Origin of the sequence: Martinezella miluonensis, assembly GCF_900094545.1 — a bacterium.
Classification (GTDB): domain Bacteria; phylum Pseudomonadota; class Alphaproteobacteria; order Rhizobiales; family Rhizobiaceae; genus Rhizobium; species Rhizobium miluonense.
Map to the genome: position 1 here is coordinate 1 of NZ_FMAH01000040.1, position 55181 is coordinate 55181.

General features: G+C 59.8%; 54 protein-coding genes, 1 tRNA gene and 3 pseudogenes (1 of these 58 running past the window's edge). 27 read left to right on the forward strand and 31 right to left on the reverse strand.

Translation table 11 applies throughout. The annotated features are described in order from the left end of the window. Positions 1-392 (forward strand): annotated as a pseudogene (locus tag GA0061102_RS25290) (DDE-type integrase/transposase/recombinase); the annotation flags it as partial. Positions 393-437: 45 nt separating this feature from the next. On the opposite strand, the pseudogene GA0061102_RS25295 reads toward GA0061102_RS25290, so the two are convergent. After that, a pseudogene (locus tag GA0061102_RS25295) lies at positions 438-713 on the reverse strand (transposase); the annotation flags it as partial. A 159-nt stretch (positions 714-872) separates the two neighbouring features. Continuing rightward, a complete protein-coding gene (locus GA0061102_RS25300) occupies positions 873-1208 on the reverse strand; it encodes a hypothetical protein (protein WP_092854316.1) in 336 nt (111 codons plus the stop codon). A gap of 358 nt (positions 1209-1566) precedes the next feature. On the opposite strand from GA0061102_RS25300, the gene GA0061102_RS25305 reads away from it, so the two are divergent. Next, positions 1567-2184: a glycosyltransferase family 29 protein gene (locus GA0061102_RS25305; RefSeq protein WP_245298136.1), complete on the forward strand. Its 618-nt coding sequence runs from the start codon at positions 1567-1569 to the stop codon at positions 2182-2184. Between the two features lie 27 nt (positions 2185-2211). On the opposite strand, the gene GA0061102_RS25310 is transcribed toward GA0061102_RS25305, so the two are convergent. The 5 genes from GA0061102_RS25310 to GA0061102_RS25325 form a co-directional block, all read right to left on the reverse strand. Continuing rightward, positions 2212-2829, reverse strand: a complete 618-nt coding sequence (locus tag GA0061102_RS25310; protein WP_092854320.1) for a hypothetical protein — start codon at positions 2827-2829, stop codon at positions 2212-2214. A 90-nt stretch (positions 2830-2919) separates the two neighbouring features. After that, on the reverse strand, positions 2920-3114 hold the full coding sequence (locus GA0061102_RS33670) for a hypothetical protein (RefSeq protein ID WP_092854322.1): 195 nt from the start codon (positions 3112-3114) through the stop codon (positions 2920-2922). A gap of 180 nt (positions 3115-3294) precedes the next feature. After that, positions 3295-3468 carry a hypothetical protein gene (locus GA0061102_RS33015; RefSeq protein ID WP_159432207.1) on the reverse strand — a complete coding sequence of 58 codons (174 nt, stop codon included), beginning with the start codon at positions 3466-3468 and terminating at the stop codon, positions 3295-3297. After that, positions 3465-3833, reverse strand: coding sequence for a hypothetical protein (locus GA0061102_RS25320; RefSeq protein WP_245298137.1), 369 nt, complete (start codon positions 3831-3833; stop codon positions 3465-3467). The genes GA0061102_RS33015 and GA0061102_RS25320 overlap by 4 nt, the downstream gene beginning before the upstream one ends. A gap of 77 nt (positions 3834-3910) precedes the next feature. Beyond that, positions 3911-4171 carry a helix-turn-helix domain-containing protein gene (locus GA0061102_RS25325; RefSeq protein WP_342588044.1) on the reverse strand — a complete coding sequence of 87 codons (261 nt, stop codon included), beginning with the start codon at positions 4169-4171 and terminating at the stop codon, positions 3911-3913. A gap of 94 nt (positions 4172-4265) precedes the next feature. Here GA0061102_RS25325 and GA0061102_RS25330 point away from each other — a divergent pair, with 94 nt between their 5' ends. Next, positions 4266-5453, forward strand: coding sequence for a hypothetical protein (locus GA0061102_RS25330; protein WP_092854326.1), 1188 nt, complete (start codon positions 4266-4268; stop codon positions 5451-5453). A 101-nt stretch (positions 5454-5554) separates the two neighbouring features. Here GA0061102_RS25330 and GA0061102_RS25335 read toward each other — a convergent pair. The 4 genes from GA0061102_RS25335 to xylF all read right to left on the reverse strand — a co-directional run bounded on the left by GA0061102_RS25335 (position 5555) and on the right by xylF (position 9254). After that, positions 5555-5631 (reverse strand) — tRNA-Arg (locus GA0061102_RS25335). Positions 5632-5794: 163 nt separating this feature from the next. Next, a complete protein-coding gene (locus tag GA0061102_RS25340; RefSeq protein ID WP_092854328.1) occupies positions 5795-6577 on the reverse strand; it encodes an ATP-binding cassette domain-containing protein in 783 nt (260 codons plus the stop codon). A 15-nt stretch (positions 6578-6592) separates the two neighbouring features. Further along, complete coding sequence (locus GA0061102_RS25345; RefSeq protein WP_092854422.1) at positions 6593-7921, reverse strand: sugar ABC transporter permease; 1329 nt, start codon at positions 7919-7921, stop codon at positions 6593-6595. A 292-nt stretch (positions 7922-8213) separates the two neighbouring features. Continuing rightward, positions 8214-9254, reverse strand: coding sequence for a D-xylose ABC transporter substrate-binding protein (gene xylF / locus GA0061102_RS25350; protein ID WP_092854329.1), 1041 nt, complete (start codon positions 9252-9254; stop codon positions 8214-8216). A 208-nt stretch (positions 9255-9462) separates the two neighbouring features. On the opposite strand from xylF, the gene GA0061102_RS25355 reads away from it, so the two are divergent. Continuing rightward, positions 9463-10704, forward strand: coding sequence for an ROK family transcriptional regulator (locus tag GA0061102_RS25355; RefSeq protein ID WP_092854331.1), 1242 nt, complete (start codon positions 9463-9465; stop codon positions 10702-10704). 57 nt (positions 10705-10761) lie between these two features. On the opposite strand, the gene GA0061102_RS25360 is transcribed toward GA0061102_RS25355, so the two are convergent. The 4 genes from GA0061102_RS25360 to iolG all read right to left on the reverse strand — a co-directional run bounded on the left by GA0061102_RS25360 (position 10762) and on the right by iolG (position 13231). Continuing rightward, positions 10762-11385, reverse strand: a complete 624-nt coding sequence (locus GA0061102_RS25360; RefSeq protein ID WP_092854333.1) for an ATP-dependent Clp protease proteolytic subunit — start codon at positions 11383-11385, stop codon at positions 10762-10764. Between the two features lie 44 nt (positions 11386-11429). Beyond that, positions 11430-11789, reverse strand: a complete 360-nt coding sequence (locus tag GA0061102_RS25365) for an SRPBCC family protein (protein ID WP_092854335.1) — start codon at positions 11787-11789, stop codon at positions 11430-11432. After that, complete coding sequence (locus tag GA0061102_RS25370; protein ID WP_092854337.1) at positions 11786-12100, reverse strand: ArsR/SmtB family transcription factor; 315 nt, start codon at positions 12098-12100, stop codon at positions 11786-11788. Before GA0061102_RS25370 ends, GA0061102_RS25365 begins: the two co-directional genes overlap by 4 nt. A gap of 138 nt (positions 12101-12238) precedes the next feature. Further along, positions 12239-13231 (reverse strand): inositol 2-dehydrogenase, encoded by a 993-nt coding sequence (gene iolG / locus GA0061102_RS25375; protein WP_092854339.1) that lies wholly within the window; start codon positions 13229-13231, stop codon positions 12239-12241. Between the two features lie 231 nt (positions 13232-13462). On the opposite strand from iolG, the gene GA0061102_RS25380 reads away from it, so the two are divergent. Next, complete coding sequence (locus GA0061102_RS25380; protein WP_092854341.1) at positions 13463-13723, forward strand: hypothetical protein; 261 nt, start codon at positions 13463-13465, stop codon at positions 13721-13723. Here GA0061102_RS25380 and GA0061102_RS25385 read toward each other — a convergent pair whose 3' ends face one another. After that, positions 13724-14191 carry a hypothetical protein gene (locus GA0061102_RS25385; protein ID WP_092854424.1) on the reverse strand — a complete coding sequence of 156 codons (468 nt, stop codon included), beginning with the start codon at positions 14189-14191 and terminating at the stop codon, positions 13724-13726. Between the two features lie 76 nt (positions 14192-14267). Next, positions 14268-15275: a LysR family transcriptional regulator gene (locus GA0061102_RS25390; protein WP_092854343.1), complete on the reverse strand. Its 1008-nt coding sequence runs from the start codon at positions 15273-15275 to the stop codon at positions 14268-14270. Positions 15276-15549: 274 nt separating this feature from the next. On the opposite strand from GA0061102_RS25390, the gene chvE reads away from it, so the two are divergent. From chvE to araD, 6 genes are all read left to right on the forward strand, one after another. After that, positions 15550-16614, forward strand: coding sequence for a multiple monosaccharide ABC transporter substrate-binding protein (chvE, locus tag GA0061102_RS25395; RefSeq protein ID WP_092854345.1), 1065 nt, complete (start codon positions 15550-15552; stop codon positions 16612-16614). Between the two features lie 105 nt (positions 16615-16719). Then, on the forward strand, positions 16720-18258 hold the full coding sequence (mmsA, locus tag GA0061102_RS25400) for a multiple monosaccharide ABC transporter ATP-binding protein (protein ID WP_092854347.1): 1539 nt from the start codon (positions 16720-16722) through the stop codon (positions 18256-18258). Next, the gene (gene mmsB / locus GA0061102_RS25405) at positions 18255-19463 is read left to right on the forward strand and encodes a multiple monosaccharide ABC transporter permease (protein WP_092854349.1); all 1209 of its coding nucleotides are present in this window, start codon (positions 18255-18257) and stop codon (positions 19461-19463) included. The genes mmsA and mmsB overlap by 4 nt, the downstream gene beginning before the upstream one ends. 118 nt (positions 19464-19581) lie before the next feature. After that, entirely contained in the window at positions 19582-20580 is a 999-nt protein-coding gene (gene araD1 / locus GA0061102_RS25410; protein WP_092854426.1) for an AraD1 family protein, read from the forward strand. 64 nt (positions 20581-20644) lie between these two features. After that, the gene (locus GA0061102_RS25415) at positions 20645-22078 is read left to right on the forward strand and encodes an aldehyde dehydrogenase family protein (protein ID WP_092854351.1); all 1434 of its coding nucleotides are present in this window, start codon (positions 20645-20647) and stop codon (positions 22076-22078) included. A 63-nt stretch (positions 22079-22141) separates the two neighbouring features. Further along, entirely contained in the window at positions 22142-23887 is a 1746-nt protein-coding gene (gene araD, locus GA0061102_RS25420; RefSeq protein ID WP_092854353.1) for an L-arabinonate dehydratase, read from the forward strand. Positions 23888-23946: 59 nt separating this feature from the next. Here the strand turns inward: araD and GA0061102_RS25425 are convergent, their stop codons facing one another. The 3 genes from GA0061102_RS25425 to GA0061102_RS25435 are packed head-to-tail and all read right to left on the reverse strand — an operon-like array spanning position 23947 to position 27147. Next, positions 23947-24777 (reverse strand): transglutaminase family protein, encoded by an 831-nt coding sequence (locus tag GA0061102_RS25425; protein WP_092854355.1) that lies wholly within the window; start codon positions 24775-24777, stop codon positions 23947-23949. Positions 24778-24789: 12 nt separating this feature from the next. Beyond that, the gene (locus tag GA0061102_RS25430; RefSeq protein WP_092854357.1) at positions 24790-25731 is read right to left on the reverse strand and encodes an alpha-E domain-containing protein; all 942 of its coding nucleotides are present in this window, start codon (positions 25729-25731) and stop codon (positions 24790-24792) included. A gap of 6 nt (positions 25732-25737) precedes the next feature. Further along, positions 25738-27147 carry a circularly permuted type 2 ATP-grasp protein gene (locus tag GA0061102_RS25435; protein WP_092854359.1) on the reverse strand — a complete coding sequence of 470 codons (1410 nt, stop codon included), beginning with the start codon at positions 27145-27147 and terminating at the stop codon, positions 25738-25740. A 377-nt stretch (positions 27148-27524) separates the two neighbouring features. On the opposite strand from GA0061102_RS25435, the gene GA0061102_RS25440 reads away from it, so the two are divergent. Then, positions 27525-28418: a DMT family transporter gene (locus tag GA0061102_RS25440; RefSeq protein ID WP_092854361.1), complete on the forward strand. Its 894-nt coding sequence runs from the start codon at positions 27525-27527 to the stop codon at positions 28416-28418. 55 nt (positions 28419-28473) lie between these two features. On the opposite strand, the gene GA0061102_RS25445 is transcribed toward GA0061102_RS25440, so the two are convergent. After that, a complete protein-coding gene (locus tag GA0061102_RS25445) occupies positions 28474-30183 on the reverse strand; it encodes a DEAD/DEAH box helicase (RefSeq protein ID WP_092854363.1) in 1710 nt (569 codons plus the stop codon). A 319-nt stretch (positions 30184-30502) separates the two neighbouring features. Further along, entirely contained in the window at positions 30503-30835 is a 333-nt protein-coding gene (locus GA0061102_RS25450) for a hypothetical protein (protein ID WP_092854365.1), read from the reverse strand. A 335-nt stretch (positions 30836-31170) separates the two neighbouring features. On the opposite strand from GA0061102_RS25450, the gene GA0061102_RS25455 reads away from it, so the two are divergent. After that, a complete protein-coding gene (locus tag GA0061102_RS25455; RefSeq protein WP_092854367.1) occupies positions 31171-34398 on the forward strand; it encodes a response regulator in 3228 nt (1075 codons plus the stop codon). On the opposite strand, the gene mnmC2 is transcribed toward GA0061102_RS25455, so the two are convergent. Continuing rightward, positions 34395-35129: a tRNA (5-methylaminomethyl-2-thiouridine)(34)-methyltransferase MnmC2 gene (gene mnmC2, locus GA0061102_RS25460; RefSeq protein ID WP_092854370.1), complete on the reverse strand. Its 735-nt coding sequence runs from the start codon at positions 35127-35129 to the stop codon at positions 34395-34397. The two genes, GA0061102_RS25455 and mnmC2, sit on opposite strands and share 4 nt — an antisense overlap. Between mnmC2 and GA0061102_RS25465 the strand changes: the two genes are divergently transcribed. The 8 genes from GA0061102_RS25465 (at position 35128) to GA0061102_RS25500 (ending at position 40749) form a co-directional block, all read left to right on the forward strand. Further along, positions 35128-36312 carry an NAD(P)/FAD-dependent oxidoreductase gene (locus tag GA0061102_RS25465; RefSeq protein WP_092854372.1) on the forward strand — a complete coding sequence of 395 codons (1185 nt, stop codon included), beginning with the start codon at positions 35128-35130 and terminating at the stop codon, positions 36310-36312. The two genes, mnmC2 and GA0061102_RS25465, sit on opposite strands and share 2 nt — an antisense overlap. A gap of 106 nt (positions 36313-36418) precedes the next feature. Next, entirely contained in the window at positions 36419-37126 is a 708-nt protein-coding gene (locus tag GA0061102_RS25470) for a DUF1045 domain-containing protein (protein ID WP_092854374.1), read from the forward strand. A gap of 119 nt (positions 37127-37245) precedes the next feature. Further along, positions 37246-38169, forward strand: coding sequence for an allantoinase PuuE (gene puuE / locus GA0061102_RS25475; protein ID WP_092854376.1), 924 nt, complete (start codon positions 37246-37248; stop codon positions 38167-38169). A 1-nt stretch (position 38170) separates the two neighbouring features. Then, positions 38171-38668 carry a 2-oxo-4-hydroxy-4-carboxy-5-ureidoimidazoline decarboxylase gene (uraD, locus tag GA0061102_RS25480; protein ID WP_092854378.1) on the forward strand — a complete coding sequence of 166 codons (498 nt, stop codon included), beginning with the start codon at positions 38171-38173 and terminating at the stop codon, positions 38666-38668. A 113-nt stretch (positions 38669-38781) separates the two neighbouring features. Next, on the forward strand, positions 38782-39144 hold the full coding sequence (locus tag GA0061102_RS25485; protein ID WP_092854380.1) for a HepT-like ribonuclease domain-containing protein: 363 nt from the start codon (positions 38782-38784) through the stop codon (positions 39142-39144). A gap of 7 nt (positions 39145-39151) precedes the next feature. After that, positions 39152-39652 (forward strand): ureidoglycolate lyase, encoded by a 501-nt coding sequence (locus tag GA0061102_RS25490; protein WP_092854382.1) that lies wholly within the window; start codon positions 39152-39154, stop codon positions 39650-39652. Continuing rightward, on the forward strand, positions 39649-40005 hold the full coding sequence (gene uraH / locus GA0061102_RS25495) for a hydroxyisourate hydrolase (protein ID WP_092854384.1): 357 nt from the start codon (positions 39649-39651) through the stop codon (positions 40003-40005). Before GA0061102_RS25490 ends, uraH begins: the two co-directional genes overlap by 4 nt. Before the next feature lie 3 nt (positions 40006-40008). Beyond that, a complete protein-coding gene (locus tag GA0061102_RS25500) occupies positions 40009-40749 on the forward strand; it encodes a metallophosphoesterase family protein (protein WP_092854386.1) in 741 nt (246 codons plus the stop codon). On the opposite strand, the gene GA0061102_RS25505 is transcribed toward GA0061102_RS25500, so the two are convergent. Genes GA0061102_RS25505 through GA0061102_RS25515 form a run of 3 tightly spaced genes read right to left on the reverse strand, consistent with a single transcriptional unit; the run spans position 40746 to position 44475 of the window. Next, a complete protein-coding gene (locus GA0061102_RS25505; protein WP_092854388.1) occupies positions 40746-41885 on the reverse strand; it encodes an alpha-hydroxy acid oxidase in 1140 nt (379 codons plus the stop codon). The two genes, GA0061102_RS25500 and GA0061102_RS25505, sit on opposite strands and share 4 nt — an antisense overlap. A 47-nt stretch (positions 41886-41932) precedes the next feature. Next, on the reverse strand, positions 41933-43240 hold the full coding sequence (gene guaD, locus GA0061102_RS25510; RefSeq protein WP_092854390.1) for a guanine deaminase: 1308 nt from the start codon (positions 43238-43240) through the stop codon (positions 41933-41935). Beyond that, on the reverse strand, positions 43237-44475 hold the full coding sequence (locus tag GA0061102_RS25515) for a urate hydroxylase PuuD (protein ID WP_092854392.1): 1239 nt from the start codon (positions 44473-44475) through the stop codon (positions 43237-43239). The genes guaD and GA0061102_RS25515 overlap by 4 nt, the downstream gene beginning before the upstream one ends. Positions 44476-44689: 214 nt before the next feature. On the opposite strand from GA0061102_RS25515, the gene GA0061102_RS25520 reads away from it, so the two are divergent. Beyond that, positions 44690-45022 (forward strand): hypothetical protein, encoded by a 333-nt coding sequence (locus GA0061102_RS25520; RefSeq protein ID WP_092854394.1) that lies wholly within the window; start codon positions 44690-44692, stop codon positions 45020-45022. A gap of 103 nt (positions 45023-45125) precedes the next feature. Here the strand turns inward: GA0061102_RS25520 and GA0061102_RS25525 are convergent, their stop codons facing one another. After that, complete coding sequence (locus GA0061102_RS25525; protein ID WP_092854396.1) at positions 45126-46022, reverse strand: LysR substrate-binding domain-containing protein; 897 nt, start codon at positions 46020-46022, stop codon at positions 45126-45128. Between the two features lie 102 nt (positions 46023-46124). On the opposite strand from GA0061102_RS25525, the gene GA0061102_RS25530 reads away from it, so the two are divergent. Further along, complete coding sequence (locus GA0061102_RS25530; RefSeq protein ID WP_092854398.1) at positions 46125-46328, forward strand: hypothetical protein; 204 nt, start codon at positions 46125-46127, stop codon at positions 46326-46328. Here the strand turns inward: GA0061102_RS25530 and GA0061102_RS32715 are convergent. The 4 genes and pseudogenes from GA0061102_RS32715 to GA0061102_RS25545 all read right to left on the reverse strand — a co-directional run. Continuing rightward, positions 46307-46449 (reverse strand): annotated as a pseudogene (locus GA0061102_RS32715) (xanthine dehydrogenase accessory protein XdhC); the annotation flags it as partial. The gene GA0061102_RS25530 and the pseudogene GA0061102_RS32715 overlap by 22 nt on opposite strands. 177 nt (positions 46450-46626) lie before the next feature. Further along, positions 46627-48966 (reverse strand): xanthine dehydrogenase molybdopterin binding subunit, encoded by a 2340-nt coding sequence (gene xdhB, locus GA0061102_RS25535; protein ID WP_092854400.1) that lies wholly within the window; start codon positions 48964-48966, stop codon positions 46627-46629. A gap of 3 nt (positions 48967-48969) precedes the next feature. Continuing rightward, positions 48970-50439 carry a xanthine dehydrogenase small subunit gene (gene xdhA / locus GA0061102_RS25540; protein WP_092854402.1) on the reverse strand — a complete coding sequence of 490 codons (1470 nt, stop codon included), beginning with the start codon at positions 50437-50439 and terminating at the stop codon, positions 48970-48972. A gap of 71 nt (positions 50440-50510) precedes the next feature. Next, positions 50511-51287 (reverse strand): 3-hydroxybutyrate dehydrogenase, encoded by a 777-nt coding sequence (locus GA0061102_RS25545; protein WP_092854428.1) that lies wholly within the window; start codon positions 51285-51287, stop codon positions 50511-50513. 228 nt (positions 51288-51515) lie between these two features. Here GA0061102_RS25545 and glpK point away from each other — a divergent pair, with 228 nt between their 5' ends. The 4 genes from glpK to GA0061102_RS25565 form a co-directional block, all read left to right on the forward strand. Further along, entirely contained in the window at positions 51516-53012 is a 1497-nt protein-coding gene (gene glpK, locus GA0061102_RS25550; RefSeq protein WP_092854404.1) for a glycerol kinase GlpK, read from the forward strand. A gap of 120 nt (positions 53013-53132) precedes the next feature. Further along, positions 53133-53507, forward strand: coding sequence for a YciI family protein (locus GA0061102_RS25555; protein WP_092854406.1), 375 nt, complete (start codon positions 53133-53135; stop codon positions 53505-53507). After that, positions 53504-54760: an RNA polymerase sigma factor gene (locus GA0061102_RS25560; protein WP_092854408.1), complete on the forward strand. Its 1257-nt coding sequence runs from the start codon at positions 53504-53506 to the stop codon at positions 54758-54760. The genes GA0061102_RS25555 and GA0061102_RS25560 overlap by 4 nt, the downstream gene beginning before the upstream one ends. Before the next feature lie 100 nt (positions 54761-54860). Further along, positions 54861-55181: the 5' portion of an SRPBCC family protein gene (locus GA0061102_RS25565; protein WP_092854410.1), read on the forward strand. It continues 150 nt past the right edge of the window; 321 of the gene's 471 nt are visible here — the first part of the coding sequence; the start codon lies at positions 54861-54863; the stop codon falls past the right edge of the window.

The window sequence follows — 55181 nt, forward strand, 5'->3', positions numbered from 1 at the left end:
CGTGCGGTCGGCACGCGTGCGCCGATCCTGGTTGAAGCGAAGGCCAATGCCCGCTCCCTCTCGGCGTTGTAAGCAACGCCTGCCGGGCAAGGGGATCGCTGGATTTCGTCCATGATCAGTTTGCCTGCGGCAGACGCTTCCGCGTTCTCAACATTGTCGATGATGTGACGCGCGAATGCCCGGCGGCAATCCCGGACACATCTATCTCCGGTCGACGTGTTGCTCGAGAACTGACGACGCTGATTGAACGACGCGGTAAGCCAAAAATGATTGTCTCCGACAACGGCACCGAACTCACGTCGAATGCCATCCTCGCCTGGTCGAAAGATCACAAGGTCGAATGGCACTACATCGCGCCAGGAAAGCCGATGCAGAATGGCTATGTCAAAACCACCGAGGCTCTAATCGCCGCCGGATGAAAGTTCAGTGGCAGGTCACTGCCAATCATCTGTAAGGCCGAGCTCCACAAGCGTTTCCAAGAGCGCATCCCACACCCCTTGCTCAGCCCAGCGGCGGAACCGGACATAGACGGAATTCCACTTTCCGTATCGCTCATGCATATCCCGCCACGGGCAACCCACCCGAAGGACGTGCAACATACCATTCATGAACTGGCGGTTATCATGCGAGGGACGGGATTTGCGCCCACGCTCTGCCGGAAGAAGCGGCTCCACAATCCGCCATTCCGCGTCGGTTAGGTCTCCACGTGCCATCGCTGCCTCCTAAAAAGCAGTCTTGAATCAGACCTCAACTGATTTGAGAAGACACTTTGTCAACATGACCTAGTCGTTGTCCGTAGCTTCCCTACCTCAAGTGCTCCTCGATCAGCTCCCGAGGCGCGGCGCTAGCGCATAGGATGGCGAGGTCGTCGCTCATTTGCAGGTCATCTTCCCTTCCATGCAGGCATTCCCGACGGCTATTGCTGCGCATCCAAAATAGGATTGATTGCCCGTGATCATCGTCGAGGACATCAGCGTTACACAAGATGCCTGTGCGTCTTCCGGGACAATCGCCCACTTAGCTTTCAGCTTTTCTCCATAGGATTTTTCGGCTTGCATGCAGGAGTCGTAAATTGTCTTTTTCGTGCTGTCCGAAAACATCGCAGTAGTCGATTGGTAGTATCTGTCGCTGTCTATCATCGGCAGTTCTGCGCAAAAAGCGTTTGATGAGAGGAAGGCGACAAAGATCAATGGTATTTTGCAGCGCATGACAGAGGCCTCACATCCTCGTAAACCTGCCTACGACGCGGCCGACGATCACATGCTCGCTTCGCTCTATGCGAGTAAGATTGCTGCGGCGACAGTGAGAGTCAAGCTGCCGCCTAATATCGTTCGGCGTTGCAGAGCAGCTACAGCTTCACGTTTTCCATTCGTCAGACCTTAAGGTCGCCCAATCGTTACTTGGGCGAGCTATACCGCATCACAGTGGCCCCGGCACTTGCTGAAACTCCGATCTTTATTCTAAAGGACGAGTCGAGGCCGGCTATCCATTCCGCTGCATCACAGATTCAACGGATTGTCAGAAGGCGTTGATAAATTACCGTCGGAATTTGCTGGACGACCGAAATTGGCGCGTAAGACTGCTATTATCATCGGCAATGGAAGGCTGGAGCGTGATCTTTCCAAGATCATTGACGCCGCCGAATTTGTCATGCGCTTTAACGAGCCGAACCTCTCGGACGACAGGAGCGGCTCGCGCACGGATGTGCTCATGCTGGCCGCCTCGAGCAAAGCTCTGCATCGGCGGATGATCGAGCCGGCCTTTTTGGAAAATGCGGCGCTCAAGTCCGCAAAGATACTGATGCTTGCCTACCATCCCGAGATCATCCGCAAATATCACCCTCGGCCCAACATCTTCCAGCGCCTGCAGGGGCGGAGGGCCGATTGGACATTGCAGGCAATTGAGCTTATGGGGCATGCCGGCAAGGAGATCCGCATCATGCCGCCGCAATTCTATGCGAAGGGCTGCGCGGAACTCGGCATTGCGCCGAACCAGATGCGCACCGTCTTTCCAAGCACTGGCTTCCTCGGCATTTGTTATGCCCTGGCCAATTTCTCCGCCTCCGACTGGGATATCCGCCTATGCGGCTTCGGTTGGAAGGGGTGGAGGCGGCACAACTGGCAGGGTGAGCGTGCCTGGGTCGAGGACAAGTTAGCCAGCGGCCGCATTGGGGTGCTTGCATAAGCCAAGCGACATCATTCCCCTATGGATTCAATGGTCCCAACTAAACTCGGATAGACCTTTATCGGTATCGACAGTGACGGAAAGCGGGTTGCATTCGAAAGAGCCGACAGCGAACCTTTCTCCATAGGTTAAAGTTGATTCGTTGTTGGGTAGCTCTGGCATGGTAAGCCTTGCGGTGTACCTGCAGTTGCCGCGATTGACGGTCACGGATTTGATCGTCACGCTGTCGTTCAACGATGTTATGACCACAGACCAGTTATCGTCTGCAACTCCATTGGCAAGCATCAGCGCAGATGGGAGATTATATTTTTGCGCTATGAGGCCGCTGCTTCCAGAGGGCTCGAACTCCGCAGTTTGCGCTCCTGCCGGGGTATCAAGAACCACCTCGATAGGATCGCAGTAATATGTGCCGGCAAAAATGCTCTCACCGAATTTCAGCGAGACTGGCAACGGGACGCCGCCGCCATGCTGACACCCGCGATTTACATCAACGTGGTCGATTCTTAGGTTATCGATCTTTGAGACAATTCGTACATCCCAAAATCGAATATCGCCCCCTTGCGGCTGCTTATCCACGATGAACGTGTCATCGGCGAGAGCCGGGAAAGCCAATACAGAAAAGGCAATGCAAGTCGCCACGCGCATGGACGTTCTCCGAATGAGATCATCATGGCAGCGCACGCGCGAATGTCGATGGAAGTAATTCGCGTTATGGCTGCAGTCGAACGGATTTTCTCAATCCTCAGCCTTGAATGGCTCTCGTCCGAGGACCTTTGCGATTTTCCGCCAATCATAGCTGCCCATACCGGGGATACGCAAAACGTCGGCGGTGCTCAGATGCCCAAGGTCTTCAACTGTCTCATAGCCAAGCCCAGTCAGCTCCCGGAGAAGCCAGGGCTTGAGTTTCAGGTCGGCGAGTTTTGTCTTCATGCGCTAAAAGAAACAGATCGATGCGACATAATCAAGATAATGCTTATGCAAATTAGAGTTGCTATCAATGTCCGCAGGTCGATCTGCGCTAGGACGCTGGTAGTCTTCGCGGCCCGGATGATGCGCTCGATATCGGCTTGGCGGAAGGCGGCTCTAGTCATGGTCTCGGAGTGACATCCATTAGAGACAGATGTCCTCGTCTTCTTCCATATCCTCCCTATGATCGGCGGGGACATATGGCGAAACCCCAACCTTCTTCCCGTCGATCTCCACCCATACCGTCACGCCCTCAAGTTTCGCGACTTTGGCCATTCGCTGCAGGTCGGCTTGGCTGATGAATGCTCGTTTGGTCATTTCTCTTTGAGCCTTAACTTTGCACGCTGTGCAGCCTTCGCGGCGCGTTTGCTCGCCGCCTCCGCATCGCATTTTTCACGCAGCAGTCTCAGTTTGAGCTTTACAGCCTCTTGGGCGGTCATCTGAGGTGCGGGCGGCGTAGTCTTGCGCATTTCCCGCGGCTCAGGGCCTTTGTCGGTGCATTTCTCAATCATGCGCTTTATGCCGTTGCGCGTGACGAAATCCTTATTCGCAATCCGGATAATCTCAAGATTGCCTTTTCGATGCTCTGTCCGCAAACTCGATTTCGTCAAATGGCCACCAAGAAAAACTCGGCATGCCTTTGATAGTGGAATTGGATCATCATCGCCAATTTCCTCGGACATTCAGAATACCTCCCGTTTTTTCCCTCCGGCGGCAAATCCTCGAATGACATTTCGAATTGCCCTCCTTTGCACATTCGCTATTTCGCAAGCCGCACGCCTGGGCCGCCATTTAAGGTCTCACCGTCGCCGAGAAAAGTTACACCTGCACCCTCTAGCGCCCGGCGAATGGCGGCTAGATTGTTCACAGAGGGCAGGCGGCGCCCCTTCTCGAAGTCCCGGACGGTGCTCTCACTGAGGTTTGATTCTTTGGCGAGGTAGGTTTGCGACCAATTGAGAAGGCCCCGTGCTGCGCGAGATTGTTCGGATGTGATTGTCATAAAAAGGCATCCTTTCACCATTTTCGTTTAACACAAACGAAAATCGTTGACATGCGGTAAAATTCGCGCTTTCTATCAGAAATAAACGAAAACCGTTAAAACTGTGGAGAAGATCATGCGGAACCATGCTGTTGCGGCCGCCGGCGGAGCTGTGCCTGTGGGAAACATACTGGCGAGTTTGCGGGATATGCTGAAGTCAGGGGATGTGGGGGGTGCCTTATCGCTTTTGGACACGGAGCCAGAATCCCATCAAGCCGAAAGCCCTCTTTCTAAACTCTATGCTGCCTGGCAAAGTGCCTTTAACAACTGGGTAAACAGCGTTTCTCGTGACGAGGATCTGCCCGAAGGCCCTCTCCATGATGCATGTGAGGAAGCATTTGCGGCTCTACTATCCTGTCAGTGCCACTCGGCAGAAGAAGTTCAGCTTAAACTCGCATACTTTAGCCTGGATCGCGATTTGAGAGATTGGGACGTCTATTATTCTGCCGCGTTAATCAACACACTACGGATAGATGCCGCGAAGATCAAACACCCTGAACGTAGGGTCTCACCTTCTGGAAATATTCCAATCCTCTACGATGAATGGTTGGCCGTTCGGAACCGAGACATTGCGCCTCAGACGGAGGAGGAGGCCGAAGCCGGATATGAGAAATATGCGGACCTACAGTCGCGGATTATCGCTGCTGAGCCGCAGACGCCTAGCGACGTCGCCATTCAATTCCTCGTCGATACCGACGACGCCGATAGCAGTTATTCCAAAATTTTTTTGGAGCGTATTCGCCAGATCAGCCAGTCTGCGACCCCACTTGCGAATCGGAATCTGATGAGCACCCAGCACCTCAACCTCACAGAAGCAATGGGTCGTCTCGGCGACCTCCTCAACGAGGCAGCAGCAATCGTTCGCGACAACCCCGAGCTTAAGATCGATCGCATCGCGGTCAATGAGCATGGTGTCCACACGTTCATCAAAAACGCCGCCCTCGCACCACAAAGCTATCTTACCGAAGCTATAGCCAGCTACAAAAAAGCCCAGCGAGCTTGGTGGACACTGTGCAGAGTTAGCGATGATACCGACGACAGTCGCGAATGGCATGCGTACGAGGCAGCGGCAGACGACGTCCTTTATCATCCTTGCCGAAATCTTGATGAGGTGCGGGAGAAGGCGCGCTTTATTACCTCGAACGACAACGCTTTCGATAGCCTTCGGAACTGCTATCTACCGGATGGAACGGCGGTCCTTGTGCAATTCCTTCGCTCACTCTTGGGCAATCCTGTCGACAATGGGCCGATAACGTCCAGCTAGTTCCCGTACATTACTTCCCGCATTGGGGGAACAGAAGGGGGATGTCGACTTTACGACCATCTCACTTGTGAAGCAAAAACAAATGGTTAGGTGAAAAAGATTGGCGCACCCGACAGGATTCGAACCTGTGACCTTTGGAATCGGAATCCAACACTCTATCCAGCTGAGCTACGGGTGCACGCCTTAGGCGGGTTGAATCGCCTGTCCGATGGCTGGTTCTTAGCCTAGGAAGCGCTTGGCATCAATGCGGAAAATTCAGGAAAGCGCATATCGGAGGTTATGAATGAAAAAGGCCGCGGGCTTTTGGGCCGCGGCCTTGTTTCATGTGCGGTCGTTTCGGCTTATTCCCTCATCGCGCCAGGGCCGGGAATAGCCTTTGGCGGGACCTTGCCGAGGATGATCATGCCGAGGACTTCGTCCTTGGTGACGTCTTCGGTGCGGGCGTGGCCGACGACCTGGCCGTTTTTCATGACGGACACGCGGTCGGCGAGGTCGAAGACGTCATGGATATCATGGCTGATGAGGAAGATGCCGATGCCTTCCTTCTTCAGCTGCTTGATCAGCTCGCCGACCTGGGCCGTTTCCTGCGGACCGAGGGCAGCCGTCGGCTCGTCCATGATCAGGATGCGAGCATCGAAGAGGATGGCGCGGGCGATCGCCACCGACTGGCGCTGGCCGCCGGAAAGCGCTTTCACCGGCTCCTTGAAGCGCTTGAAGTTGGGGTTCAGGCGGCCCATGACCTCTCGCGCCTTGGCTTCCATGGCGACATCGTCGAGCGTGCCCCAGCGGGTCTGCAGCTCGCGGCCGAGATAGAGGTTGGCGGCGGCGTCGACGTTATCGGCGACGGCGAGCGTCTGGTAGATCGTCTCGATGCCGTATTTCTTGGCGTCGCGCGGGCTGCGTATATCGACGGTTTCGCCGTTGATCAGGATATCGCCGCTATCGCGCTTATAGGCGCCGGAGAGGATCTTGATCAGGGTCGATTTGCCGGCGCCGTTATGACCGAGAAGGGCGACGACTTCGCCGGGGTAGAGGTCCACCGAGGCGTTGTCGACCGCGTGGATGCCGCCGAAGGCGATGGAAATGTTCTTCATTTCCACAAGCGGAGTGGTTTTATCCGTCATGGTTCAGAATTCCTTTTACTTGGCGCGCGAGCGGTAGACGATGTCGAGCCAGACGGCGACCACGAGAACGATGCCGACGACGACGTTCTGGATCGGTGTATCGACGTTGGCGAGGCCCATGCCCGATTGCAGCGATTGCATGACCAAGGCGCCGAGCATGGCGCCGGCGACCGTGCCGCTGCCGCCGGCAAGCGACGTGCCACCAATGACCGCCGCAGCGATGGTGAAGAGTTCGTAGGTGGTGCCCTGCGAGTTGACTGCCGAATTCAGGCGGGCCGTCGAGATTGCCGCGGCGACCGCAGCTAGAAGGCCCATCAGCGCGAAGATCCTCACGATGACCCATCGGGTCTTGATGCCTGCGAGCTCGGCGGCTTCGGGATTGCCACCGATCGCGAAAACATAGCGGCCGAAACGCAGACGCGTGGCGATGAAGGTCATCACGATGCCGATGAGGACGGCAATGAGAACCGGAACGGCAATGCCGTATGGAATATCCAGCCCTGCTTCCGGCCAGGCAATATTATGTTCGGTAGCGTAGCGCTTCGCGATGCCGACCGGCCAGTTATAGCTGTTGAAAAGATAGATGGTACCGAGCACCACGACGGAGCCGAGGCAGCCGAGAAAATATTCTGCCCAGAGCGGACGGCGCGGAAAGCCGAAGCGCTTTCTCTGGCGGCGCGAGCCGACGATGCCGGTAATGATCATCAGACAAGCAAGCACGCCGACGACCCAGCTCCAGTTCGCCCCGATCGAACCGGTGGCGCCGCTGCCGCCCATGATGATGAAGGTGGAGTCCATGGGCGCAACGGTCTGGCCGCTGGTGACATACCAGGCAAGGCCGCGCCAGACGAGAAGGCCGCCGAGCGTGACGATGAAGGAGGGGACATTCATGAAGGCGATGATCCCGCCCTGGAAGGCGCCGATGGCCGTACCGATCACAAGACCGCAGATGAGCGTGATGATCCAGGTCCATGAACTGTCGAAGCCGAGATATTGCGGCAGCCATTTGGCCTGCATGACGCCCATGATCATGGCGACGAAGCCAAGCACTGAGCCAACCGACAGGTCGATGTTGCGCGTGACGATGACCAGCACCATGCCGGTGGCGAGAACGGCGATCTCGCAGGTCTGCACCGAGAGATTCCAAAGGTTTCTGGCTGTCAGGAACTCGCGGCCGTCGAATATCCGCAAATAAAGGTCGAAGCCGATCCAGATGATCAGCAGCGCCGCTATCATGCCAAGCAGGCGGGTATCGATTTCGGTGGCGCGCAGGAAGCGCGTGATGACGCCTTCCTCTGCGTTGCGCGGACCGCTCGATGTTGTGGAATGTGTCATGTCGGCCATCGCTTTGCCGTTCTCCCACTGTTGGGCGCAGGCCCGCGATTGCACTTTGTTGATCGCTGGGCAGTATCCGCGCTGGTCACAATAGACGTCATCGCTTGCCCATCCGGTTTCTTCCGGTTCCACGACCGCCATCCGGCAAGCCGATCGGATATGCGATGACGCAACACGTGCGGGAAACCCTTCTCTCCATTCTGGGTGGAGTTGTCTGCTTCTTATCCGCATTCGACGCCGCAACGGGAAGCCCCCTTGCGGCGTCGGCATTATATTCGGGTCAGCCCGTCAAGTCTGGTGTTTACTTGCAGGCCGCAACGCTGCCGGCCTTCACGCCCTGGCAAGCTTCAGCCTTGGAAATCCAGCCGGCGTCGATGACGACGTTCAGATTGTCCTTGGTGACCGGGATCGGGGTGAGGAAGACCGACTTCATCGGAACGTGCTTCGGACCGCCGTTGAAGGTCTGGACGCCGGAGATGTCGTCCAGCTTCTTGCCCTTGGCGAGGTCGATGGCAATTTCAGCAGCGCGCTTGCCGAGTTCACGCGAGTCCTTCCAAATGGAAACGGTCTGCGTGCCGAGTGCGATGCGGTTCAGAGCGGCCTTGTCTGCGTCCTGGCCGGAAACCGGAACGGAGCCTGCGAGACCCTGGGCGTCGAGGGCTGCGACTGCGCCGCCGGCGGTGCCGTCGTTGGAGGCGACGACCGCGTCAACCTTGTTGTTGTTGGCGGTCAGGAACTGCTCCATGTTGCGCTGCGCGTTCTGCGGCAGCCAGCCGTCCGTGTAGGCTTCGCCGACATTCTTGATCTTGCCGGCGTCGATCGCGGACTTCAATACTTCGATCTGACCGGAGAAGAGGAAGTCTGCATTCGGGTCGGAAGACGAGCCCTTGATGAAGACGTAGTTGCCTGCCGGCTTTGCCTTCAGCACTTCGCGAGCCTGCATGCGGCCCACTTCCTTGTTGTCGAAGGTGATGTAGAAGGCGGCAGGGTTTTCGATCAGGCGGTCGTAACCGACAACCGGAATGCCTTCGTCGGCAGCCTTTTCAACGGCCGGGCCGATGGCGTCGGAGTCCTGAGCGAGAATGATGAGGGCGTTGGCACCCTGCGAAATCAGCGATTCAACGTCGGTCAGCTGCTTGGAAGCGGATGACTGCGCGTCAGCGGAAATATACTTGGCACCTACGGCTGCGAGTGCCTTCTTGATGGCGGCTTCGTCGGTCTTCCAACGCTCTTCCTGGAAGTTGGACCAGGAAACGCCGACGACGAGATCCTTGGCGAAGGCTGCCGTCTGCATGGTCAAAACGATGGCCGCGCCTGCAGCCAGCTTGATGAAAGCTTTCATATGATCCTCCCGAGTGAATGCGACCGCACGTATCCTGAACTCCCGTCGGTCGCCGCGATAATGCTGACGAGAAAAGGTTTTGTTTTTTCTCGACAGTCGAGAAATTTACTGTCAGAGATTTTTTCAACTGTCAACACCCGCATCGTCAGGCTAGATAAGAGTCGTCCGGAGATGCGGAGGGGAGGGTTAATGAGCGGGAGGCTTACCGATGCTGGCCAAATCGAGCACCGAATTGGTCCGTCAGAAAAACAGCGCCTTGGTTCTGTCGGCATTGCGCCGGCACGGCCCGCTCGCTCATACCGAACTTTCTGATTTTACGAAGCTTTCATCTGCGACCGTATCGGTGATCACCGCCGATCTGGAGCGGGCGCAGATCATCGAAAAGGCGGAACAGCAGGCAGCCAGTGGCCGCGGCCGGCCACGAGTTTTGTTCTCGCAGCGGCGTGATTGCGGCTATCTCATCGTCGTCGTCATCTCCTCCGATGCCGTGCAATATTCGCTGGTGGATTATGCCGGGCGGCTAATCGACCGGTTCAGCGAGGAACGGTCGCAAGAGGCATCCGGCGTCGGCTCGTTCGTGGCCGCTCTGCGCGACGCCTTGCACCGGATTGCTGCCCGCTCGCAGCTCGCCCGCGACAAGGTGCTGATGATCTCGATCAGCAGCAAGGGGCTGGTCGACCCCTCCGAGCCGGTGCTGCGCTGGTCGCCGATCTTCGGGCGTGACGAAATCGATTTTGCCGCGGTGCTTCGCGATGAATGGTCGGCCAGGATCATACTCGGCAACGAGACCTCGCTTGTCGCCTCCGCTCTCGGTCGGCAGGAGGAAAATGGGAAAGGTTCCGACTTCCGGGCGCTGGCGGCGCTATCGCTGGGGCACAGCATCGGCCTCGGCATCGTGCGTCGTGAAGAAGAGGGGCGACACCAGGTCTCTGCGCCCAATTTCGGGCACATGATGCATGTGCCGGGCGGCGGTCTTTGCCGCTGCGGCGCGCGCGGGTGCATCGAGGCTTACGCCGGTTTCTACGCCATGCTGCGCACGGCTTTCGACGTGCCGCTGGATACGATCCCGGCAAAGTTCGTTCCGATTGCCGAGCTCGACAAGATTGCCGCGAGTGCGCGGCAGGGCGGGCGCCGCAATGTGCTTGCCTTTCGCCAGGCCGGCCTGGCGCTCGGAAATGGCCTGTCGCGTGTCTTGAGCCTGCACGAGCGGATGCCGATCGTCATCACCGGCCCGGGCGTGCGCTACTACGATCTGCTGATCGAGGGCATAGAGGAGGGGCTGGCCGAATCGCATGTCGTGCGCATGGAGGGCATGCCGGAGCTGCGCGTCGTCGTCGACGAGCAGACGCTCGTCTTCGAGGGGCATTTGAACCGCGCGTTTTCGATCATCGATAGCGACATCGTGAGGAGAGGGGCCTCCGTCGTGGAATTGCGCGACCAGGCCGGTTGAGACGCGACGATCGCGCAAGGCGCGGCCAGGCAACTGGCAGTAGCGCCGCCAATGAAATCAATCCGCTAAGCCCGTGGTTTGATCGTCCTCGCGAACATGCAGGATACGGTCGATCAATCCCCATTCCAAAGCCTCCTCCGCCGTCATGAAGTGGTCGCGATCCATGGCGCGCTCGAATTCCTCATAGGAACGGCCGCAATGCTCGGCGTAGAGCCGCGTCATCCGGTGCTTCGTGCGCTTGATTTCCTCGGCGTGGATGAGCATGTCGGAAGCCTGGCCCTGGAAGCCACCCAAGGGCTGGTGAATATGGATGCTGGCGTTGGGCAGCGCGGTGCGCTGGCCTGGTTCGCCGGCCATCAGCAGGAACGACCCGATCGAGCGGGCCGTCCCCATGCAAAGGGTATGTACCGGGGCGCGGATATAACGCATGGTGTCGTACATGGCGAGGCCGCTGGTCACGACGCCGCCCGGCGAATTAATGTAGAGGCTGATCGGCTTCTTCGGGCTTTCCGCCTCAAGAAACAGCAATTGTGCGCAGACCAATGCCGAAACGACATCGTTCACTTCACCGTTCAGAAAGATGATTCTCTCGCGCAGCAGTCGGGAATAGATGTCGAAAGACCGCTCTCCTCTACTGGATTGTTCCACGACCATAGGGACGAGCTGCATCGCTTCGCGCATCGGCGAACTCCAATCGTTTTGAAATTATTGACAGCTTCAGAGCTTCAGGCGGCGCACATGACGCAGAAGCCATTATTGTTCGCTGCAGCCTTTTCAGCCCTGCGAAGCCGCGCATCATCAAGTTCGTGGATGATCCGCAGGCTTGTACCGCCGTTTGCGTTGGGAGCTATCCTGAAGGTCACGGTGCTTTCGAGAAAGGGCGGTGCGTCGTCCCGCAGCCTGTAGCAGATCTCTTCGCCCGGCGTGATCGATATCGCTTCGGGATCGGCCAAGGCTTCCTTCGGCAGCCAGTTTTCCCGAAGTTCAGGGGTGCTGACCGCGCGCCAGACCTTTTGCGGCGGCTCCTCGAGGTCGTATTCGAGTTCGATACCGTTTTTCCGTGCGGGGATATTGAGATCGTTCATTGGTCCATATCCTTCAGCAAGATCTTGAGAGCTTCGATGCGGGCAGGCCAGTAGGCGCGGTATTTCGCCAGCCACTGGGCGATGAGGGTAAGTCCCTCCGGATCGACTTCGTAATTCACGAAACGCCCCTGTCGTTCTTCCCTGACTAGCCCGGCGCTCCGCAAGATGGCGAGATGCTGCGACATCGCCGGCTGGCTGATTTCTATGCCTTCGCGCAGGGCGCTGGCGTTCATCCTGCCTGCGGCCAGCTTTTCAAAGATGGCGCGGCGGGTCGGATCGGCCAAGGCCCGGAATATTTCGTTCTCTATCATAGCAATAGATAAGCAGATACTTATGTGATTCGCAAGAGATTTCCGTTGCGAAGGGGAACCAAAGAAAAAAGTCCGCCGCGAAGCGATTCGCGGCGGACTTTCGGGGAGGACCATATTCCCTGAGGGAATCTGCGTTGATTAGTCGACCTTTACCAGGCGGCCTTCCTTGACCGACTGCAGCGCGGCATCCGCCAGCTTCAGTGCGGCGAGGCCATCCTTGCCCGACGGCGTGATAGCGGCGCCCTTTTCGATCGCGGCGATGAAGCTGGCGATCTCGTTGGCATAGGCTTCCGTGTAGCGGGTCATGAAGAAATCATGCAGCGGCGGGCGGGTGTAGCCATCGCCATTGGCGACCTCGATGGAGAAGGGGCGCTGGTTTTCGGCTGATACCATTCCCTTCGAGCCGTGGATTTCGATGCGCTGATCATAGCCGTAGGTGGCTCGGCGCGAGTTGGAGATGATCGCCTGCTTGCCTGATGCCGTCTGGAGAATGACGGAAACGCTGTCGTAGTCACCGGCTTCGCCGATCGCCTTGTCGACGAGCACAGCGGCAGTTGCAGTGACGGCCACCGGCTCTTCGCCGAGCAGGAAACGGGCCATGTCGAAGTCATGGATGGTCATGTCGCGGAAAATGCCGCCGGAGCGCTTGATGTAATCGACCGGCGGGGCGCCAGGATCGCGCGAGGTGATCGTCACCATCTCGACGGTGCCGATGCGGCCTTCGTCGATGGCCTTCTTGACGGCCATGAAATGTGGGTCGAAGCGGCGGTTGAAGCCAACCATAAGCTTGCCCTTGGTTTCATCGACGACCTTGATGCAGGCCTTGACGCGGGCGAGGTCGAGATCGACAGGCTTTTCGCAGAAGACGGCCTTGCCGGCGCGGGAAAAGCGCTCGATGAGATCGGCATGGGTATCGGTCGGCGTGCAGATGACGACGGCATCGATATCCTTGGCGGCTTCGATTGCTTCGATGGTGCGGACTTCGCAGCCATAGGCGGCGGAGATCGCTTCCGCAGCCGCAGGAAACGCATCCGCAACGGCCACGAGCTTGGCGTTGGCATCGCCGCTGACAGCCTTCGCATGCACCTTACCAATGCGACCAGCGCCGAGCAGGCCAAATCTGACAGTCATTCTTACCTCCCTGGATTCGGAATAAATGGACCGAATAATAATCTACATGGAATTTTCATTCCATTTTCCGAAGGCGGCGTCAAGCCGCCCGTTCTTCACAATTGCGAAAAGGATATTACCATACCGCCTTATCCGGAATTTGCCCGTGCGACCTTATTTCGTTCAAAGTGCTTCACAGTTTTCCCAACGATGCGCTAAAGACAAATCTCCTTGAACAGGCCAGCGAGACCCATGCAACTGATCGATCCCAGCCATCCCATCTACAAGCCGCTTTGGGTGCGGATCCTGATCGTTGCGGTCTGCTTCGGATGGGCTGCCGTCGAGACCCTTGGCTCACAGCCCTTCTGGGCCATGCTTTCGGGCGCGCTTGGCGCTTATTCGGCCTGGATGCTCCTATTGAATTTCAAGCCGCAGCCGCCCGCTGCGAATGTCGAAGCGGTGCCGCAGGATGATGCCGGCGAAGACGACGCGCCGAAAGGCGACGGGAAATAGTTATCGCGAGAGGCGCCGTATGGCCTCGTCGATCAGCTGATTGGCGAGGGTCATGCGGGTTGTTGCCTGCTCTCGGAAGGGGGCGGCGACGCTATCGGGGTGATTGGCCTTGGCGAAGCTGCGGCGTTTTTCGTGTAGCGAATGGAGCGTGGTGTCTGACGCGATCGCCAGTTCGGCGGCGACTTCTTCTCGCGAGATCCGTGCCAGATGCTCCGGCATGACCGGCGGCTCCGGCTCTTTGGGGGCGGGTTCCGGTTCCGGCTCGAGCTGGATGATCGGATCGCCGAGATTGTCGAGATAGGCGTCGCCGGCTCGATGTGCTTCCGGTGTTTCGCCGCCAAGCACCGTTGCGGCAAAGCTGACGTTCAGGCCGTGGATGCGATGCGCACTCTCTTCCTTCTCGGGAACATCCTCTTCGGAATCGAGACGATCGAGTACGGATTGAAACAATGATTGCCTGAGCAGCATGCCAGCCTCCATGTGATTTCCATAGGAACGGAAGTTGGTGTGGAGCTTATGGCGCGCAGCCTTGCGGCCAATGCGTTCAAAGCGGCGAGAGGTTCTTGCTCTCCTCGAGGATCATGTCGTGCAGCAGTCTGGCGCTCGGCGGCATGGCTCGTTCGCGCGCGGTGATGAGGCTATAGGGCCTGACGTCGATATCGAAATCGATCGGCAGGATGCTGGATTCGCCGGCATGTGACGACTGTCCGCAGATGAATTGCGCCATGTCGAGCGCTATCGGCGCGATCGCGTCCGTCTTGCAAACCACGGCGAGCGTCAGCAGCAGGGACGAGGTATTGACGACATTCTCCGGCAGAGACACGCCGGCTGCGAGGAATATGTCCTCCACCTTTCGTCTCAGCAACGTTCCGGGCGGCTGGAAGACCCAGTCATAGCCGGCCAGATCCAAGAGGCTGGCCACGCCTTTTTCGAGCAGCGGATGCCCGTTGCGGACAACGAGACAGGCCTTTTCCACACCGATCTCGTGGGCGAGGAACAGACGCGGATCGAGGTCGTCGGGAATGCGGCTGATGATGAAATCGTGGCGGGCGGCCAGAAGCTCGCGTGCCAGGACGTTGCTGTTCTCTACCTCGATATTGATCTCGATGCCGGGATAGCTGCGCGTGACCCGCTGGATGGCCGGCACCACAAGGCTGATTGCCGGGGCAGTTACGGCCCCTAGGAAGACCGAGCCGCCCCTGCCGGTCCGCAAGGCGCCGAGTTCCCGACCTGCCTCCCGCAGCTCAAGCAGGATCTTACGCGCTCGCTTGGCCAAAGCGAGGCCGAAAGGGGTTAGCACCACGCCGCGGGCGACACGCTCGTAAAGTGGGCTTTTGACGATGGACTCCATTTCGGAAAGCATGCGTGAAGCCGCAGGTTGTGACATGTTCATGGACTCAGCGGCCGCCGAGATTTGGCCGTGATCCTCGATCGTGACGATCATGCGCAAGTGATTGAGTTTCAAACCGGCTTTTAGCAGCGTGTCGTCGCGAAAATTGTCGGAATGAATCTCGATGCCTTCGCTAAAATAATCGTTATATATTTTCTCCATGACGGCCAAATTTCCCATTCGTCGGCAAAAAAGTACTATTTTTTCGCATTATATCAAAGATGGTATGTGTTTTGCCAGTTATTCTATTTGACAGTTATACGAAATCGTACGAGTTTGCCGGTCGTGCGCTGGGTGCAGCTCATAAACCGTGAGAGCGTGGAGGAGACCTACTTCGTTTCTCACAATTTGAAGTAAACCATTCCTTCTACGGAACCTGCCGCAGTTTCGGGCGGGCGTTTTTTCGTCCGCCATATTATCAACAAGGGAGAGAGTAATGAAATCCATTATCTCATTGATGGCCGGCGCTGCGTTCGGCGTCGCTACGCTGGTGGTACCTGCCTTCGCGGCGGATAAGGGCACGGTAGGCATCGCAATGCCGACCAAGGCTTCGGCTCGCTGGATCGACGACGGTAACAACATCGTGAAGCAGCTCCAGGCTGCCGGTTACGGCACCGACCTGCAATATGGCGACGACGACATTCCGAACCAGCTCTCGCAGATCGAAAACATGGTCACGAAGGGCGACAAGGTTCTCGTCGTCGCGTCGATCGACGGCACCACGCTGTCCGACGTTCTGCAGAAGGCTCACGATGCCGGCATCAAGGTCATCGCTTACGACCGTCTGATCCGCAACAGCGGCAACGTCGACTACTATGCAACGTTCGACAACTTCAAGGTCGGCGTCCTGCAGGCTGGTTCGATCGTCGACTCGCTCGGCCTCAAGGACGGCAAGGGCCCGTTCAACATCGAGCTGTTCGGCGGCTCTCCGGACGACAACAACGCCTTCTTCTTCTATGACGGCGCAATGTCGGTCCTGAAGCCCTACATCGACAGCGGCAAGCTGGTCGTAAAGTCCGGTCAGATGGGCATGGACAAGGTTGGCACGCTGCGTTGGGATCCGGCAACGGCCCAGGCTCGTATGGACAACCTGTTGTCGGCTTACTACACCGACAGCCACGTCGATGCCGTTCTGTCTCCGTATGACGGTCTGTCGATCGGTATCCTTTCCTCGCTCAAGGGCGTCGGCTACGGCACCGGCGGCGTGAAGCTGCCAGTTGTTACCGGTCAGGACTCCGAAATCCCGTCAGTCAAGTCGATCATTGCTGGCGAACAGCACTCCACGATCTTCAAGGACACCCGTGACCTCGCCAAGGTCACCGTCGGCATGGTCAACGCTCTGATGGAAGGCAAGACGCCTGAAGTCAACGACACGAAGACCTACGACAACGGCGTCAAGGTTGTTCCGTCCTACCTGCTGACCCCGGTCGCAGTTGACAAGACCAACTACGAGAAGATCCTCGTCGAGGGCGGTTACTACAAGGCTGACCAGCTGAAGTAATCTTCCAACATAGTGGTCGGGGCTCGCTTCGATGCGAGCCCTGGCTTTGATATTTAAGACGATCGCGCGGTCTGCTATGTTCGGTCGCGGCGTTGGATTTGGACTATGGACGATACCATTCTCGAAATGCAGAACATCACTAAGTCGTTCCCCGGTGTGAACGCCTTGGAAAATGTCAATCTGAAGGTTCGTCAGGGCGAGATACATGCCTTGGTCGGCGAAAACGGGGCCGGCAAATCGACCCTGATGAAAGTGCTCTCAGGCGTCTATCCCGCCGGCACCTATGAAGGTGACATCCACTACGATGGCGCGGTCCGCCAGTTCAAGACGATCAGGGACTCCGAAGATATCGGCATCATCATCATCCACCAGGAGCTGGCACTCGTTCCGCTCCTGTCGATCGCCGAGAATATTTTCCTGGGTAATGAGGTCGTTGCCAATGGCATGATCAACTGGCAGGAAACCTTCACCCGCACCAAGCAGCTTCTTTCCAAGGTGGGTCTCAAGGAATCACCGAATACGCTGGTGACCGACATCGGCGTCGGCAAGCAGCAGCTCGTCGAGATTGCCAAGGCCCTGTCGAAGAGCGTCAAGCTGCTCATTCTCGACGAGCCGACGGCATCGCTCAACGAAAGCGATTCCGATGCGCTTCTCAACCTCCTCATGGAATTCCGCAACCAGGGCATCACGTCGATCATCATCACGCACAAGCTCAACGAAGTGCGCAAGGTGGCCGACCAGATCACCGTGCTGCGCGACGGCATGACCGTGAAGACGCTGAACTGTCATCAGGAAGAGATCAGCGAAGATATCATCATTCGCAACATGGTCGGCCGCGAACTCGCCGACCGCTATCCGCCGCGCTCGGTTCCGATCGGCGAGACGATCTTCGAAGTGAAGAAGTGGAACGCCTTCCACCAGCAGCATCGCGATCGCCAGGTTCTGCACGATATCAACGTCAATGTCCGCAAGGGCGAAGTCGTCGGCATCGCGGGCCTGATGGGCGCGGGCCGCACCGAATTCGCCATGAGCGTCTTTGGCAAGTCCTACGGCCACAAGGTCAGCGGCGAAGTCTTCGTCGATGGCAAGCTGGTCGATACCAGCACGGTGCGCAGGGCGATCGATGCCGGTCTTGCCTATGTGACGGAGGACCGCAAGCAGCTTGGTCTCGTGCTGTCGAATAGCATCCTGCACAATACAACGCTCGCCAACCTGATGGGCGTTTCCAAGGCGACTGTTATCGACGACGTGCGGGAGCTGCAGGTGGCGACGAACTATCGCGCCAAGCTGCGCATCCGTTCGGCCGGCGTCTTCCAGGAGGCGGGCAACCTGTCCGGCGGCAACCAGCAGAAGGTGGTGCTGTCGAAGTGGCTGTTCTCCGATCCCGACGTTCTGATCCTCGATGAACCAACCCGAGGCATCGACGTCGGCGCCAAATACGAAATCTATTCCATCATCAACCAGCTTGCCGCCGACGGAAAGGGCGTTCTGATGATTTCATCGGAAATGCCCGAGCTTCTCGGCACTTGCGACCGCATCTACGTCATGAACGAAGGTCGCATCGTCGCCGAACTGCCAAAGGCAGAGGCGAGCCAGGAGAGCATCATGCGCGCTATTATGCGCTCAGGGGAGAAGCAACAATGAGTTCGGCCAACCCAGCCACGGAAAGCAGCCACGTCGTTTCGATCGGCGATCATATCCGCAACAATATTCGTGAATACGGCATGTTGATCGCGCTCGTCGTCATCATGCTTCTGTTCCAGTATCTTACGAACGGCGTTCTGTTCAGGCCGCAGAACCTGACCAACATCGTGTTGCAGAATTCGTTCATCGTCATCATGGCGCTTGGCATGCTGCTTGTCATTGTTGCCGGCCATATCGACCTGTCGGTCGGCTCCGTCGTCGGTTTCGTCGGTGCGGTTGCGGGCGTGCTGGTCGTGCAGATGCATATGAATCTCGCTGCCGCGACGGTCATTTGTCTTCTGATGGGAGCCGCGGTCGGCGCCTGGCATGGATATTTCATCGCATATCACCGCATCCCCTCGTTCATCGTGACGCTGTCGGGCATGCTGGTTTTCCGCGGCTTGACCTATACGATCATCAACACGACCGGCAACGGCAGCAGCATCGGTCCGTTCCCGCCCGCGTTCCAGATCGTAGCGACCGGCTTTATTCCTGATTTCGTCGACATGGGCGGCATTCGCTCGACGTCGATCTTTCTGACCATCGTCATTCCGATCGTCATGTTCTTGCTTTCCTGGCGCCGCCGCAGCGTCAACGAGAAGCATGGCATCGATGTCGAGCCGTTCAGCTTTTTCCTCGGCCAGAATCTCGTAGTTGCCGCTGCAACGATCTTCATCGGTTATCAGATTTCCTCCTACAGAGGCCTGCCGAACGTTCTGATCCTCATGCTGCTGCTGATCGCGCTCTATAGCTTCGCCACGCAGCGCACCACGATCGGCCGCCGCATCTACGCAATGGGTGGTAACGAAAAGGCGACGAAGCTCTCGGGCATCGATACCCGCCGCCTGACGTTCTACACCTTCATCAACATGGGCATCCTTGCCAGCATCGCCGGCATCATCATCGCCACGCGCCTGAACTCGGCAACCGCCAAGGGCGGTGACGGTCTCGAGCTCGACGTCATCGCGGCCTGCTTCATCGGCGGTGCGTCTGCTTCCGGCGGCGTCGGCAAGGTGACGGGGGCTGTTATCGGCGCCCTGATCATGGGCGTGCTGAACCAGGGCATGTCGATCCTCGGATACCAGACCGACTCCCAGAAGATGATCAAGGGTGCGGTCCTGCTCGCCGCCGTATTCATCGACGTCTACAACAAGAACAAGGGTTGATCGCTTAGCGATCAACCGAGGCTTTTAAAACCAAATCCATGACAGAGTCCGGCTCTCGCTGAGAACCGGAAACGGTAAACTGCATCCGATCTCTGTCTATTCGGAAAGGATGAAAGACATGCTCATCTCGCAGATCAAAGGTTCGAACGGCGAGATCGTCGTTGCGGTGCGCAACGGGCCAGGCGAAACCGCCAGGGCCGTCGTCAATGGCGGCAGCGTCTACAAGCTTGCGATGGAGGCTACCGACAGCTGCAAGTCGCTTGCATCGGTCATCGAGGCGCACGGCCTCGGCGAGGCGATCGATCTTGAAAAGGTCTATGCCGAAGGCCGCTTCCTGCCGCCGATCACGCATCCGGACGCTGCCCACCTGCATCTGACGGGCACCGGCCTCACGCATCTCGGCTCGGCTGCCACGCGTGATTCCATGCACAAGAAGACGACGGAAGCGGCCGAAGAAACGCTGACCGACTCCATGAAGATGTTCAAAATGGGCATCGAGGGTGGCAAGCCGAAGGCGGGCGAGAAGGGTGTTCAGCCCGAATGGTTCTACAAGGGCAACGGCTATGGCGCAGCGGCCCCGGGCGCAGCGCTCGTGTCTCCGTCCTTCGCGCTCGACGGCGGCGAAGAGCCTGAAATGGCCGGCATCTATGTCATCGCCAAGGACGGCTCGCCGTTCCGCATCGGCTTTGCGCTGTCGAACGAATTTTCCGATCACGTCACCGAACGGATCAACTATCTCTACCTCGCCCATTCCAAGCTGCGCCCTGCAAGCTTCGGTCCGGAAATCCGCATCGGCGCAGCGCCTGAGGATATCCGCGGCTCGTCCCGCATCAAGCGCGGCGACAAGGTGATCTTCGAAAAGCCGTTCCTGTCGGGAGAGGCGAACATGTCGCATACCTTCGCCAATCTCGAATATCACCACTTCAAGTACGGCCTGTTCCGCACCCCCGGCGATGTGCATGTGCACATGTTCGGTACGGCGACGCTCTCCTTCGCCGAGGGCATCAAGCCGGAAGCGGGCGATGTCTTTGAAATCGAAGTTGCCGAATTCGGCCTGCCGCTGCGCAATCCGCTGGCAGTTGCCGCCGAAGAGAATGTGGCTGTTCGCCAGCTGTAATTCGTCGAGCCCGGCTGTAGGCTCGGCCGGGCATCTTCAATACGAACCAGGAAGGCATGACGCCATGACCATTCATCAGAATTTGATCGCCGGCGAGTGGACCGGGACGACCGGCGCCGAAAACATCAATCCATCGGATACGAACGAAGTTGTCGGCCTTTATGCCAGCGCCAGCGTGCAGGATGTCACTGACGCGATCGCGGCCGCGAAGGCCGCCTTTCCAGCCTGGTCGCGTTCCGGCATTCTGGAGCGTCACACAATCCTGAAGAAGGCCGGCGAGGAGATCCTGGCACGCAAGGAGGAGCTCGGTGCGCTGTTGGCCCGTGAAGAGGGCAAGACGCTTCCTGAAGCGATCGGCGAGACGATCCGTGCCGCGCAGATCTTCGAATTTTTCGCCGGCGAGGCGCTGCGCCTTTCAGGCGAGGTATTACCCTCCGTGCGCCCGAACATCGGTGTCGAGATCACCCGCGAGCCGCTCGGTGTCATCGGCATCATCACGCCATGGAACTTCCCGATCGCCATTCCGGCCTGGAAGATCGCGCCGGCGCTTTGCTACGGCAACACCATCGTCTTCAAGCCGGCCGATCTCGTGCCCGGCTGCTCGTGGGCGATCGTCGATATCCTGCACCGCGCCGGCCTGCCGAAGGGGGTCATGAACCTCGTCATGGGCAAGGGCTCGGTCGTTGGCCAGGCGATGCTCGACAGCCCGGTTCTTTCGGGCATCACCTTCACCGGCTCGGTCGGCACCGGCAAGCGCGTGGCGCTGTCCTCCGTCGAGCATGGCCGCAAGTATCAGCTCGAAATGGGCGGCAAGAATCCGATGGTCGTGCTTGACGATGCTGACCTGACGGTTGCCGTCGAGGCGGCTGCCAATTCCGCCTTCTTCTCGACCGGTCAGCGCTGCACGGCCTCGTCGCGGCTCATCGTCACCGAGGGCATTCACGACAAGTTTGTGGCGGCGCTGACGGAGAAGCTGAAGACGTTGAACGTCGACAACGCCTTGAAGTCCGGCACCCATATCGGCCCGGTCGTCGACGCCAAGCAGCTGAAGACGGACACCGACTACATCGAGATCGGCCGGCAGGAAGGCGCAAAGCTTGCCTTTGGCGGTGAGCTCGTCAGCCGCGACACGCCCGGCTTCTATCTGCAGCCGACGCTGTTCACAGAGGCGACCAACCAGATGCGCATCAGCCGCGAAGAGATCTTCGGGCCGGTTGCTTCGGTCATTCGCGTTAGGGATTACGACGAGGCGCTGGCTGTCGCCAACGATACGCCGTTCGGCCTGTCCTCCGGCATTGCCACGACCAGTTTGAAGCATGCGACCCATTTCAAGCGCAATGCGGAAGCGGGCATGGTGATGGTCAACCTGCCGACGGCCGGTGTCGACTTCCACGTGCCGTTCGGCGGCCGCAAGGGCTCGTCCTTCGGTCCGCGCGAGCAGGGCAAATATGCCGCCGAGTTCTTCACCACCGTCAAGACCGCCTACACGCTGGCCTAACCATCGAATTCAAAGCCCGGGCGCGAACGAGGCGGCCCGGGTGACACAAAAGGTACCGAGACTATGAAAAAGAAAGCTGAATGGCCGCGCAAGCTGCGCTCCTACGACTGGTTCGGCGGCACCGGCAAGAACGCGATCATGCATCGCTCCTGGATGAAGAACCAGGGCCTGCCGGCCGATACGTTCGATGGCCGTCCGATCATCGGCATCTGTAATACCTGGTCGGAGCTGACGCCCTGCAACGCGCATCTGCGCGATCTTGCAGAGCGTGTGAAGCGCGGGGTTTATGAGGCGGGCGGTTTCCCTGTGGAGTTCCCGGTTTTCTCGGTCGGCGAAAGCACGCTGCGCCCGACAGCGATGATGTTCCGCAACCTGGCGGCCATGGACGTCGAAGAGGCAATCCGCGGCAACCCAGTGGATGGCGTCGTGCTGCTCGGTGGCTGCGACAAGACCACGCCGAGCCTGCTGATGGGCGCTGCCTCGGTCGATATCCCCGTCATCCTCGTTTCCGGTGGCCCGATGCTGAACGGCAAGTGGCGCGGCAAGGATGTCGGTTCCGGCACGGCGATCTGGCAGTTCTCGGAAATGGTGAAGTCCGGCGAGATGTCGCTGGATGAATTCATGGATGCGGAGCAGGGCATGGCCCGTTCGGCCGGCAGCTGCATGACCATGGGCACGGCCTCGACCATGGCGTCGATGGCAGAAGCACTTGGCATGACCTTGCCCGGCAATGCCGCCATCCCGGCTGTCGACGCGCGCCGCCGCGTCATCTCGCAGCTTTCCGGCCGCCGCATCGTCGACATGGTCAAGGAAGACCTGAAGCCTTCCGACATCCTGACCAAGGAAGCCTTCGAGAATGCCATCCGCGTCAACGGCGCCGTCGGCGGTTCGACCAATGCGGTGTTGCATCTGCTGGCGCTTGCCGGCCGCATCGGCGTCGACCTGTCGCTGGATGACTGGGATCGCCTGGGCCGCGAAGTGCCGACAATCGTCAATCTGCAGCCTTCGGGCAAGCACCTGATGGAAGAATTCTACTATGCCGGCGGCCTGCCCGTCGTCATCAAGGCAGTCGGCGAGATGGGGCTGCTGCACAAGGATGCGATCACCGTCACCGGCGACACGATCTGGGCCGGCGTCAAGGATGTCGTCAACTACAATGACGACGTTATCGTCCCGCGTGAGAAGGCACTGACGCAGTCGGGCGGCATCGCGGTTCTGCGCGGCAACCTCGCCCCGAAGGGGGCCGTCCTGAAGCCGTCTGCCGCTTCGCCGCACCTGATGCAGCACAAGGGCCGCGCCGTGGTCTTCGAAAGCATCGAGGATTACCACGCTCGTATCAACCGCGAAGATCTCGACATCGACGAGAACTGCATCATGGTTCTCAAGTATTGCGGCCCGAAGGGTTATCCAGGCATGGCCGAAGTCGGCAACATGGGCCTGCCGCCGAAGGTACTGAAGAAGGGCATCACCGACATGATCCGCATTTCCGATGCGCGCATGTCCGGCACGGCCTACGGCACCGTCATCCTGCATACGGCTCCGGAAGCCGCCGACGGCGGACCGCTGGCGCTCGTTCAGAACGGCGACATCATCGCCGTCGACGTTCCCGCCCGCACGATCCAGCTCGAGATCTCCGACGAGGAACTGGCCAAGCGCCGCGCCGCCTGGGTTTCCCCGGTCAAGCCGCTCAACGGCGGCTACGGCGGTCTCTATGTGAACACCGTCATGCAGGCCGATACCGGCGCCGACCTCGACTTCCTCGTCGGCCCGCGCGGCTCGGAAATCCCGAACAATCGCGACAGCCACTAAGATTGGTGTTTTGAATTGAAAAGGGCGGGGCGAAAGCTCCGCCCTTTTCATATGAGCTGTTAGCTCTGACTTTGACTTTGACTCTGCCCCTGTCCCTGGCTTGCCACCGACACCTTCACGGTAAGGGTTTCACCAGGTGTGCCGACCCGCATGCCGGAAACGGGGCAGGCGTCGCGATAGCACAGGCCTGTCGCGATACGGACATAGCGGGCATCGGGACAGACATCGTTGGCAGGATCGAAGCCGACCCATCCGAGGCCGGGAATATGCGCTTCCGCCCAGGCGTGGGTGGCTGCCTGCTCATTCTTGCCTTCCATCATCAGATAGCCGGAGATGTAGCGCGCCGGGATCTGGAGTGCGCGGGCACCGGCGATGAAGATATGGGCGTGGTCCTGACAGACGCCGCTTTTTGCCTCCAGAGCCTGTTCGGCGGTCGTTTCCGTGTCGCTGGTGCCGGGCTTGTATTCCACAGACTTATGGATTGCGGTCATCAGCGCGTGCATTCTGGCAAGGTCGCTGTCGCCCGAAAGCCCGCGCGTCAACTCCTTCGTCAGCTTTCCAGCCTTGGTGCGCGGCGATTCCCTGAGGAAGAGCCAGAGCGGGGTGAAGCCGACATGCTGCCCTACGACACCATTAAGATCCTGCGTTTCGACTTCGCCTGTCGCGACGATCCTGGTCGCTTCCTGCTGCCCGTCGAGCGAGACGAGGGTAACGCGATTGCCGAACTGATCGTCATACTCCACTTCTGGACTGGCGCCCTCAACGGATAGTTTCCAGTTCGAGACCGTTTGCCCGATGCCCGTCAGCGGCGTCAAACGCAAGCGCTGCAAGGAAAATTGCGTCGGTTCGTGGTAGCGATATTCCGTAATATGGCTGATCGTCAGTTTCATAATGTCGCCCGCCTATTCATAGAACCGATAGCCATCAGAAATCTCCGCACCAAGCTTGTTGTTGCGAGCGACGAAATCCTCCAGGAACTCATGCAGGCCCTGATCCATGATGCGCTTGATCGTCAGCTTTTGCAGCGATTGGCGAATGGCTTCGGACGTGTCGTGCGCCGGCAGCCGCTTTTCGTATTCTGCGCCGAGGTAGCCCATGTTGCTGACGATCTTGTCATAGCAATAGGCAAGCGAGCGCGGCATCTGCCCGTTCAGGATCAGGAAGTCGGCAATGTTCGCCGGCTTGTATTCGGGGTCGTAAGCCCATTTGTAGGCCCGGTGTGCCGACACCGATCGCAGGATCGACTCCCATTGCGCGTTGTCGAGCGAGGAGCCGACATGCGAGACAGAGGGCAGAAGCACGTAGTACTTCACGTCGAGGATGCGGGCCGTATTGTCGGCGCGCTCGATGAAGGTGCCGATGCGAGCGAAATTATAGAGCTCATTGCGGAGCATCGAGCCGTGAAAGGCGCCGCGGATCAACCCCGCACGTTGTTTGATGACATCGATCATCTCGGGCAATTCGGCCGTTTTCAGCTTCTTGCCGAGGAGGGTCTTCAGTTCGATCCAACATTCGTTGGTCGCTTCCCAGGTGTCGCGGGTCAGCGCCGTGCGCACCATGCGGGCATTGTTGCGTCCGTATTCGATGCAGGACATCACGCTCGATGGATTGGACCGATCGCGCATCAGATAGTCGATGGCGTCAGCGCCCGTCATCTTGTCGTGCACTTCGCCATAGGCTTCGCGCACACCGGCGCTTTGCAAAACGCCGTCCCAGTCGTCATCGGCGGCGTCGCTGCGGGTCAATGACATGCGTTGCCCGGCATCGACTAGTCGGGCAATGTTTTCGGCGCGCTCGATGTAACGGAACATCCAGTAGAGGCCATTCGCGGTTCTTCCCAGCATGTCCGATCAGTCCTCCAGAACCCAGGTGTCTTTGGTGCCGCCGCCCTGGCTGGAGTTGACCACCAGCGAGCCTTCCTTCAGCGCCACGCGGGTCAGCCCGCCGGGAATGATCCGTACCTTGTCGGAGACGAGGACATAGGGCCGCAGATCGACATGTCGCGGCGCAATGCCCTTGTTGACTAGGATCGGCACGGTCGACAGCGAAAGGGTTGGCTGCGCGATGTAGTTGTTCGGCTTGCTCTTCAGCTTTTCGGCAAAGGCCGCCCGCTCCTTCTTCGAGGCCGTCGGTCCGACGAGCATGCCGTAGCCGCCGGAGCCATGGACTTCCTTGACGACGAGATCGGCAAGGTTGTCGAGCACATATTGCAGGCTATCGGGCTCCGAACAGCGCCATGTCGGCACATTTTCGAGGATTGGCTTGCGGCCGGTGTAGAATTCGACGATCTCCGGCATGTAGGAATAGATCGCCTTGTCGTCCGAGATGCCGGTGCCGGGAGCATTGGCGATGGTGATATGGCCGGCGCGGTAGACATCCATGATGCCGGGGATGCCGAGCGCGGAATCCGAACGGAAGGTGAGGGGATCGAGGAAATCGTCGTCGACGCGGCGATAGAGCACGTCGATGGCCTCGTAGCCCCGCGTCGTACGCATCTTCACCTTGCCGTCGATGATGCGCAGATCCGAGCCTTCGACCAGTTCCACGCCCATCATGTCGGCGAGGAAAGAATGCTCGTAATAGGCGGAATTATAGATGCCCGGCGTCAGCACGGCGACGCGCGGCTTGCCCTTGCAGCCGGGAGGTGCGAGCGATGCTAAGCTCTGGCGCAGCAAGAGCGGATAGTCCTCAACGCGCTGCACCTTGTTCTGGTGGAACAGCTCGGGGAACATCTGCATCATCGTTTCGCGGTTTTCCAGCATGTAGCTGACACCGGAAGGCGTGCGGGCATTATCCTCGAGCACATAGAACTGGTCTTCGCCGGTGCGCACGATATCGGTGCCGACAATGTGGGTGTAGACACCGCCCGGCGGGCGGAAGCCGATCATCTCCGGGAGGAAAGCATCGTTCTTCTCGATCAGCTCGCGCGGGATGCGGCCGGCGCGGATGATTTCCTGCTTGTGGTAGATGTCGTGGAGGAAAGCGTTGAGCGCGATGACCCGCTGTTCGATGCCCTGGGCGAGCTTGCGCCATTCGCGGCCGGAAATGATGCGGGGAATGATGTCGAAGGGAATGAGCTTTTCGGAGGAGTCTGCGTGTCCGTAGACCGCGAAGGTAATTCCCGTTTTTCGGAAGATGGTTTCCGCATCTCGGGACTTGGAAATCAGGTGGCCTCTATCCTGACCGGAGTACCATTCGAAGTATTTCTGGTAAGGTGCGCGCGGACTTTCATCCGCAGTAATCATTTCATCAAATGCCAAAGGCGCGGTCCCCGTGTTTTTACCCATTTGAATACAATGGTTTTTACAATGCAAGAAGTATGCGCAGTTGCCGGTACGAATTTTACCGCGTCGAAAAATGCTGGATTTGCAGGCATTTAAGAGAAAATCGGCTACTGCCTGCCCGGTCTTGCTGCATTACTTGGATCAAAATTTGAGCATCTGCTTGTTTTGCGGAATGCGCGTCTCGGTGCTCTGCGATGCCTCGGGCCGTGAAGAAAAATTGATCGATGCTGTCAGCAGATGGATTTTGACGGTTCCGCTGGTATCGGCTATCAGCCGTCAACCCCTCCGCGCGGTACCCGGAACTCGATCTCTATTCGGTTCCTACGCGCCAAACACATATCGGTTCGATTTTCATGTCCCTCGATAGACTTGCACCAGCGATCTTCGTGCTTCTCTGGTCCACAGGGTGGATCGTCGCCAAGTATGCCTCGCTGCATTCGGGTCCGTTCACCTTCCTGATGATCCGCTACAGCCTGTCAGCGCTGGCTTTCGTGCTGGTCTGTTCTGTAACCGGCGCCCGGTGGCCGCGCGATTGGTCGAGCGTGTTTCGAGCTGTTTATTCCGGCGTCTTCCTGCATGGCATTTATCTGGCCGGTCTCTGGTGGGCGATCGCCGAGGGTGTTCCGGCCGGCATTTCTGGTATCATCGCCGCTTTGCAGCCGCTGATGACAGCCATGGCGGCGCCATTCCTCGTCGGTGAACGCGTGCAGCCGATCCAGCGCCTCGGCCTGCTGCTCGGTTTTCTCGGCATCGCGATTGCGATATCACCAAAGCTGCTTGCGTCGGGGACGGCCGATCTCTGGCAATCTGCGGTCCCGCTCGTCGTCAATCTGCTGGCGATGGTGTCGGTGACCTACGGAACGCTCTACCAGAAGCGCCATTTGCAGACCGGCGATCTGCGCACAATCGCAACCTTGCAATATGTCGGCGCATTGATCGTAACCGTGCCGCTGGCCTTCATATTCGAAGGGTTGCGCTTCGACGGCACGCAGACGGCGATCCTGTCCCTTCTCTGGTCGGTCTTCGGCCTGTCGATGGGGGCTGTCGGCCTGCTGCTCTATCTCATCCGCCGGGGGCAGGTCTCGCGCGCGGCATCGCTGATCTATCTGATGCCGCCGGCCGTCGCCATCGAAGCGGCGATCGCCTTTGGCGAACCGTTGACGCTGCCGATCATCGTCGGCACGGTCATCGTGGTGCTGGGCGTTTATCTCACCAACCGGCGCACGGCGGATGTGGTGCCGGAATAAAATGGAATGACAGAATAAGGAAAGGGGGCCAGTCGCCCCCTTTTTTGATCGTGTATCAGGCGCGTTCGCGGCGCTGGCCGCCATTGCCCGGGCCGCGGCGCTTCACGCGGCCGTTTCCGCCGTTGCGCTGTTCGCCCTGGCCGCTCTGGTTGCGGTCTTCACTGTGACGACCCGCCGGGCGGCCATGGGAGTGGCGCTGCCCGCGATGGGCGCCGCCTTCATGCCCTGCGCCGTTGCCGTTCGCTGAGTTGCCGTGATGCGGCTTGCGTGCCGGACGGAAATCGGACGTCGATACGAGATCGTTGTCCACCTCCGGGCGCGGCGTCTGCTCGTTGCGGCGCTGGCCGCGGAAATCGGCATTGCGGTTGTTTTCGCGCTGCGGACGATCCTCGCGCGGACGGCGCTCCTGACGCTCGCCGGTCTGGCCGCGGGCCTCGCCGTTTTCCTTGTCGAAGAAAGGGCGACGAGCCGGGCGAGCCGGACGACCTTCAGGGCGACCCTGACCGGTGCCACGACCCTGGCCCTGGCCTTGGCCACCACGGGCGCCGCCGCGATTGTTGCCGCGAGCCGGACGGCCACGGTCGGCCGGAGCCTCGCCGCTGGCAACGGCGATCTCGATGCCCATCAGGCGCTCGATGTCGCGCAGCAGGCGGATTTCGTCCGGAGCGCAGAAGGCGATGGCGATGCCGTCACGGCCGGCGCGCGCGGTGCGGCCGATGCGGTGGACATAGGCGTCGGGCACTTCCGGCAGGTCATAGTTGTAGACATGCGAAACGCCGGGGATGTCGATGCCGCGGGCGGCGACATCGGTGGCGACGAGAACGCGGATTTCGCCGTCACGGAAGGCCTTGAGGGCGCGTTCGCGCTGACCCTGGCTCTTGTTGCCATGGATGGAGGCAGCGGCAAAGCCGACATGGTCGAGATGCTTCATCAGCTTCTCAGCGCCGTGCTTGGTGCGCAGGAAGACCATGGCGCGGCCATCCGGATTGGCGGAGATCGTTTCCTTGAGGATCTCGGTCTTATGGTTCTGGCCGGCGACGAAGTGGACATACTGCTCCACCTTGTCGGCCGCCTTGCCCGGAGGCGATACTTCGACCTTGACCGGATCGGTCAGGTAGTCGGAAGCGAGATCGGCGATCGCCTTCGGCATGGTGGCTGAGAACAGCATGGTCTGGCGCTTGGCCGGGACCATTTTCGAGATCTTTCGCAGATCGTGGATGAAACCGAGATCGAGCATCTGGTCGGCCTCGTCGAGGACGAGATGGGTGACATGGCCGAGCGACAAAGCGCGGCGGCTGATGAGATCGAGCAGGCGGCCCGGGGTGGCGACGAGAATATCGGTGCCGCGCTCAAGCTGAAGCTGCTGCTTGTTGATCGAAGCGCCTCCGACCACGAGGTTGATCCGCAAGTGCGTCTTGCGCACGAAGAGCTTGAGGTTGTCGGCGATCTGGTTCACCAGCTCGCGGGTCGGAGCGAGGATCAGCGTGCGGACGGTGCGGTTGTCCGGGCGCTTGGGGTCCTTCAACAGCATTTCGATGATCGGCAGGCCGAAGGCGGCCGTCTTGCCGGTGCCGGTCTGGGCGAGGCCAACGAGATCGCGGCCCTGGAGAACGAGCGGGATCGCCTGTGCCTGGATCGGCGTCGGTGTGGCGAAGTTGTTCTGCGACAGCGTATCGACGATCTGCTTGGAGAGACCAAGCGAGTGAAAATCGGTCAATTCAATACCTTTCGGGGGCGCCAAAGCAAAAAGGCCGGGTCGCACCATGCGGTCCGGTCTGTCTCTGGCGTCAAGAACCCCGCGTGAAGTGGGAACTTGTAAGTTGGAAAAAGCTTTCCAGCGCATCTGACCGCCTTGGGTGCGGTCTCATTATCTAAAGCGCTTTTGTCCTTCTCTTGCGTACGTCTAGTCCCGCAGGGCACGCTCACGCGGCGGCCGGAAGGTGAAAGCTGAGGCGCATTTGGTCTTTTTTGCAGCTAAAGTCAAGAGGGCGGGCAAAAGCTCTTCAACAGGCCAACGAAAATGCCGCCGAATCAGGCGGCATCGTTGATAGTGGAGGGGTAGCGGACCCTGCGGCGTTCAAGCCTCAGCGGCAGACCTCGACCCGATACGGGCGGCCCCAGCCATCGTGGCGCCAGGCCCAATAGCAGCTGGGATAGGGGCGCACATAGACGCGTTCATAGGCCGGTCCTTCGTAGTAAGCGGGATAGGCCCGGTAGGCCGGATAATAAGCAGGATAGGCCGGGTATGCCGGCCGTACCGCTTCGGCGGCCAGAGCGCCGCCGACAACGCCGGCAGCCAGGCCGCCGAAGAAGGCGCCGCGCTCGGAGGCGCCGGCATTGGTGGTGGTTACGGCGGCGGCGCTGCCGAGCGTCAGCGCGATTAAGCCGGCGGTTGTTAAAGTGCGAAGCACAGACATCGAAATCCCTTTCCGAAACAAAGGCCTCCCAGCCGAAGCCGAGCTTGACGGTGCGAGGAGAACGGGGCGAAGTCGCGGCTAAAAAATGGAGCGCGGTATTAAATTTTGTTCATGATGGAAGTGCGAAGAGTTTTTGATTTCACTCGGGGAGCAGGTAGGCATACCCCTTCCTCTCACCCGGTGGCACAGGCATCGGGCTGCACGTATTTCCCCGATGCGTGGGGCCGAGCGCTACGTCGTCCTGGCGGCTAAACATGGTTAACGCCTTGTTAAAACGATCTGTGTTAGAGCATCGCTTTATGAACTATCATGCGTGGTGAGAAGAGAGGCTCCGTTTGACCCTGGACGGTGAACTGCTGGAGATAGCATGCCGCCGGATCGCCAATCTGGACAGGCCTGCCTACATCAAGAACAGTGAGCTGCGCTACGTCGCCGTCAACGAAGCTTATGCGCGTTTTTTCGGGCGTGATGTCTCCGATTTCATCGGCAACCGCAGCCACGACCTCCTTGATTCGGGCGAGAGCGCCGAGAGGGAGGACAAAGAGCGCCGCGCCCTTGTCTTCTCGTCGGAGGAGACGGCGCTGTGCTTCGACGCTACCGGCCACCAGCGCTCGCGCATACAGATCGAGAGCTTTGCTCCCTCTGAAGATCGCGTCTATGTCTTCGGCATGTTTCTCGATGCGCCGGCCACCCCCGACTCCGTCCCAGGAGCCGACCAGACCAGCTTCTTCCGTACCGTTCTGGAGGATCTGCCGGTCGCGACCTTCGTGCGCGGAGCCGATCATCGGTTGATCTATTCCAATCCCGCCCATGCCGATATCACCGGGCTCGATCGTGCCGAGATGCTTGGCAAGACCGAGCATGAGATGTTTGACGCAGGCGCCGATGATTTCTTTGCCGCAAACGAGGCGGCCTTAAGGGACGGGCGCGGGCGGGAATTCGAAAGCGAAATGGTCGACCGGCAGCAGGTGAGGCGACCGGTGAAAATCAGCCTCAACCGGGCGACGGCGGCCGACGGCAGCCATTACACAATCGGCTCCGTCACCGACATCTCGGCGTTGAAGCAGCGAGAGATGCAAATCATCGAGGCGCAAGCGCGTGCGGAGGCATTGCACCACGATCTCGAAAATATCCTCCGTTCGATGCCGATCGGGGTTCTGATCCATGACAGCGACTACATCGTAGAATACGTTAACGACGCTTGGTACGAAATCTGGGAGTTCTCCAAGGACGAGCGTTTCGAGGGCCGGCCCTATCGCGATCTCATCGCCAGGCATTTCGCGCTGGAGCGTTTCGGCCCCGAAAGTCAAAGCGTCGAAGATATCTATCAGGCGCGTTTGGCTGCCCTGCGTAAGGCTGGGTCGCACCTGCAGACTGAAGTGGATTTTGCCGACGGCAAATCCGTCATTATCGATGCGCGCCGAATTTCCAATGGCCGCACACTGATGTCCTACACGGACATTTCCTCCGTGAAACAACAGTCGCAGGAGATTACCGAGACACGGCTGGCGCTTGAGCGTCTCGGCGAGCTCGTGGCCGACGCGATGCAGGCCATGTCGCAGGGCCTGCTGATTGTTCAGGACGGCACGATCATCCTGGCAAACGACACGCTGCAGCGCATGCTGAAGCTGCCTGCGGAGCTCCTGGAGGCCGGTAGGAAATGGTCCGCCGCTTTTGATTATTGCGCGGCTCGCGGCGATTTCGGCGACGATCCGGAGGCTGTGCGGCAGTCCTGGGGCGAAAGCATCAGGGCGGGCAAGCCGATATGCTGCGTGTTCCAGGTCGTCGGCGATCGCTGGATACAGCTTGAAGCCGCGATCGGCGGGCATCGCCGATGGACCGTGGTGCTGACCGATGTCACCGAAATGAAGGAGCGTGAGGCCGATCTGCAGCTCCTGCTGGCCCGCAGCAATGCGGCGGATCGGGCCAAATCCGAATTTCTCACCCATATGAGCCATGAAATCCGCACGCCGATGAACGGAGTTCTCGGCATGGCGGAATTGCTCGCCAAGACCGGTCTCGACGCGCGGCAAAAGACCTTCGTCGATATTATCGTCAAGTCCAGCAATGCGCTTTTGACCATCATCAACGATATTCTCGATTTCTCGCGGATCGATACCGGTGAGATGCATCTGCGCAAGATGGCGTTTGACCCGATAGAGGCGGTCGAGGATATCGCTGCGCTGCTGGCGGCTGCCGCATCGGAAAAGAATATCGAACTGATCGTACGTGCCGCGCCCGGTGTGCCGGCGGCAATACTTGGCGATGCCGGGCGCTTCCGGCAGATCGTGACCAATCTTGTCGGTAACGCGATAAAGTTTACGGAGCGGGGTCACGTCCTTGTCGAGCTGGATAGCCAGCCGGAAGCCGACGAGGATGTGCTGCTGACGCTGCGTATCGAAGACACCGGCATCGGTATTCCAGACGAGAAGCTTGCCACCATCTTCGATAAATTCTCGCTCGCGGATTCATCTTTTGCGCGGCGCCTCGAAGGTTCCGGTCTCGGGCTCGCCATCACGGCCGGCTTGGTCGATCTTTTCGGTGGCTCGTTGTCGGTCGAAAGCGAATGGGGCAAGGGATCGGTTTTCACGGTCCATTTGCCGATGCCACTGGTTGCCGAGCGCGGCAAGCCTCCGGATCTGCCGGCTGACGTCAAGGGCGCGGGTATCTTGATCGTCGAAGATCATGATATCCATCGGCGCATCTTGACCGAACAGCTCGGACAATGGGGCTTTGACAGCTTTGCCGCCGAGGATGGCAGCACGGCCCTTGCCATTTTGAATGCCGCTTTCGATATGGGCGTGCCTGTTGATGCCATGATGATCGACTATAATATGCGCGACATGAACGGCCATCAGGTCGCGCATGCCGTCCGCGCCGATCCCCGCTTTGATGCGCTGCCGGTGATGTTTCTGACATCGATGGGGACGGTCGGTTCCGAAAAAGAGTTCACCGCAGTCAACGGCCAGGTGCATCTGATGAAACCCGCGCGCGCCAATGTGCTGCGCAATACGATCATCGACGTCGTCCGCACATCAAGGCGCCGCAAGGCGAGCAGGCCACCGAGCCCCATGGCCCGGCGCCGGCCGATAGACGTCGAAGCCGCCGCTGCGATCCAGGTCACCGAGCAGATGACTTCCGCAAGACCCGGCAACACCATCGATGTTCTCGTGGCCGAAGACAACGAGGTGAACCAGATCGTCTTCACGCAGATCCTGCAAGCGACGAACCTGCGCTTCCTTGTCGTGGAAAACGGTCAGGCGGCTGTGGACTCGTGGCGCCAGTTACGGCCTGCGTTGATCCTGATGGATGTCTCCATGCCGGTCATGAACGGTCATCAGGCAACACGGATGATCCGTCAGTTCGAGGCACAGGCCGGCCAGGGCTGGCATGTGCCCATCATCGGCGTGACGGCACAAGCGCTGGAGGTGGATCGCGTGATGTGCATGGAGGCGGGCATGGATGATTGCCTGTCGAAGCCGATCAGCCCCGAGCTTCTCGAAGGAAAGATCCAGCGCTGGCTTGACGATGCGGCTCTTCGGGCCGATCGCTCCAACAGCTAGGCCGGCTTGACGCCGCAGAGCATTTCCCGCTTGCCGGCGAAGCCTTGCCGTCGCTCGACGGTGAAACCTGCTGCTTGAAGATTGCGGCGCACGAAACCGGCGGCCGCATAGGTGGCGAAGGTGCCGTTCGCAACCGTTTTGCCGCAAAGCATCTGCATCAGTTCCAGCGACCACATGTCGGCGTTGCGCGATGGCGCGAAGCCATCGAGATACCAGGCGTCGAAGCCCGGCTGCGCATTGCGCACGCCGTCCAGCGCCGGGCCGCAGACGACGGTGAGACGTGTATGGGCCTCGAGCTCCAGAGATACCACGCCTTGCGGATCGGCGGGCCACGCAGCGACCAGAGCCCGGCGTTCATTGTCGATCTCGGGCCAATGCGACAGGGCGCGGTCGATCTCCTCGGCACGCATCGGGTAGAGCTCGAAGGACATGAAGTGCAGTTCCGAGCCAGGCGTCGCCTGCTGCCGCCACTGGCGCCATGTCTCGCAGAAATTCAGGCCAGTGCCAAAGCCAAGCTCACCAATCAAGAAATGTCGCTGCTGCTCCCAGCGCGCGGGCAGGCCATTGCCGGCGAGGAAGACATGGCCGCATTCGAGCCGACCATCGGTCTGGCAATAAAAATGGTCGCCAAAAGCCGGGGAATAGGGCATATCGCCGTCGCGCCATTCAAGCTCCGGGCTTGCCGTATTGGTTTCGGACGCGTCAGTCCGATCGGAAACTGGATCTGTCATGGAAAGAGCCGATAGTCCTCCAAGACCTGCCGGTCAATCGTCCGTCGATCTTCTGATCGTCGGGGGCGGCATCATGGGCTTGTGGGCGGCCGTCCATGCCGAACGTCTCGGCATTCAAACGCTGCTGGTCGATGCCGGCGGATTCGGGCAGGGGGCGAGCGGCGGCCTGCTTGGCGCGCTGATGCCGCATATGCCGGACAAGTGGTCTGAAAAGAAGCAGTTTCAGTTCGATGCGCTCCTGTCTCTGGAGGAGGAGCTTGCGGTGCTGGAGGCGGCGACCGGACTTTCCGCTGGCTACCGTCGCGCCGGCCGCCTGATCCCGTTGCCGAAGCCGCACCTTCGACAGATCGCGCTCGGTCATCAGCGCGATGCCGAAACGCATTGGCATCAGGGCAGGCGCGAATTTCAATGGCAGGTGCTCGATGCTGCGCCCGTTCCGGGCTGGATCGACCCCGCCGCTGGCGAAAGCGGCTTCGTCTTCGATACGCTTGCGGCGCGCGTAGCCCCGCGGGCCTTGCTGGACGTGCTTCAGAGATTTCTTGCCACCGCCAGGCATGTGCGGCTTGTTGAAGGCCTGAACATTGATCGGATCGATCCGGATGGGGGTGTTGCTGTCACGAGTGGAGAGGATATCCGTTTCGGCCGCTGCATTCTGGCTGCCGGTTACAAGTCTTTCCCGATCCTGGATGGGCTGACGCACAATCGCAAATCAGCCCTCGGGCAACCGGTCAAGGGGCAGGCCGCGCTGCTCATGGCGGATATCGACGGCAGCCTTCCGGTCATCTTTCGCGATGGCCTCTATATCGTTCCGCATGAGGGTGGGCTGGTCGCAGTCGGCAGTACCAGCGAGAACCGCTTCGAAGACCCGTTAACCACCGACGGCCAGCTGGATGATCTGCTGGCTGCAGCCCGCGCGATGGCGCCGGTTTTGGCTGGGGCGGAGGTGGTCGAACGCTGGGCCGGCTTGCGGCCGAAGGCGGTCGATCGCGACCCGATGGTGGGTGCTCATCCCGACCATCCGTCGCTGATCGCCCTGACCGGCGGCTTCAAGGTGAGCTTCGGATTGGCGCATCGGCTGGCGGAAGCGGCCGTGTGCGAGGCCGCGAATATGCCGTGTTGCTTCAAGTTGCCGCAGTCATTCACTTTGGCAAGTCATATTACAGTCGTATCACATAAAACGTGAATATACGCCCTTTCGGGTCGTCAATTTGTCACGCAAATCACCTATCTCCTTGGCCGTCGGAACCCCGGTTTTGTCAGCCGGACTGTCGCGCTTTGGAGGAGATTTTATGCGCTACGCCATTTGCTTCACGCCGTCCGCGAGCGATCCGCTGACGCTTGCGGCCGCACATTGGCTGGGCCGCAACGTCTATTCCGGTGAGATGGTCGACCCGCCTGCGATCCGCGGGCTGGGGATCCATGAGATCGCCTTTTATACCGCCGTTCCCCGTCGCTATGGTTTCATGGGCTTGCTGAAGGCGCCGTTCAGGCTGGCGGAAGACATGTCCGAGGCCTTGTTGCTGCGCGATCTCATGCGCTTTTCCGGCTCGGTCGCGCCGTTCGAAATTCCGCGGCTGGAAGTTGCGCGGCTCGGTGGCGCCCTGGGCCTCGTTTCGTCCGAACCTAGTCAGAAGATGCATTTTCTCGCTGCGTCTCTGGTGCAGGCCTTCGACCTCTACCGCGCGCCGCTGACCGAGGCGGAGATCGAGCGCATCGATCCTGACGGTCTCTCGGCGACGCAGTTCGCCAACCTGCACCGTTGGGGCCATCCGCATGTGATGGACGAATTCCGCTTTCAGATGATGCTGACCGGCACGGTCAGCCCCGGCGACATGCAGCGCATCGAACGGGCATTGCGCGACTTCTTCGAACCCGCACTTGCCGCGCCGATCCCCGTTTCCAACATCGCCTTGATGATGGAAGACGGCTCCGGCGGCCCCTTCCGGGTGCATTCCCTGCATCCGATGGGCAAGGTGAGTGCGCGCAAGATTGCCTAGCTTCGCGGGCGCTGTTCGCCCCGGCGGCTTGCCATTGAAGAGAAAGTGATTTTCCCACTTTCCGTCTCGACTTTCGCCATATGGATGCTACCGTTCTGCTTATTCAAGAAGGTGCTTCAATGTCGGAAAACTACGCCCGCGATCTCATCGGCTACGGCCGCAACACTCCCGACCCAAAATGGCCTGACGACGCCCGCGTCGCGGTGCAGTTCGTGATCAATTATGAAGAGGGCGGGGAAAGCTGCATTCTCGACGGCGATCCGGGCTCGGAAAACTTGCTGTCGGAGATCGTCGGCGCGGCATCCTGGCCGAACCAGCGTAACCTCAACATGGAATCGATCTACGAATATGGTTCGCGCGCCGGCTTCTGGCGGCTGTGGCGCATGTTCACCGAACTCAAGGTTCAGGCGACGGTTTATGGCGTGACGCTCGCCATGGCGCGCAATCCCGAAGCGGTTGCCGCCATGAAGGAAGCCGGATGGGAAATCGCCAGCCACGGTTACCGCTGGCTGGAATACAAAGACTTTTCCGAGGATCTGGAGCGCAAGCATATTCAGGAGGCGGTGCGGCTGCACACCGAGATCACCGGCGAACGGCCTTACGGCATGTATCAGGGCAAGCCATCGGACAATACGCTGCGGCTCGTCATGGAGGAGGGCGGCTTCCTCTATTCCTCCGATTCCTATGCCGACGATCTGCCCTTCTGGGTCGATGGTCTGAACGGCAAGCCGTTCCTGATCATCCCCTACACGCTCGAAACCAACGACATGCGGTTTGCCACGCCGCAGGGCTTCAACTCCGGCGACCAGTTCTTCACCTATCTCAAGGATGCCTTCGACACGCTTTACGAAGAAGGCAAAGAAGGCAGCCCGAAGATGATGTCAATCGGCCTGCATTGCCGCCTCGTCGGCCGGCCCGGTCGTGCCGCGGCATTGCGCCGGTTCATCGAATACGTGCTGAAGCACGACAAGGTATGGGTCCCCCGGCGTATCGACATCGCCAAGCATTGGCACGAACATCATCTTCCCGCGAGTGGGCGCTGAGATGATCTCGCGTGATGAATTCGTAAGCCGCTTCGGCGGCGTCTTCGAGCATTCTCCCTTCATCGCGGAGCGTGCTTATGACGCCGGCGCCATCGTCGAGCCGCTGACCTCGGGCGGCGTGCATGCTGCCCTGGCGAGGGTTTTCCGTGCGGCGAGCGCCGACGAGCGGCTTGGCGTCCTGCGGGCTCACCCCGATCTCGCCGGGCGGCTGGCCATCGCCGGCGAGTTGACCGAGGACAGCCGCAAGGAGCAGGCGGGCGCCGGGCTCGACCGGCTCAGCCCGGCGGAGCATGCCCGCTTCACCGAGCTCAATAGCGCCTATGTGGCCAAATTCCGCTTTCCCTTCATCATTGCGGTCAAGGGTCTCGGCAAGGACGATATCCTTGCCGCCTTCGAGACGCGGATCGGCAATGATCGGGACGCCGAGTTTGCGACGGCAACGGCGCAAGTGGAGAAGATTGCTCTGCTGCGCCTGCAATCCATGCTTCCGGAGAGCTGACGTGCGGCAGGTGTTTCCTCCCCAAATCTCGATACGGGCATTTCGGCGATAATGGCGAGCTGTCATTCACTTCGCTCATCGCTTAAAGATTGGCTGGAGGGGAGCCGTGTGACATGAGCTTGGATCGGCTGATTGCCCATCTTGATCGCATGCAGCGGGCCGGGTCTGAAATCGGTCAGTTTCTGCAGGGGACAGATAGGGACGCTTTTTTCAACATGGTCGAAAAGCAGCGTGCCGTCGGCATGAATCTGATGCTGATCGGCGAGGCGGCGGCGCGCATTGCGGAGGAATATCCGGAGTTTGTCGTTGACCATCCGGATCTGCCTTGGCATGTGATGCGCGACTTCAGGAATCGGATTGGGCAAGGGCACTTCGACATCGAGTTGACGACCCTTTGGGATCTCGCCCACAAATCTCTTCCGGAGTTGCTCCTGCAACTGGACTCCATTCGCCACTGGCGAGCGGAAGGCGAATAATCATAGAATGACACAGCATCTAGACATTCAACCTTTGACAAAGTCCGCATTCGCACCGTTCGGTGACGTGATCGAGGCTGATCCGGCAACGATGCGATTCATCAATGGCGGGACGACGGAGCGCTTCCATGCGCTATCCAGCGCCGAAGCCATCGGCGACGGGGCTCGAGTTATCCTGAATATCTTTCGCGGCCAACCTCGGGCCTTTCCCTTTACGATCGAGATGATGGAGCGCCACCCGTTCGGCAGCCAGTGTTTCATCCCGCTGAACGGCCGGCCGTTTCTCGTCGTCGTCTCGCTGGATGAGGACGGCAAGCCCGGCAGGCCGCAGGTTTTTCTGGCGCGCGGAGATCAGGGCGTGAACTACCGGGTCAATGCCTGGCACTATCCGCTGATGGCGCTTGGCGAGCAGAGCGATTTCCTCGTCGTCGATCGCGACGGGCCGGGAAACAATCTCGAGGAGTATTTCTTCGGTATCCCCTTCACCATCGGAGCGCCAACCCTATGACCGGACTGACCACCCATGTGCTCGACACCGCTCTCGGCAAGCCGGCCGAAGGCCTGACCATCGATCTTTTCAGGATCGAGGGTGATGTCCGCACGCATCTGAAGACGGTCGTGACCAATTCCGACGGACGTGTGGACGGTGGTCCCATTCTCGTCGGCGACAGCTTTGTTGCCGGCACTTACGAACTGCTGTTCCGGGCAGGGGATTATCTGCGTGCAAGCGGCGCGACGCTGCCCGAGCCCGCCTTCCTCGATCTGGTGCCGATCCGTTTCGGCATTGCCGATACGACAGCGCATTATCACGTGCCCTTGCTGATCTCGCCCTATGGCTATTCAACCTATCGCGGGAGCTGAGACTTGCGCTTCGCGGCCATTGCGGATGTTCATGGCAATCATCTGGCGCTCGAGGCGGTGCTTGAGGATATTCGAAGCCAAGGTATCAGCGATATCGTCAATCTCGGTGATTGCTTCAGCGGGCCGCTGACCGCCGGAAGGACCGCCGATCTGCTTCTGGCCCTGGATGCGTTGACGGTGCGCGGCAATCACGACCGATATCTGATTGAACAGACGCCGGGGACGATGCATGTTTCCGACAAGGCCGCTTATGCTGAACTGTCCGAACGTCATCTCGACTGGCTGCGCAGCCTGCCTTTCAGTGCCGTCTACAGAAACGAAGCCTATCTTTGCCACGCGACACCGGCAGCAGATAACGTCTATTGGCTGGAATCCGTCTCTGCTGACGGTCACGTTTATCAGAAGCCGCTCGAGGAAATCGAAGCGCTTGCCGCCGGCATCGATTTTCCGCTGATTCTGTGCGGACACACGCATATTCCACGTATCGTCAGGCTTTCCGATGGACGTCTTATCGTCAATCCCGGCAGTGTCGGCTGCCCCGCCTATGACGACGACCTGCCTCATTATCACAAGGTCGAAGCCGGCCATCCCTTTGCCTCCTATGTCATTCTGGAAAAGAAGGCCGATCATTGGCTGCCGATCTTCCGGCAGGTCGCTTATGACCACATGGCGATGGCGAGGCTCGCGGCGCAGAATAGCCGCGCCGAATTGGCGAGCGGTCTGGCGACGGGCTGGTTGCGCTAGAGATCGGCTAGGATCGACCGATCCACCGTCTTGATATCCCGCTTGCCGCAGAGCGCCATCGAGATATCGAGCTCCTTGCGGATGATCTCCAGCGCCAGCGTCACGCCTTCCTTACCCATGGCGCCCAGACCATAGAGGAAGGGGCGGCCGATGAAGGTGCCCTTGGCGCCGAGGGCTACGGCCTTGAGCACATCCTGACCGGAGCGGATACCGCCATCCATATGGACCTCGATCCTGTCACCGACGGCATCGACGATGTCAGGCAGCATGCTGACGGAGGAGAGGGCACCGTCGAGCTGCCGGCCGCCATGGTTGGAGACGATGATGGCATCGGCGCCGGTATCGACGGCCGCCTTCGCATCCTCGACATCGAGAATGCCCTTGATGATGAGCGGGCCACCCCATTGCTCCTTGATCCAGCGGACATCGTTCCAGGAGAGCTTGGTGTCGAACTGCGAATGCGTCCAGTGCGCCAGCGTCGTCATGTCGGAAATATCCTTGGCATGGCCGATGATATTCCCGAAGGAGTGGCGTTTGGTCTTCAGCATGTTCATGCACCAGCCCGGCCGCGTCGCCATCTGCCAGAGGTTCTTGACCGTCATTTTCGGCGGCGCAGAAAGCCCGTTGCGGATGTCGTTATGGCGCTGACCGAGGATCTGTAGGTCGGCCGTCAGCACGAGCGCCGAGCATTTCGCCGCCTTCGCTCGTTGGATCAGGTTCAGGACGAAATCGCGATCCCTCATGACGTAGAGCTGGAACCAGAAGGGTTGTTTCGTGACCGAAGCGATGTCCTCGATCGAGCAGATGCTCATGGTCGACAGAGTGAAGGGAATGCCGAATTCCTCCGCAGCCCGGGCTGCCAGCATCTCGCCATCGGCATGCTGCATGCCGGTAAGGCCCGTCGGAGCCAGCGCCACCGGCATGGAGGCCTTCTGGCCGACCATTGTGGTTGCGAGCGACCGGTCGGACATGTCGACGAGGACGCGCTGACGCAGCTTGATCTTGGCGAAATCCGCCTCGTTCGCCCGGTAGGTCGATTCCGTCCATGAGCCGGAATCGGCATATTGGAAGAACATTTTCGGCACGCGCCGCTCGGCAAGCGTCTTCAGTTCGGCGATGGTAAGCGGCGCGGTCATGGTTCTCTGCCTTCTGGATGGTTACATGATGGCGGGTTCGGATTGCCTTATTGCAGGGTCGATTTCATCGGCTTTCCGGCGACGTAGGTTTCGACGACGGCGCGGTCGTCGCCCATGGTCTGCAACAGGAACAGCTCCTCGGTGAGGCTCTTCGTCACCTCCATCTTCAGCGCCATGGCCGGTGTCGCGGCGGCATTGAGGACGATGAGGTCGGCTTCGGTGCCGGTGTCGAGCGTGCCGATCTTGTCGACGAGGGAGAGTGATTCCGCATTGCCGCGCGTCATATAATAATAGCTTTCGAGTGGATTCAGGCGCTCGCCGAGCAGCTGCTGGATCTTGTAGGCTTCGTCCATGGTACGCAGCATGGAATAGCTGGAGCCGCCGCCGATATCGGTGGCGACGCCGATGCGGACGGGTTTTTCGCGGCGTGCCAGTGCCTTTAGCGGGAAGAGGCCGGAGCCGAGAAACAGGTTCGAGGTCGGGCAATGTACCGCGACCGCGCCGGCCTCGCTCATGGCATCGGCTTCGCGCTCGGAGAGATGGATCGCATGGCCGAACAGGCTCTTGGGCCCAAGCAACCCGTAGCGCGCATAAATATCGGTATAGTCGATCGCTTCCGGGTAGAGTTCGCAGGTGAAGGCGATCTCGTCGTGGTTCTCCGAAAGATGCGTCTGAATATGCAGATCCGGGAATTCTCGGGCGAGGGCTGCAGTCGCCTCCATCTGCGCCGGCGTGGAGGTGATGGCGAAACGCGGCGTGATGGCCACATGGTTGCGGCCTTTGCCGTGCCAGTCGGCGATCACCTGACGGGTCTCGTCATAGCCCATCTCTGGCGTGTCGAGCAGGCCTTGCGGAGCATTGCGGTCCATCATCACCTTGCCGCCGACCATGCGCATGTTACGCCGCATGGCTTCGGCAAAATAGGCGTCAGCGGAGGTCTTGTGCACCGAGCAGTAGGCGACGGCCGTCGTGGTGCCGTGGCGGATCATCTCGTCGTAAAAATGCGTGGCGATACGCTCCGCATGCGCGCTTTCGACAAAGCGGCATTCCTCGGGGAAGGTATAAGTGTTCAGCCATTCCAGCAGGTTGGCGGCATAGGAGGCGATCACCTGCATCTGCGGGAAATGCAGGTGCATGTCGATGAAGCCCGGCAGGATGAGATGCGGGCGGTGATCGATTTCGGTGGCGTCGTCCGGCGCCTGCGCCTTGATATCAGTGTAGGGACCGGTCGCGGCGATCACGCCGTCTTCGATCAGCAGACCGCCATCGCTTTCGTAAGCGTAGCTGTCCGTATCATCGAGGCTTTGCGGCAGGCGCTTGAAGGAAAGCAGGCGGCCGCGCAGAAGAGTGGTCATTGGCTTTTTTCTCCGATGGAGCTTTCGAACCAGGCGACCAGCAATTTGCGCTCCTCGGGCGTCACATCGGTAACGTTGCCCGGAGGCATGGCATGGCTGCGCCCGGCCTGGATATAGATCTCCCGGGCATGCATAGCGATTTCTTCGTCATTTTCCAGCCTGACATCCTTCGGCGGGCGGACAATTCCCTCATAGACGGGTTCTGCCGCGTGGCACATGGAACAGCGCGTCGAGATCATCTGCTTGACGGCCGGGAAATGCGGGTCTGAGGCGAATTGCTGGAAAGCCGGCGAGACGGCGTTGGCTTCCTTTTCGCCGGTCAGCACTTTCGGAACGGTCGAGAGCCACACGATGACGATGAAGAGGACGAGCGTGACGATCCAGGTCCAGGTCGGACGTCCCTGGCGGGCATGCGTCGTGTTGAACCAGTGGCGGATGGTAACGCCCATCAGGAATACCAGCGCTGCGATGACCCAGTTGTAGGCCGTGCCGAAAGCCAGGGGGTAGTGGTTCGACAACATGAAGAAGATGACGGGCAGCGTCAGGTAGTTGTTGTGCAGCGAACGCTGCTTGGCGATGCGGCCGTATTTCGGGTCCGGCGTGCGGCCGGCGATGAGATCGGCGACAACGATCTTCTGATTCGGGATGATGATCATGAAGACGTTGGCCGACATGATCGTCGCGGTAAACGCGCCGAGATGCAGAAAGGCTGCGCGGCCGGTGAAAAGATGAGTGTATCCCCAGGCCATGAAGACCAGAATGGCATAGAGCACGATCATCAGGCCCCAGGTATTGTTGCCGAGCGGCGATTTGCAGAGCAGGTCGTAGATGATCCAGCCGACGGCGAGCGACGCCAGCGAAATCAGGATCGCGACGGGCACGCCGACATCGAGCACGTGCCGATCGATGAGGAAGAGATTGGCACCGCCATAGTAGACGATGCACATCATCAGGAAGCCGGAAAGCCAGGTGAAATAGCTCTCATATTTGAACCAGGTCAGATGCTCGGGCATCTGCGCGGGGGCGACGAGATATTTCTGGATATGATAGAAGCCGCCGCCGTGAACCTGCCATTCCTCGCCATGGGCCCCGGGCGGAAGATGCGGCCGCTTCACGAGCCCGAGATCGAGCGCGATGAAATAGAAGGAAGAGCCGATCCACGCTATGGCGGTTATGACGTGGAACCAACGGACGGCAAAAGCCAGCCATTCCCACGCTATGGCGTATTCATACATTCCGTTCCCCTTTTCCCTTCTTCGACTCGGCACTTTGCAAAATGTTGGGGTCGGATGGAAGGAGAGAGTTTGATGCGCCGACTGAAAGCTACGATCTTGTCGGGCGTCGGGAGCGCATTAAATCAGGTTATAGCAGTTTTTACTAAAATTCCCTCGGCTGCTTGGAGCGGGCCGTGTCCGCGGCAGCGTCTATTTTTTCGACGGAGAATTGCCCATGCGTGGTATTCTGGCGCTCGTCTTTCTTCTTTTCGCAGCCTCTGCCATGGCGCACGACGCGCCTTCCGGCTGGTCCTATGATCCCTATTGTTGCAACGGCGATGGTGAGAGCGGGGATTGCGAGATGATCCCCTCGCGCACGGTCACCATCATCCCTGGCGGCTATCGGCTAACGATAAATCCCGGCGATCATCATAGCGTGACGCGTGAGCACATCTTCACCCTGCCGCAGAAGAAAGCGATGCACTCGCCGGATGGCGCCTATCATCTCTGTCTGTTTCCGGATGAGAATACGCCGCGCTGCTTCTATGCGCCTGACATGTCCGAGTGAGCTCTGGAGCGGTTCAGCTCGTCATCGATCTCTGAACCGCTCTATCTCCTTGTTTTTACGCATTCCGGACGGAAAACCGCTGCGCACTTTTACTGGATTTGCGTTAGTCGAGCGGCATGCCGAATTCGCCGAGGATCCAATCCCTGAACGCGCGGATGCGTGGTGTGTGACGCCGGTTTTCCGGATAGGCGATCCAATAATCGGAGCCGTCGGTCGAGAGCAGATCGAAGGGCTGGATCAGCCGACCGGAGGCCAAGTCATCTGCGTAGAATTCCGGGGTTAGCACGGCGGCGCCCTGGCCCGCTATGGCGGCGCTCGCTTCGAAGGATTGTGCGCCAAGCCGGCTGCGCGGTCTTCCCTGAAGGCCGGGATCCGGCACACCGGCCTCCTGGAACCATTGGACCCACCATGGATCGCCTGCATCGATGATGCGCAGCTTGAGGAGGTCGGCCGGCTCGTGCACGCCGCCGATCGTCGCTGCCAGGGCCGGACTGAGCATGGGTGTGAAACGCATCTTCATCAGCAGGTGCGCTCGCAATCCAGGCCATGTTCCGCGCCCTGCGCGGATGGCGATGTCGGACGGTTCCCGCGCGAAATCGATGATCGATCCCGAAGTGGCAAGACGAACGGCGATCTTGGGGTGTTTGAGCTGAAAGGTGCCGATATGGCGAGCCAGCCACTGGGACGCGAATGTGGGGGTGGAGTGTATGTGCAGTGTGGTCTCGGCGTCCCCGCTGATCGAGGCCATGGCGTCCTGCAGCATGGCAAAGGCTTCGGCCACTTTCGGTGCCAGCTGTTCTCCCGCCTCCGTCAATAGTATCTGCCGCGGACGGCGCAAGAAAAGCGGCTCGCCCGTTGTCTCCTCCAGCAGTTTGATCTGATAGCTGACCGCCGTCTGTGTCATGCCGAGTTCTTCTCCGGCCCGCGTAAAGCTGCCGAGCCGGGCGGCGGCTTCGAAGACGCGGAGCGCATTCAGGGGGAAGCGTTTGGACAGCTTCATGGATAAGCTCTCTTTATGCGAATAGACGATACTTCAATTGGAATTTCAGCATTTTTCACGCCAAACTGCAATTCATATCGCTGGTTTAATTGAGGTGTTGCCATGGATTGCTATGTCGTGGAACAGGTGGAAGTAGCCCGATCCACGGTTCTGGCACGGGTTCTGGAATCGTTGATGCAGGTCCTTGCGAAGCGTGCCGAGCCATCACCGAATCTGGATCTTGAGGAGATGCCGGATCGGGTGAAGCGCGATCTCGGCTTTCTTGACGGGCGCGAGCCGCACTATCAGGATGATCGGCTTCGATAGGCGGCGAGCGCCGTCAGGAGTTCGGCGGCAGTCATGACGGCGATGACTTCCGGGCTCTTGTCTGTGTTGCCGATCCGTCAATCGGAAGTGTCAGACGTTTGAGCCATTCTTTCTCGCCGCCCCAGGCCTTCGCGTGGGAAGTTTTTGAATGGCGGGGGCTATGAGTTAGGACCCTTGAAATGAGTGGAGAGTGCATACCCCCTCCGTTACTCCGTAACGGAGGGGGTATGCACCATCAACGCGATTTCCCATTGTGACTTCCAACTTTCTGCATGCCAGCATTTTGGCACAGAAGGCATCATATCCCCTTGAGCCGCTCGACCGCCATCAGCACCCGCTCCGGCGTTGCCGGCGCATCGAGGCGAGGGCAGACGCGGTAATCCGCGACGCTGGCGACTGCCATCGATAGCGCTTCGAGCACCGAGATGCTGAGCATGAAGGGCGGCTCGCCGACGGCCTTCGAGCGGCCGATGGTGGCTTCCGTGTTTTCAGACCACTCAGCCAGGCGGACGTTGAAGATCTTTGGCCGGTCGGAAGCGAGGGGGATCTTGTAGGTGGAAGGCGCATGCGTGCGGAGGCGCCCCTTGGCATCCCACCAGAGTTCCTCGGTCGTCAGCCAGCCCATGCCCTGCACGAAGGCGCCTTCGACCTGCCCGATATCGATCGCCGGATTGAGGGAGCGGCCGACATCGTGGAGGATGTCTGTGCGGTCGATCAAATATTCGCCGGTCAATGTATCGATCGACACTTCCGAGCAGGCGGCACCATAGGAGAAGTAATAGAAGGGCGTGCCGCGACCGGCCTTGCGATCCCAATGGATCTTCGGCGTCTTGTAAAAGCCGGCGGCCGAAAGCTGGACACGGGCGAAATAGGCCTGTTTGACGAAATCCGGGAAGAGGATCTCCGTTTCACCGACCCGCACCCGATTGGGGAGGAATTGCACCTCCTCGGCGCCAACGCCCCATTTCTCGACGGCGAAGGCGACGAGCCGTTCCTTGATTTGCCGAGCGGCATCGAAGGCGGCCATGCCGTTCAGGTCGGAGCCGGACGAAGCGGCCGTCGCCGATGTATTCGGCACCTTGCCGGTCGTGGTGGCGGTGATCTTCACCTGGTCGATATCGACCTGGAAACTGTCGGCAAGAACCTGTGCCACCTTGGTATAGAGGCCCTGGCCCATTTCGGTGCCGCCATGGTTCAGGTGGATGGAGCCGTCCTGATAGATATGCACCAATGCGCCGGCCTGGTTGAAGGCGGTCATGGTGAAGGAGATGCCGAATTTCACCGGCGTCAGCGCAATCCCCTTACGGATGAAACGGCTGGAGCGGTTGAACTCGATGATGGCGTTGCGCCGCACCTGATAGTCGGATGACGTTTGCAGCTCATCGACGATGCGATTGATGATGTTGTCGGTGACTTCCTGATGATAGGGCGTCAGCGTCCGGCCGGAGCCGGGCTGGCCGTAGAAATTGGCGCGACGCACCTCCAGCGGGTCCTTGCCGAGCGCATAGGCGATCTCTTCGATCATGCGCTCGCCGCCGACCATGCCTTGCGGGCCGCCGAAGCCGCGGAAGGCGGTGTTGGAGACGGTATGCGTCTTCAGCGGCTTGGAAACCAGATGCACATGCGGGTAGAAATAGCTGGAATCCGCATGGAACAACGCGCGATCGGTGACCGGGCCGGACAGATCGGATGAGAAGCCGCAGCGAGCGGCATAGGTCGCATCGACCGCGTGGATGCGGCCGTCATCGTCGAAGCCGACTTCGTAATCCACCAGAAAGTCGTGCCGCTTGCCCGTTGCGCTCATGTCCTCGTCGCGGTCAGGCCGGAATTTTACGGCGCAGCCAAGCTTCTTGGCGGCGACGGCGGCCAGCGCCGCAAACTGGTTGCCCTGCGTTTCCTTGCCGCCGAAGCCGCCGCCCATGCGGCGCACATTGACTGTCACAGCGTTGGACGGGATGCCGAGGACATGGCCGACGATATGCTGAATTTCGCTCGGATGCTGCGTCGAAGACCAGACGGCAACTTCGTCGTCTTCGCCGGGAATCGCCACAGCGATGTGGCTTTCGAGGTAGAAATGCTCCTGGCCGCCGATGCGCATCTGCGCCTTGATGCGATGCTTGGCGTTCGCCATCTCGGTTTCCGGCTCGCCGCGCTTCAGTGTCATCGGCTCGTAGACGAGCGGTGCACCATTGGCGAGTGCGCCGTCGATATCGCTCCAATGCGGCAGGTCGCGATACTCTACCTTAGCAAGGCGCGCAGCCCGCCGGGCGGCATCTCTGGTCTCGGCGATAACAGCGAAAATCGGCTGCCCATGAAACTCGACTTTAGTTTCCGCAAGCAGCGGTTCGTCATGCATGCCGTTGGAGCTGGTGTCGTTGACGCCGGGAATATCGGCGCCGGTGAACACCCAGACGACGCCCGGATAGGCTTTGACGGCCGAGAGGTCGAAGCCGGCGATTTCGGCATGGGCGCGGTCGGAAAGACCGAGAGCGCCGTGCAGCAGCCCGGCAGGCTCGGGAATATCGTCGATGTAATCGGCGGCTCCGGTCACATGCTTGTGTGCGGAATCATGGCGCAGCGAGCCATGTATCGACCCGTTGATGACGACCTTGGGTTCTTCGAAAGTGGATTTGTCCATGGCTCAGGCCTCCGCGGTCGCGAAGCGCTTCAATTCCTGCGGCGCACCGGCCGTCTCAAGGTAGAAGCGGATGAGAAGGTTCTTGGCGGTCAATTGCCGATAGTCGGCCGAGGCGCGCCAGTCGGTCAGCGGCGTGTAGTCGTTGTCGAAGGCGTCGCGCGCAGCGGTGACGGCCGCCTCCGTCCACGGCTTGCCGATCAGTTCTGCCTCGACGCTGCGGGCGCGCTTCGGCGTGCCGGCCATGCCGCCGAAGGCGATGCGGATATCGGCCACATTGCGGGCTGCATCCAGCGACAGATAGAAAGCGCCGCAGGCGGCCGAAATATCCTCGTCGCGGCGCTTGGAGATCTTGTAAACGGCGAAATGCGCATCTTCCGCCGGGTACGGCACGAAGATGCCCTCCACGAACTCGCCGGGATTGCGGTCCTGCTTGCCGTAATCGATGAAGAAATCTTCCAGCGGCAGGCCGCGCGTGCCCGCCGTCGAACGAAGCTTGACCGTTGCGCCAAGCGCGATCAGTGGCGGCGGTGTGTCGCCGATCGGCGAACCGTTGGCGATATTGCCGCCGATGGTGCCCATATTGCGCACCTGCTCGCCGCCAATGCGGTTGATGAGGTTGGCGAGGGCCGGGATCTTTTCTGCGATCACAGCAAAGGCGCGGCTGTAGGTAACGCCGGCGCCGATGCTCAGCCCGTTCGCTTCCACCGTGATCTTCTGCAGATCGGTCAGGTGGTTGATGAAGACGGCCGGATTGAGCCGGTGCATCTGTTTCGTGACCCAGAGCCCGACATCGGTCGAGCCGGCGACAACGGTTGCCTTCGGTTCGTCGGCGAGCACCTGTGCCAGCGCCGAGACGGAACCGGGCACGATGAGGCGATCTTCGCCCTCGGTAATCTCGATGGTATCGCCGCCCTGCATCGCCCACAAGCGGGCGATGATATCGGCTCTCGTCCTCTCCAGCGGGTCGAAGAGCGCGCTTGGCCGCTTCTGGCTGACCTGCTCGGCCGCCTTGATGATCGGCTCATAGCCGGTGCATCGACAGAGATTGCCCTGGAGCGACTTTTCGATTTGCGCGCGGCTCGGCTTTTCCGTGGTGAGCCAGAGGCCATAAAGCGACATGACGAAGCCCGGCGTGCAGAAGCCGCATTGCGAGCCGTGGCAATCGACCATGGCCTGCTGTACCGGATGAAGGGTGCCGTTCTTGGCGGCAAGATGCTCGACGGTGACGACATGCGTTGCATGCAGCGAGCCGACGAAGCGGATGCAGGCATTGACCGACTCATAGTGAAGCCCGCCATCGATCAGCCGGCCAACGAGTACGGTACAGGCGCCGCAATCGCCTTCCGCGCATCCCTCCTTGGTTCCAGTCAGGCGCCGCTTGAGGCGCAGGAAGTCGAGCAGCGTCTCGGTGGGGCGCAGGCTAGATAGCGTGATATCCTCGCCGTTGAGGATAAAGCGGATGCTGTCGCTCATGTCGTTCCCGTTTATTCTTCGTTTGTCAGGGCCGGAGGTGCTGGCACGAATCCGGCCCTAACCGTATATGGTTATTCTGCGGTCCAGCCACCGTCAATCGAGACGTGTGTCCCGGTCACCTGGCGTGCCTCGTCGCTTGCAAGGTAGAGCGACAGGGCGCCGATCTCCTCGGCCTTGACGAATTCATGCGTGGGCTGGGCCTTGAGGATGACCTCGTTCTTGACCTGCTCCTCGGTCATGCCGCGGGCCTTTGCCGTGTCCGGGATCTGCTTTTCGACAAGCGGGGTCAGGACGTAGCCTGGGCAAATGGCATTTACCGTGACGCCGAATTCGGCAAGCTCGAGCGCTGCCGTCTTGGTCAGGCCCAATATACCATGTTTTGCGGCGACATAGGCGGATTTGAAGGGGGAGGCGACAAGGCCATGCGCCGAAGCGATGTTGATGATGCGGCCGTACTTCTTCGCCTTCATCAGCGGAATTGCCGCTCGAATGGTATGGAAGGAACTGGACAGATTGATCGCGATGATCTGGTCCCACTTTTCGATCGGGAAATCCTCGATCTTCTCAACATGCTGGATACCGGCATTGTTGACGAGAACATCGACGCTGCCGAAGGTGGAGTTGGCCGTCGCGATCAGATCAGCAATCTCGGCAGGCTTGGTCATGTCGGCCGGATGATAGATCGCCTTGCCGCCGCCCGAGGCTTCCAGCCTGTTCTTGATCGCGTCAATTTCCTCGGGCTTTCCGAAGCCGTTGATGACGACGTTATCACCCTTAGCGGCGAAGGCCGCCGCGATCGCGAGGCCGATACCGCTCGTGGAACCGGTGACGACAACTGTTCTTGCCATGATCCTCTCCTTGGACAGCGCAGCTTCCTGCTGCAATGCAAAAGCGTTTGAACCTAGTCCCAAACCCGCGAACATGGCAATCGTATCGCCGTCAGGTTCTTTCGCGATGCTGCCGACCGCCATGGCATAAGTGGGAAAGCGGGTTTCTGCGAAAAATTTCGTTTTGCTTTCTTTTCACATTCGTTTTGCTCGCGTATCTGTTGATCTCAAGAAAACAGGGAGGAATGCATGAGCGGTTATGTCTTGGCGATCGACCAGGGGACGACGTCGACGCGGGCCATCGTTTTCGACGGCAAGATGAAAGTTGCCGGTGTCGGACAGAAAGAGTTCACCCAACATTATCCGAAGCCGGGCTGGGTCGAACATGACCCGGAGGAGATCTGGTCATCCGTCCTCGTCACCGTTCGCAAGGCCATCGAAGCCGCCGGCATTACCGCCAAGGATATCGCCGCGCTCGGGATCACCAATCAGCGCGAGACTGTCGTCGTCTGGGATCGCGAGACGGGCAAGCCGATTCATAACGCCATCGTCTGGCAGGATCGCCGTACGGCAAGCTATTGCGAAAAGCTCAAGCGACAGGATCTGGAAAAGCTCTTCACCCGCCGTACCGGCCTGCTGCTCGATCCCTATTTCTCCGGAACGAAACTTTCCTGGCTGCTGTCCAATGTTAGGGGTGCGCGCGCCCGCGCTTCCAAGGGCGAGCTCTGCTTCGGCACGATCGACACCTTCCTGATCTGGCGTCTGACGGGGGGCAAGAACTTCGTCACCGATGCGACCAATGCCTCGCGGACGCTGATGTATAATATCGGCGCCAACGAATGGGACGACGAGCTGCTGGATATTCTGCGCGTTCCTTCGACGATGCTGCCCGAGGTGAAGGATTGTGCTGCCGATTTCGGCGTAACTGATCCCTCGCTCTTCGATGCCGAAATCCCCATCCTCGGCGTCGCCGGCGATCAGCAGGCGGCGACGATCGGCCAGGCTTGTTTCGAGCGGGGCATGATGAAATCCACCTATGGCACCGGTTGCTTTGCGCTGCTCAATACCGGCGCGGATATGGTGCGCTCGAAAAACCGGCTGCTGACCACCATCGCCTACAGGCTGAACGGCGAGACGACTTATGCGCTCGAAGGTTCCATCTTCATTGCAGGCGCCGCCGTCCAATGGCTGCGCGATGGTCTGAGGGCCATCCAGCGTGCTTCCGATTCCGGCGAATTGGCGGCCAAGGCCGATCCGCTGCAGGAAGTCTATCTCGTACCGGCCTTTACCGGTCTCGGGGCGCCTTATTGGGATCCGGATGCGCGCGGCGCGATCTTCGGGCTTACCCGCAACAGCGGCCCGGAGGAGATCGTCCGGGCGGCGCTGGAAGCCGTCTGCTACCAGTCTCGGGATCTTCTGGACGCCATGCACAAGGATTGGCGCAGCGGCAGCGGCCAGAATACGGTGCTGCGCGTCGATGGCGGCATGGTCGCCTCCGATTGGACGATGCAGCGGCTGGCCGATCTGCTGGATGCGCCGGTGGACCGTCCGACGATCCTGGAAACCACGGCACTCGGCGCCGCATGGCTCGCAGGCAGCCGTGCCGGTGTGTGGCCGGACCGTGAAGGTTTCGCCAAGGCTTGGGCGCGCGATCGCCGGTTTGAACCGAACATGGACGACAAGACCCGAAACACGAAGCTGAAGGGTTGGAAAAACGCCGTGAAGCGCACATTGACTGCCGGGTAGGGGTGGCGAGGTGTTTTTCTGGCTGCTTCCGCCAAGCCGGTCATTTTCAACGATAATTTTTTGACGGGACCTGTCGGTACGGGTGATACTCCTTCGTCTTTACTGGAGAAGGAAGTCCTCATGCTCTACGCAATCCTATGCTACAACGACGAAGACGCCGTATTTGCCTGGTCCAAGGAGCAGGAAGAGACGACGATGGCGCGGCTGATTGCCGTGCAGGCGCCGCTGGCCGAGGCAGGCAAGCTTGGGCCGGTGGCGCGCCTGATGCCGACGACGGCCGCGACGACACTGCGCAAGGCCAAGAACGAGCCGATCGTCATCGACGGTCCTTTCGCCGAGACCAAAGAGCAATTGCTGGGCTTCTACGTCGTCGATTTCGAGACCCTCGATGATGCGCTTGAATTCTCGAAGGAACTGGCTGTGGCCAATCCGGGCGTCGGTTCCTACGAGATCCGTCCGCTTTACGCATTCAGACCGGGGACGATTGCGACATGACGGACCTTGCCTGGATCGACATCGCGCTCACCAATGCCCGGCCGCAGGTGCTGGGTGCGCTGCTGCGCTATTTCCGCAATCTCGATACCGCAGAGGAAGCCTTTCAGGAGGCTTGCCTCCGGGCGTTGAAGACCTGGCCCGACAAGGGGCCGCCACGCGATCCGATTGCCTGGCTGATCTTCGTCGGCCGCAATAGCGGTATCGATACGGTGCGCAAGCAGGCGAAATTGCGGAGCCTGCCGGACGAGGAGGCGATCTCCGACACGGGCGATGCCGAGAGCGATCTTGCCGAGCGGCTGGATGGCTCGGGCTATCGCGACGACATTCTCCGGCTGCTGTTCATCTGCTGCCATCCGGATCTGCCGGCGACTCAACAGATTGCGCTGGCGCTGCGCATCGTCTCCGGCCTTTCCGTGCAGCAGATTGCTCGGGCATTTCTGGTGAGCGACAGCGCGATGGAGCAACGTATTACCCGGGCGAAGGCGCGCGTGGCCGCCGCCGGCGTTGCTTTCGAGACGCCGGGCGCGGTCGAGCGAAGCGAGCGGCTGGCGCTCGTCAGCGCGATGATCTACCTGATCTACAATGAAGGCTATTCGGCCGGCGGAACGCATCGCGAGGCCGCCGCCTTTGCCGACGAGGCAATCCGACTTGGCCGGCTGTTGCTGCGGATCTTTCCCTCTGAGCCGGAGACCATGGCGCTGCTGGCGCTGATGCTGCTGCAGCAATCGCGCAAGGCGGCGCGGTTCGATGCGGATGGGCAGATCATCCTTTTGGAAGAGCAGGATCGCTCGCTCTGGGACCGAACCTCAGTCGACGAGGCGCTTGCCCTGCTCGACAAGGCGATCCGTCATCGTCGCCCAGGGCCATACCAGGTGCAGGCGGCGATCGCGGCGCTGCATTCGCGAGCGAAGCGTGCCGCAGACACCGACTGGGAAGAGATCGACCTTCTTTATCAGACGCTGGAAAGGCTGACGCCGTCTCCGGTCGTCACGCTCAACCGCGCAGTTGCTCTTTCCAAGCTGAAGGGGCCGGAGGCGGCTCTGGCGCTGATTGCGCCCCTGGAAGCGCAGCTCGACAGCTATTTCTATTTTCATGGCGTATCGGGTGGCCTGCTCGCGCAGCTCGGCCGCTCGCAGGAGGCGCGCGTCGCCTTTGACAGGGCGATTGCTCTTGCGCGCTCGCCAGCCGAAGCTGCTCATATCCGCCATCAGCTCGATCGTCTGAGCGCGGACGCCCTTGCTGCTGCAAAATAATCGAAAAATTTGTACCTGCGCTGTCTGAAAGCGGCGGTCCCGAACGTCGTTAGAGTATAGGCGGCGCAGGCCGCGTCAAATTGCAAAGAGGAACAGGAGCATGACTGAGCAGACCCAACGCCGCGAACTCTCGTTCTCCCGTGTCATCGACGCACCGCGTGAAAAGATCTTCCGCTGCTGGACGGAGGAAGAGCTGCTGAAGCAGTGGTTTGCTCCGCTGCCATGGACGGTGTCGGCTGCCAAGATCGATGTTCGCGCCGGCGGCTCAAGCTCCATTACCATGCGCAGCCCTGAAGGCGAGGAATATCCAGGCAATGGCGTCTATTTGGAAGTGATTCCCAACGAACGGATCGTTTTCACCGATGCCTTCGCCAGCGCCTGGGTGCCGTCGGCAAAGCCCTTCATGGTGGTGACGACCCAG

Excerpts from the sequence above, each read along its gene's own strand:
- GA0061102_RS25300 (WP_092854316.1), bottom strand. The coding sequence starts at position 1,208 with ATGCGCTGCAAAATACCATTGATCTTTGTCGCCTTCCTCTCATCAAAC.
- GA0061102_RS25310 (WP_092854320.1), bottom strand. The coding sequence starts at position 2,829 with ATGCGCGTGGCGACTTGCATTGCCTTTTCTGTATTGGCTTTCCCGGCT.
- GA0061102_RS33670 (WP_092854322.1), bottom strand. The coding sequence starts at position 3,114 with ATGAAGACAAAACTCGCCGACCTGAAACTCAAGCCCTGGCTTCTCCGG.
- GA0061102_RS33015 (WP_159432207.1), bottom strand. The coding sequence starts at position 3,468 with ATGACCAAACGAGCATTCATCAGCCAAGCCGACCTGCAGCGAATGGCC.
- GA0061102_RS25320 (WP_245298137.1), bottom strand. The coding sequence starts at position 3,833 with ATGTCCGAGGAAATTGGCGATGATGATCCAATTCCACTATCAAAGGCA.
- GA0061102_RS25325 (WP_342588044.1), bottom strand. The coding sequence starts at position 4,171 with ATGGTGAAAGGATGCCTTTTTATGACAATCACATCCGAACAATCTCGC.
- GA0061102_RS25330 (WP_092854326.1), top strand. The coding sequence starts at position 4,266 with ATGCGGAACCATGCTGTTGCGGCCGCCGGCGGAGCTGTGCCTGTGGGA.
- GA0061102_RS25340 (WP_092854328.1), bottom strand. The coding sequence starts at position 6,577 with ATGACGGATAAAACCACTCCGCTTGTGGAAATGAAGAACATTTCCATC.
- GA0061102_RS25345 (WP_092854422.1), bottom strand. The coding sequence starts at position 7,921 with ATGGCCGACATGACACATTCCACAACATCGAGCGGTCCGCGCAACGCA.
- xylF (WP_092854329.1), bottom strand. The coding sequence starts at position 9,254 with ATGAAAGCTTTCATCAAGCTGGCTGCAGGCGCGGCCATCGTTTTGACC.
- GA0061102_RS25355 (WP_092854331.1), top strand. The coding sequence starts at position 9,463 with ATGCTGGCCAAATCGAGCACCGAATTGGTCCGTCAGAAAAACAGCGCC.
- GA0061102_RS25360 (WP_092854333.1), bottom strand. The coding sequence starts at position 11,385 with ATGCGCGAAGCGATGCAGCTCGTCCCTATGGTCGTGGAACAATCCAGT.
- GA0061102_RS25365 (WP_092854335.1), bottom strand. The coding sequence starts at position 11,789 with ATGAACGATCTCAATATCCCCGCACGGAAAAACGGTATCGAACTCGAA.
- GA0061102_RS25370 (WP_092854337.1), bottom strand. The coding sequence starts at position 12,100 with ATGATAGAGAACGAAATATTCCGGGCCTTGGCCGATCCGACCCGCCGC.
- iolG (WP_092854339.1), bottom strand. The coding sequence starts at position 13,231 with ATGACTGTCAGATTTGGCCTGCTCGGCGCTGGTCGCATTGGTAAGGTG.
- GA0061102_RS25380 (WP_092854341.1), top strand. The coding sequence starts at position 13,463 with ATGCAACTGATCGATCCCAGCCATCCCATCTACAAGCCGCTTTGGGTG.
- GA0061102_RS25385 (WP_092854424.1), bottom strand. The coding sequence starts at position 14,191 with ATGCTGCTCAGGCAATCATTGTTTCAATCCGTACTCGATCGTCTCGAT.
- GA0061102_RS25390 (WP_092854343.1), bottom strand. The coding sequence starts at position 15,275 with ATGGAGAAAATATATAACGATTATTTTAGCGAAGGCATCGAGATTCAT.
- chvE (WP_092854345.1), top strand. The coding sequence starts at position 15,550 with ATGAAATCCATTATCTCATTGATGGCCGGCGCTGCGTTCGGCGTCGCT.
- mmsA (WP_092854347.1), top strand. The coding sequence starts at position 16,720 with ATGGACGATACCATTCTCGAAATGCAGAACATCACTAAGTCGTTCCCC.
- mmsB (WP_092854349.1), top strand. The coding sequence starts at position 18,255 with ATGAGTTCGGCCAACCCAGCCACGGAAAGCAGCCACGTCGTTTCGATC.
- araD1 (WP_092854426.1), top strand. The coding sequence starts at position 19,582 with ATGCTCATCTCGCAGATCAAAGGTTCGAACGGCGAGATCGTCGTTGCG.
- GA0061102_RS25415 (WP_092854351.1), top strand. The coding sequence starts at position 20,645 with ATGACCATTCATCAGAATTTGATCGCCGGCGAGTGGACCGGGACGACC.
- araD (WP_092854353.1), top strand. The coding sequence starts at position 22,142 with ATGAAAAAGAAAGCTGAATGGCCGCGCAAGCTGCGCTCCTACGACTGG.
- GA0061102_RS25425 (WP_092854355.1), bottom strand. The coding sequence starts at position 24,777 with ATGAAACTGACGATCAGCCATATTACGGAATATCGCTACCACGAACCG.
- GA0061102_RS25430 (WP_092854357.1), bottom strand. The coding sequence starts at position 25,731 with ATGCTGGGAAGAACCGCGAATGGCCTCTACTGGATGTTCCGTTACATC.
- GA0061102_RS25440 (WP_092854361.1), top strand. The coding sequence starts at position 27,525 with ATGTCCCTCGATAGACTTGCACCAGCGATCTTCGTGCTTCTCTGGTCC.
- GA0061102_RS25445 (WP_092854363.1), bottom strand. The coding sequence starts at position 30,183 with ATGGTGCGACCCGGCCTTTTTGCTTTGGCGCCCCCGAAAGGTATTGAA.
- GA0061102_RS25450 (WP_092854365.1), bottom strand. The coding sequence starts at position 30,835 with ATGTCTGTGCTTCGCACTTTAACAACCGCCGGCTTAATCGCGCTGACG.
- GA0061102_RS25465 (WP_092854372.1), top strand. The coding sequence starts at position 35,128 with ATGGAAAGAGCCGATAGTCCTCCAAGACCTGCCGGTCAATCGTCCGTC.
- mnmC2 (WP_092854370.1), bottom strand. The coding sequence starts at position 35,129 with ATGACAGATCCAGTTTCCGATCGGACTGACGCGTCCGAAACCAATACG.
- GA0061102_RS25470 (WP_092854374.1), top strand. The coding sequence starts at position 36,419 with ATGCGCTACGCCATTTGCTTCACGCCGTCCGCGAGCGATCCGCTGACG.
- puuE (WP_092854376.1), top strand. The coding sequence starts at position 37,246 with ATGTCGGAAAACTACGCCCGCGATCTCATCGGCTACGGCCGCAACACT.
- uraD (WP_092854378.1), top strand. The coding sequence starts at position 38,171 with ATGATCTCGCGTGATGAATTCGTAAGCCGCTTCGGCGGCGTCTTCGAG.
- GA0061102_RS25485 (WP_092854380.1), top strand. The coding sequence starts at position 38,782 with ATGAGCTTGGATCGGCTGATTGCCCATCTTGATCGCATGCAGCGGGCC.
- GA0061102_RS25490 (WP_092854382.1), top strand. The coding sequence starts at position 39,152 with ATGACACAGCATCTAGACATTCAACCTTTGACAAAGTCCGCATTCGCA.
- uraH (WP_092854384.1), top strand. The coding sequence starts at position 39,649 with ATGACCGGACTGACCACCCATGTGCTCGACACCGCTCTCGGCAAGCCG.
- GA0061102_RS25505 (WP_092854388.1), bottom strand. The coding sequence starts at position 41,885 with ATGACCGCGCCGCTTACCATCGCCGAACTGAAGACGCTTGCCGAGCGG.
- guaD (WP_092854390.1), bottom strand. The coding sequence starts at position 43,240 with ATGACCACTCTTCTGCGCGGCCGCCTGCTTTCCTTCAAGCGCCTGCCG.
- GA0061102_RS25515 (WP_092854392.1), bottom strand. The coding sequence starts at position 44,475 with ATGTATGAATACGCCATAGCGTGGGAATGGCTGGCTTTTGCCGTCCGT.
- GA0061102_RS25520 (WP_092854394.1), top strand. The coding sequence starts at position 44,690 with ATGCGTGGTATTCTGGCGCTCGTCTTTCTTCTTTTCGCAGCCTCTGCC.
- GA0061102_RS25525 (WP_092854396.1), bottom strand. The coding sequence starts at position 46,022 with ATGAAGCTGTCCAAACGCTTCCCCCTGAATGCGCTCCGCGTCTTCGAA.
- GA0061102_RS25530 (WP_092854398.1), top strand. The coding sequence starts at position 46,125 with ATGGATTGCTATGTCGTGGAACAGGTGGAAGTAGCCCGATCCACGGTT.
- xdhB (WP_092854400.1), bottom strand. The coding sequence starts at position 48,966 with ATGGACAAATCCACTTTCGAAGAACCCAAGGTCGTCATCAACGGGTCG.
- xdhA (WP_092854402.1), bottom strand. The coding sequence starts at position 50,439 with ATGAGCGACAGCATCCGCTTTATCCTCAACGGCGAGGATATCACGCTA.
- GA0061102_RS25545 (WP_092854428.1), bottom strand. The coding sequence starts at position 51,287 with ATGGCAAGAACAGTTGTCGTCACCGGTTCCACGAGCGGTATCGGCCTC.
- glpK (WP_092854404.1), top strand. The coding sequence starts at position 51,516 with ATGAGCGGTTATGTCTTGGCGATCGACCAGGGGACGACGTCGACGCGG.
- GA0061102_RS25555 (WP_092854406.1), top strand. The coding sequence starts at position 53,133 with ATGCTCTACGCAATCCTATGCTACAACGACGAAGACGCCGTATTTGCC.
- GA0061102_RS25560 (WP_092854408.1), top strand. The coding sequence starts at position 53,504 with ATGACGGACCTTGCCTGGATCGACATCGCGCTCACCAATGCCCGGCCG.